The organism is Fibrobacter sp. (assembly GCA_024399065.1).
GTDB lineage: Bacteria > Fibrobacterota > Fibrobacteria > Fibrobacterales > Fibrobacteraceae > Fibrobacter.
Genome location: JAKSIB010000011.1, coordinates 1 through 57,671 on the forward strand (window position 1 = coordinate 1; position 57,671 = coordinate 57,671).

Here is a 57,671-nt window from a genome sequence, read left to right on the forward strand (position 1 = left end):
AAGTGGTTTTACCGTGGTCAACGTGACCGATGGTGCCGATGTTGCAGTGCGGCTTACTTCTGTCAAAATGTTCTTTTGCCATTTTATTCCTCTTCTTCAGCAGAAGGTTTATCGCTTCGAATCGTAGGAACGGCGCGGGTTAGAGCCTGATTCCTGTTATTTCGCAGAGCATAGGAAGCGGTACTCTACGAATTTTGCTGCTCAAATTTAGCAATTTCAAGAAATATTTCAAGGATTTTTCTTTGATTTTTGGCGAAAAATGGGGATTTTCGGCTTTTCAACACCAGTAGCAGAGCCACCCCACCGGTTGCGCAATATCACGTCTTCAAGAAGTGAAAAACGCCCTTTTTTGCAAAATTTCAACGGTTCAACATTTTTATTCTTCTTTAAATTCCAACTTATCAACACATCTTCAACAAGAAAGAACTTTATCGCAACCCGTTAAAAATCAACATTTTATGAATATGTAAAACATTTTTTACAAATAAAGAATTTACATTAATTTACATTCGTCATCTCGACACATTCGACCAAATTATGACGGAGAACACTTCAAGAACGAAATCCACCCCTATTCCCGAGTTTTTACAAAAGATTACATAATAAGTAATTATCTTTTAGGCCGGTGTTTTTAGGGCAAACAAAGGATTGTAGATGAAGTTTCCATTTTTCAAGGCTCTTGTCGCTGCAAGCGCATTCGCACTGATCTGCAGCTGCGGCGACGAATCCCCGACAAAAACAGAAGATAGCGGCTCCAAGTACATCGTTGCCGATCGTTCCTACATTTTTGTTGACTCCAACAAAAACACATACCTCATTTCCGACAAGGGTGTCGTATCCGACACCAATGGCACTGTCATCGGCCTTGCAGACAGCGCATCCGGTCTTATCGTCTATGCAGACGGCACCCCAATCGCCACGGAAGTCGATTTTTCCAAGCTTGAAGTCGTAGAACCCACCATCATCCTCGCCGATGGCTGGCTCCTCAACACCGACCAGACCTTGATCATCTACCAGGATCTCATTGTCTACGACGCAGCCGGTAATCCCATCGGAACCTTCGTCCTTAACGAAGGCACCTTCATCGGCAACATCTACACCATCGACGGAAACCTCATGGTGAAGGATGTAGACCTGAGCGCCCTGCCTATCGTCTCTGCAAACGTATCCCTTCCGGGTTCCAGCAGCGCAGGCTCCGACGATCTCGGCACTCCGAGTTCCGACAGCAACCCCGGATCTTCCGGAAGCGTCCCGAAATCCTCCAGCAGCGTCGCAAAGTCCTCTTCCAGCTCCGCTCCTCCCCCGAGCAGCTCCAGCGCCGACCCCAACGGAAACTGCCCCGTCATCAAGTACGTGAACGGTGGTGCCAGCGGTTCCGGCTTCGCCAGCCGTTACTGGGACTGCTGCAAGCCCAGCTGTTCCTGGAACGAAAACGCAGGCGGCCATTTGGCCAAGCAGTGCGACGCCAAGGGTAACCAGATCAACGACCCGGGTTCCGGAAGTATCTGTAGCGGCGGCAACGCAGCAACTTGCGTTAGCCAGTCTCCGTTCACCATCGAAGGTTGCGAAAATATCGGTTTCGCCTTCGCTGCAGTTCCTGGAAGCCAGGGCGGTAAGTGCGGTCACTGCTACGAGCTCACCTTCACCGGCGAAGCATATTACTACGATGGCGACCAGAAGAAGTCCAGCACCGGCACCGGTTCCAAGAGATTGAAGAACGCAGGCAAGAAGCTCATCATCATGGCCTCCAACATCGGCTACGACGTCAGAAACGACCAGTTCGATATCATGATTCCGGGCGGCGGCTACGGCGCATTTGACGGATGCTCCTCCAGAATGGGTTGGGGCGACCAGGGCGAACGCTACGGCGGCCTCCTCAGTCAGTGCGAAATCGCCAATAACTATGCCTATGTCAAGGCCAAGAACTGCCTCATCGAAAAGTGCAACAGCAACTTCGGCAGCGACAAGGTGGCAAAGGAAGGCTGCCTCTTCCTGGCCAACTTCCTGGAAGCCACCAGCAACCCGGCACACACTTTCAAGGAAGTGGAATGCCCGGAAGTCCTCAAAAACAAGTACTAATAGCTGGTTAACCCGATATTCAACAAAAGCCTCCGCTAAGGCGGGGGCTTTTTCATTTTTTAGGTGCGTCAAACTTATTTTTTTTATAACAAGTTAAAGTGTGTTACAGGACACGCAACTCAATATGTAACAAAAATTTACATGCACCTGACTGCTTAAAAATTTATTTTTGGGCGCGGATGGAATTGGAAGGGCTTTCTTACAGAAAGTCTAAGTTTTGGTTTTTTTGAGGATTCTTTATGAAACACCCATTTTTTAAGTCCGTCCTGGTTCTTGCAGCAGCTGCAGCACTGATTAACTGCTCCGAAGAGAATACCACTGCCCCCGAAAACGACCAGGTCGTAAGCGGACAATTAGTCGCCAGCGACTACTGCTGGGTTCTCAACACCGACCAGACCTTGCTTATCCTGGCAACTGGCGTTGTAACAGATGTGAACGGCAATGCTGTAGGCTACACCGACCCGACTTTCACGAACATCGTCACTCTTGACGGCACTCAGTTCATCGTCACGAACATCGACCTGAACAATCTTACCATGCTGAACCCGGGTGACCCCATTCCGAGCAACAACTCCCTGATTCCGGGATCTAGCGCAACCGTCGCTGTTCCGAGTTCCTCTGCAACTATTGCAACCCCGGCTTCCTCCGCTGCAAACGGCAATGGCAACGCAGGAACAGTTGTAAACCCGACTTCTTCTGCAACTAACGTAACAGCAAAGTCTAGTTCTTCCGCAAAGCCTGCTTCCTCCACAGGAACCCAGAATAACAACAATCAGCAGACTCAGGGCGGCTCTGACGGCACTTGCTTCGACAAGCCTTCTAACAAGTATGTAAAGCCCTACGACAATCTCAACGTGAACGGTGCATCTTACGCCTACAAGGAAGACTGCACCATCAACTGCTATTACGATCCGCAGGGCAAGAATTGCGCAAGCCTCGGCTCTAGCACCAACACCAATAATAACCAGCAGCAGACTCAAAACAATAATCAGCAGCAGTCTTCTTCTAGCAAGCCAAAGTCTTCCAGCTCCGCTCCGAAGTCTTCTTCTAGCCAGCAGCAACAGCAGCAGAGCGGCAACACTAGCGGCACCGTTTCCAGCAACTACACCATCAAGTACGTTGCCGGCGGTAAGTCTGGTTCCGGCTATGCCTCCCGTTACTGGGACTGCTGCGAACCTCACTGTGCATGGCCCGAACACGGCGGCAAGGCATCCACTTGCGACGCAAGGGGTAACAAGGTCCAGGGCGGTTCCCAGAGTATGTGCGATGGCGGTAACGCAGGCATTTGCCGCGGTCAGTTCCCCATCGTTGTCAACGACACCCTGGCATTCGCCTTTGCAGCAACTCCGGGTGGTGAAAGCAACTGTGGTAAGTGCTTCGACCTGGTATTTACTGGTCAGGGCAAGTATGCAACCGACAACCATACCAAACTGAAGGGCAAGCATCTTATCGTTATGTCCAACAACGTGGGTTATGACGTGGCCGGCGGCCAGTTCGATATTATGATCCCTGGTGGTGGCTTCGGTATCTTTGACGGTTGCTCCGCAAAGATGGGCTGGGGCTCCCAGGGCGCACGCTACGGTGGACTCCTGACCGAATGTGAAGAATCCTCCGGATATAAGGCATCCACCTACAAGAGCTGCCTCACCAACAAGTGCAACACCTCCTTCGCAAACGACCCGCAAGCCAAGGAAGGCTGCCTGTTCCTCGCCAACTGGATGAATGCTGCAGGTAATCCACTCCACAACTACAAGGAAGTGGAATGCCCGCAGGAACTCATCGCAAGATTCTAGTCTGAAGTTCTCCTGAATTTGAAAAAGCTCCCGGCGAAGCCGGGGGCTTTTTTGCTGTACTCTGGTGAGGCGGGTGACGGAACAATTCGCGGGCACAGCGGAACACTGGCGCGAACTGCGAGGCGGGTGACGAAATGTTCCAAAGGGGCAGATCCGCCCTGATGAACGGCAGGCATAGAACTTGTATGCAATCGGGGGAGCGGAAGACGGGACGGCCAGCAATAATTGTACCGCGGGAATGGAGGCACGGCTGAAGCGAGGGGGCGAGTGCCGGAGTTAATTTGTATGAAGTAGCCCCCACCCAAAAAAGTGCTGCCCCTCCCCTGCACAAAAAAGGCCTGCGGAAAATTCCACAGGTCAAGTTCTTGCAAGCTTTTTGCCCGGCAATTATTCAGCGGCCATGGTCGAAGCGGGAAGTGTTTCGTCCAGGAAGTTGAAGATGATGTTGTAGGCGTTGTCGCGGACAGGTTTCTTGGAAAGGACGATATCGTGGAGGGCGCCGGGGATTTCGGCCATGGTGATCTGGGAGCCCAGTCGTGCGCCGTAGCGCTTGATGTCTTCCACGTTGAGGACGCCGTCGCAGCGGGTATATTCGTCGGCCCATTCGTCCTGATCGATGCTGCAGTCGCTATGCATCACGAGGATCGGGGTGTCCAGCTCCAGACCCTTCTGCACGAAGGCGTGTGCCTTGTGGATGGCGCGAACCCAGGCGAAGTTCACGGGGATGCTGTTGATAGTCTTGATGGTGGTATCGAATTCCCATTCGCCGCGGTACTGCTTGAGCAGGCTTTCAGCGTAGTTGGTATTTTCACCGCGGGGAACGCCGAAGCTCGGAAAGAACTGGCCCAGCACGGAAATGCCCGGGATGATCAGTTCGCGGGTGAGGAACTCGTAGTTCATTTCCAGGAAGGGGCTGTTCAGAACCACGGCGGAGAAGTCCTTGCCTTTTTCGCGGGCGTCCGCATACATGGTGGCGACGAGGCCGCCGGTACTGTGGCCGATAATTGCCACGGGAGCATCAGGGTGCTGGCGCTTCATTTGGGCGACGCAGGAATCCAGCTCGGGATAGTATTCCGCGATGTTGTGGACTTCACCGATGCGGTCGCCTTCTCGGAGGGAGCGGCCATAGTTGTGCAGATCGACGGCATAGAATGCGTAGCCTGCAGAGTCGGCCTTTTCAGCCATTTCCCGCTGGAAGTAGTAGTCGTTGAATCCGTGAATGTAGAGGACGGATGCCTTGGGCTGAGCAGTCGCAGAATCAGCCGCAACGAAACTGCCGAAGGGGTATTCAACGATGGTGGCGTGGAAACTCGGGAACTGGGCGACGGGTTCGGTATCGAAACTGCGCGCAATGAAAGGTTCCCCCAGATAGGGATCCTTCACGGCGTCTTCTGCAACGGCATTTGCAGCCAGCAGAGACAAGCCCAAAAAATAAACCCAATTGCTCACCTTTACCACGGAAAAGCAATATAACAAATTGAAAACTCTGAAAACTTACTTTTTTATCACATTTGCAAGTGGGGCTTAAGGGGACCGAAAAGAAGCTTTTTAAGTGGTTTGATTTGAAAGGAAATATGCGAATAACTATATTTATGCATAGAGGTATTAATATGGAATACAAAGTTAAAGATATCAACCTTGCCGCCTGGGGCCGCAAGGAACTGGACCTGGCCGAAACTGAAATGCCGGGCCTCATGGCTCTCCGCAAGGAATACGAAGGCAAGAAGCCTCTCGCTGGCGCACGCATCATGGGTTCTCTCCACATGACCGTGCAGACCGCTATCCTCATCGAAACTCTCGTTGACCTGGGCGCAGACGTTCGCTGGGTCTCCTGCAACATCTTCAGTACCCAGGACCATGCTGCCGCTGCAGTTGTCGTGGGCAAGAAGGGCACTGTGGAAAACCCGCAGGGTGTTCCTGTTTTCGCTTGGAAGGGCGAATCCTTGGAAGAATACTGGGAAAACACTGCCAAGGCTCTCGTATGGCCCGACGGCAAGACTGCAGACCTGATTGTGGACGACGGTGGCGACGCTACCATGCTGGTGACCTGCGGTGCCGAGTTCGAAGAAGCAGGCAAGGTTCCTGAATTCAACCCGGAAACCGACTCCGAAGAATGGGGCGTGTTCCTCGCAACTTGCAAGAAGATTTTCGAAAAGGATCCGAAGCAGTGGACCCGCGCTCGCGAAACCCTCAAGGGTGTTTCCGAAGAAACCACTACCGGCGTGCATCGCCTGTACCAGATGGCCAAGGAAGGCCGCCTGAAGTTCCCGGCCATCAACGTGAACGATTCCGTGACCAAGTCCAAGTTCGACAACCTCTACGGTTGCCGCCACTCCCTCATCGACGGCATCAACCGCGCTTCCGACGTGATGATGGCCGGCAAGATCGCTGTGGTCTGCGGCTACGGTGACGTGGGTAAGGGTTGTGCCCAGTCCCTCCGCGGTCAGGGCGCTCGCGTGATCGTTACTGAAGTGGACCCCATCTGCGCTCTCCAGGCTGTGATGGAAGGCTACGAAGTGAAGACTCTCGACGAAGTCGTTTCCGAGGCAGATATCTTTGTCACCACCACCGGTAACATCGGCATTATCTCCGCCGCTCAGATGAGCAAGATGAAGCATCGCGCCATCGTGGGCAACATCGGCCACTTCGACAACGAAATCGACATGGCTGGCCTCAAGAAGATTCCGGGCATCGTTCGCAACGAAATCAAGCCCCAGTACGATGAATGGATCTTCCCCGATGGCCACAGCATCCTCGTGCTCGCTGAAGGCCGCTTGCTGAACCTCGGCTGCGCTACCGGTCACCCCAGCTTCGTGATGTCCGCTAGCTTCACCAACCAGACCATCGCCCAGATCGACCTGTGGCTCAACGCTACCGGCAAGCAGACTGTGGCTGGCATCAAGTACGAAACCGGCGTCGTTTACACCTTGCCGAAGATCCTGGATGAAAAGGTTGCTCGCCTGCACCTCGAAAAGCTGGGCGTTCACCTGACTACCCTCACCCAGGCTCAGGCCGACTACATCGGCGTGAAGGTTGAAGGTCCGTACAAGGTGGACTTCTACCGTTACTAATAGGCGCGAGGTCCGAGGCTCCAGGCACGAGGCACAATGATCGTGAACTAACGTCTCGACATATCGCAAAATAAAAACGGCTGCGTGATGAACGCAGTCGTTTTTTAATTGTTTTGTCGTAGAGCGAGCTCTGCCGCGACACTCGGTTTGCTAGTAATGGCGCTCGACTTGTTAATAGTGGCGGCGCTTCACGCCGCTTACTCACTTCGCCCCACCTAAAGGTGGCCATGTCCACGTAAGTGCTAAAGCACTAAGTGGCCAAAGGTCGGCCATAGGAAAATGCAAGCATTTTCCTGCGGCACTCACCTTGCTAATAGTTGATAGCCAGGTAGAAGTTGAAGGCGCCGTAGACGTGAGCGGCAGGTTCCATCTTCAGAACGTTCACGAGAACATCGTAGCTTGCGCCAAGTTCCAACTGAGTGGTGGTGGTGCGGAACACGACCATACCGACTTCAACGTTGGCGGCAAAGCCAAAGCCAAACTTGTCGCCGAAGGTGCTCTTGGAATATTCGTTCAAGTAACCATCGTACTGAAGACCAAGACCGAAGCCACCGCCAACATACGGGGAGTAAATGTCGTTGAGGAAGAAGTATCTACCGCCGAGAACGCCGATAGCCTGAGTTTCAAAGTAGTCACCGAAGGCAAAGTTTGCGTTCATCACAAAGGTGATGGAACCATGGGAAGTCATTTCCCAAATACGGCCGTGGTGAACGAGGAGAGCCAGGGCCCAGTCACGTTCCGGGTTCATTTCTTCGTGGCGCCAGTTGTGCCAAGTGGAGAAACCGATACCCCAGCTTCTGAAGGTGTACTTGCAGCGCTTCAGTTCCGGGATGGAGTCGTCGTCGAAGGGAGACTTTGCAGGCATCACATCATCTTCCACCGGTTCGGTAGAACCAGAGGTGTTTGTGCCAAACAAGGTATCGTAGTCGGTAGAAGCATAAGATTCCTCGGAGGAGGAAGATGCTACAGCGGGAGCTTCAGCTGCGGCAGTTTCAGCCACATATTCTTCAGAAGAACTGGAAACATATTCTTCCACGGAGCTGGAGCTTTCTGCCTCAGAGATTCCGGAGACATCTGCGATATAATCGTCAGCGAGGTAGTCTTCCTGTGCAAAAACTGCACCGGCAAGAGCGATGGTAAGGACTGCAAAAATTTTCTTCATGATACCAAATATACAAACAAGTGGGGATTCGCGCAAAAACCATTTTGTAACATCTTTCTAATTTTACATGCGTTAACATAACTAAGACCGGTTTTCAGCATTAATCCGTCAAATTACTATGAATAAAGCCGCCATTATTGTCGCTGTCAGTATGCTCCTCAGCCGTGTGCTGGGAATTTTCCGTGAAATGCTCCTGGCCCATGCCGCTGGCGTGTCCCTGGAAAAGAACGCCCTGGACCTTGCCTTCATGATTCCGGACATCCTGAATCACGTGGTCAGCACTGGTTTCCTCTCCATCATCTTCATCCCGATTTTCACCGGCTACAAGGTGGCGGGTGACGAAGAGAAGAGCTGGAAGTTCTTCAGCAACGTGCTGAACACCTTCGGCATGGCATTGCTCATTCTGGTGGTGCCCGCATTTATCTTCATGCCGGAACTTCTGCAGCTATTGACTGTGGAAGGCGCCACCCCGGAACTGATTGAACGCGCCACCTACTACGGCCGCATCATCCTGCCGGGTCAGATTTTCATCTTCGTGGGAAGCATCCTCGTCGCAGTGCAGCACACCCGTAAGCAGTTCCTCATCCCCTCCCTCACCGGCTTGATCTACAACGTGGCCATCGTGGGCGGCGGCCTCGCAGGTATTCTGCTTGGCAAGCAGAATGGCGTGAACTACGGTCTGGAAGGTTTCGCCTGGGGCGTTCCCGTGGGCGCGTTCATCGGCTTCTTTGCACTGCAGATTTTTGGCGCAAAGAGGGGTGGCGTAAAATACGAATTCATCTTACAGCCTACTCATCCGGATATCGTTCGCTACTTCAAGATGATGATCCCCATGTCCCTGGGCGTCGGCTCCATGTTCGGTCTTGAATTCATCATCAGAAGCTTCGGCGCCAACTTCGGCACCAGCGGTATCTCCAGCCTCAACTACGCCTACCGCGTGATGTACACTCTCGTTGCCGTCTTCGGATTCTCCGTTTCCGTCACCAGCTATCCTGACATGGCTCGCCTCGTGAAGGAAGGCCAGATCAAGCAGCTGAACGAAAAAATCTGGAAGAGCCTTTCCCGCATGTTCTGCATCTTGATTCCTGCAGTTGTTGCCGTGTGGGCCCTCTCCTTCCCCGCTGTCCGTATCCTGTTTGAACGCGGCGCCTTCCATCGCGAAACCACGGAAGCCATCACTGAAATCCTCCGCTGGTACTTACCCGTTTCTCTCGGCCTTTGCCTCCAGGCAGTTCTCGTGCGCAGCTTCTACGCTGCAGAACGCATGTGGCTCCCCACCCTCCTGAACACAGGCATCTTCGCATTGACCATCCCCGCCTACTTGCTCCTTGGCGCACCGCTTGGCATCAAGAGCGTTCCTATCGTAGGCGCAACCGGCGCCCTGCTGCAAGTCATTTCCATGATCTTCATGTGGGCCCGCAAGAACGGTACCGACGGTATGAAGGAAGCCTTGATGAACATGGGTCGCGCACTGGTCGCCTTCGGCATCATGATTTGTGCCGCCCTGGGCCTGGACCACGTTACCGGCGAATTCGTCCGTAGCACAAGCCTCGTGGTTCTCGTAATCTACAGCTGTATTGCCGGCGTAATCCTTCTGGCAGTCACCCTCTTCATCCAGAAGCTTTTGGGCAGCAAGGACGCAGGCGACATCCTGAACGAACTCCTGGGCAAGGTTCTAAGAAAACTCCACTTGAAGAAATAAACAGCAAAAAAAGCGCTGGTAATTTTCATATACCAAAAAGAGCGGCCCCGTCGAGCCGCCTCTTTTTGCCCTAAATTCGCCAAAGAAGGCCTTTTTTTAGAGCAAAAGTGTAATCTATATCACACCTGGGCGATACAGTAGGGACAGTTTGGGACATTTTGAGGGTTTGTATATTTAAAATTTACCTAGATTCAGCTAAATTTACATTGCAAACTGAGAAATACATTGTTATAAATGGATTGCTCAAGTTTAAAGAATTTTGTCCTAAGGGACATCAAGGATCCTCCTAACCCCCAAAAAGCTCTCGATGGCCTCGGCTGTCGGGAGTTTTTTTATATAATTTTCTCATAGTTGGAGTTAGATGCTATTTGCATTGGGGGTCGAATGAAGATCTTAACAAAAATCATCGCACTGTTTCTAGTGGTTTCGTTGGCAGGTTGCGCATACAACCACCCGAACCCAATTGCCCGAGACGTTTCCTACGGGGCGACTGCGGGTGCCCTACCCGGGCTGGCCATGATGTCACTCCTTGCAGAATCCGACGATGCAGCAGACGCAGAAACCGAACTCGGGTTCTTTGGATTATCCCTGGTGGTCCTCGGAGGAGGAGCCCTTGTGGGTACCGCAGTGGGCGCAGTCGTTGGCGTAATACAGTGGTTTATTGAAACCGCAAATTACGATCCCACCAAGGATCCGGACCATCCCGACTACATCCCGCCACAGCAGTACCAGGCGCCGGAACAGTACGATTCCTATGACGAACCGCAGGCTGTCCGACAAGGTGAAGATTATTCCGAAGAGGCTGAGCAAGCCGCGCCACAGGCGGTCCGTCAAAGCGAGGAATACGCTCCCGAGGCAGTCGAGCCTGCGGAGGCCGCCGAGCCAGCCGTCCAAGAAATTCAAGATTACCAACCTGCACCTGCAGCACCGTAAAAAAGAAAAAGGAATCCCTGGCGGGATTCTTTTTCTTGCAATTATCAATACGATAGAATTATTTTATATGTACTTTCGCGGTCACGGAATGACCATGGCTGCGGGCAACCACCATGTAATTTCCGGAAGGAAGGTTGCCAGTATTTTGCATCACCTGCCCCATGGGATTTACAATGCTGACGCTGGCATCGGAATCCATTCCCGAGATACGGATGGACTTGTCTACCACACTTATCTGCGGAACCGCGAAACGAATATTGCGAACCTGCGCAGCCCCAATTCCAGCAGCATCGCTAGCCGCATACAAAGGCGCCACAGCTTCCGCCCACAGGCGGTGCATGCTTTGCGCACCTGATGGCATGGGATGCACGCCATCGCCATTGGTGGCGATCAATTCTTCCGGATGATTCAAGAAGTGGTTGTAAAAATCCGGCCCCTGGGGAAGGTTGTTCTTCTCCACAAGATCGTCAATGGCTTTTACATAATCCGGATGCACCTGCCATTTCGCAACCGCAGGATTAGTCGCCATGATCCTCGCAATAATCGGGGTGATTCCGTGAGCCTTTGCAGAATCAATGATGGTCTGCATATTGCGAGTAAATATTTGCAGGTTATCCTTGCTACCGCCCCAGGCATCATTGGTCCCCATTTCAATAGCCCAGTACTTTACGTTGGTCGCATTGTCCATGTAAATAGAAAAGGCATCCATGATGTTGGACGTGTTCACGCAACCAACTCCGCCACGAATCATCGCCGGGGTAAACGCAGGGAACCGTGCATGGATGAAATCAGAAAAAGTGGAGTCCACGGCGATCTGCTTCAACCCCATTTGGCTGATGCTTGTACCCAAGAAAAACCATGTGTCGGTACCACCGTTGCTGATATCGTAGGCGCCAACTTCCTCGAACATCTGCACCTTTTCTGCACTCATGATGCGGAACCAGGATTTACCCTTGAAGTCAATTTCCACGCCACGGGACATCACAGGATTGTTCGTCACCTGCAAGGCGATTTCCCAATCACCGTCTACGCCATTGGTTGAATTTGCAGAAGTCAGGATAGCGAAATTCTTTAAAGGGATTCCCAAGTGCTGACAAATAGTTTGTACATACTCGTTCCCTACCCAGCCCTCATCTCCGCGGGTGTCCCAGGTAATGAAAAGCTTTGTAGGCCCCTCACCCACATTCAAGGCGATGTCGGTCATGTCGAACTGATGATCATCCAAATGGCCATCGGTATAAACGCCAGGATTACCTGAGGCTACGGCCCCCGAAATATAAAGATTCCTGCCCGCACTCAAATTAGCATTGGGCGTAATCCCAAAAGCCGCACCAACGGCAAGCGCAGCAAAGCACATGGATTTTAGTCCTGGAAGTTTCACGCATACTCCATCGTACTCCTAACGCCCAGAACTATCACTTTTAAAAAAAATAATACTTTATTACAACCTCAACAAAAAAAGGCAGCCCAGTCGGACGCCCTTTTTTGAAATTTTCGCAGCTTATTACGGAGCGCAACCCTTCGGATATTCGTCCGTCAGGCAGTCCTGAGTTTCCAGAGGATCGCCCTTCTCATAGCTGGACCAATCGTCACGCCAACGGAAGCGGTTTTCCTTGGTGGTATTGATTGTAGTCATGTAATGGTCCACCAGGTACTGGGGGCATTCCACTTCTTCCCAGTTGAAGGTCGGATTATCTGCAGTCATGTACCATTCAGCATACCACTTACAGCCACGGAGCAAGTTGGGCCAGCCCTGGAATACGCTTTCGCACTTTTCAATAACGCACTTCTGATATGCCTCAACCGTGTTATCCCAGCCGAGGGCACTCTGGCATTCGGTCATGAAGCCACCGCCGTTGGCACCAAGGCCAGAAGCGGGAACGCCGATCTGGGTAGAAAGGGCATTGAATGCACCCACGCCACCACCCGGCACCATCATGTCGAACTGGCCGTCTTCCACATCGTAACCGATATTGGAGACCATGACCACCAAGTGCTTGCCCTTGAGGGCCTTATGGGTCGCCTTAATGTCGTTGGCATGGTTGCCACCGTTAAACTGCAAGTGATAGCACTTGCCGCAGCCATACTTATACAAGTTTCCGGAGCCAGCCACATAGCCATAGGCAAGAGTATCGTTCACGGCAATAGGAGCCATGTCGGTACAGGTGTAAGTACCACCGGCATTGGAATTTACGCAAGCGCTGTTAGTACCTTCGTAGCCCATCCAGTACTGCTGAACTGCATGGCCAAGGGTAAATGCCGGAACTTCCACATCGTGGATGTTGCAGTTACGGGCAACCGTCATACCAGCCTGGTAGGTTTCTTCGCTAGTGGTATCCACGCTGCTCAACCAAGAGCAATGCGGCTTACAAGCATCCCAGTAACGGGAACTCCAGCCAGTCTTACCGTTGCTCAAGATATCGGTAGTATAGGAGGCGGGAGGAGCACCATAGGATTCAATGGTCGGGAAACCGTTTTCGTCAAGTTCCGGATTCTTGCTTTCGGAGCTTGCAGGAACCGATGCCACAGAGGAGCTGGAGCCCACAACAGGAGCGGAGCCACTGGATGCGGGAGCACCTTCAACAGAACTGCTGGAACCCACAACAGGAGCAGAACCGCTGGAAGCAGGAACAGCAGCAACAGAGCTGCTGGACAACACCGGTTCGCCACCGATGGGATTTTCAGGATTACCCGGATTTGCAGGAGTGTCATCGCCACATGCAATCATGCCGCCAGCTACAGCCAGCATACCTGCCGCAATCAAGCTCTTATAGAAAGGATGTTTCATATAACCTCTTCTGCGCCATCTACACCAAACACGGCGCCTTATTTACTGGGGTAAAAAATATATTCTTACACCCCAAATTCAAACAGTTGACGGTTCCTTGGAAGCTTAAAATGTTCCCGAAGTGCGCCCAGTCACTACTGGGGTACGTCGCAACCGGCGCTGGGATTCTGCCATCCACCAGGTTCTACAGGAGCTTCGCCAGCCTTCCAGCAATGCAAGGTATCCAGCACATCGCCTTCCTTGAAGGTGGACCAGTCGGTGACCTTCTTGATGTTGGTTTCGACGGTGGTGTTAATTCGGGTCATGTAATGATCCACCAGGTACTGGGGGCATTCCACTTCCTCGATGTAGTAAGTAGGATTGTCTGCAGCCATATACCAGTCGGCAAACCAATGGCAACCGCGAAGCAGGTTGGGAAGGCCTGCATTACCGAATGCGGCATCACACATGTCCTTGATGCAATTCTGGTAAGTCGCCATGGAGGCATCATAGCCATACTGATTCTGGCATTCCGTGAGAAAACCGCCAAAGCCTGCACCCCAGTTCACGTTGGCTCCGTTCACCTGGGTGGAAAGAGCATCAAAGGCGCCAACGCCACCACCCGGCACCATCAAGTCGAACTGACCTGCCGGAAGGTTGGGATTGCCGCCAGCCACATCCATACCAATGTTGGATGCCATCACCACAAGATGCTTTCCCTTGAGGGACTTATGGGTCTCCCTAGGCGGATTGTTTTCCATTTCGTCCTTGAAGTGGCCATCGTACTGCAGATGATAGCACTTGCCGCACTTGCTATCGGCGGTGCCAGCGACGTATGCGTAGGAGAGCGTATCATTCACCGCAATAGGAGCCATGTCGGTGCAGGTAAATACACCCTTCTCCTTTTCAGCGCCGCAGGCACTTCTGGTACCATTGTAACCCAGCCAGGACTTGCTTACGTCACCCAGCGTAAAGGTGGGAACTTCCACATCATGGATGTTGCAGTTGCGGGCGGTCATCAAGCCAGCCGCATAGGCTTCGTTCGAGGATGTATCAGCACGGGTCGTATCGTTTGAACTTTCCCTAAGCCAGGAGCAATGAGGCTTACAGGCATCCCAGTAACGGGTGTTCCAGCCACGTTTTGCAGTAGCGGAAATGTCCTTGGTGTATTCCGGAGAAGGTGCACCATAAGATTCAATGGTGGGGAAACCGCTGGCATCAAGTTCCACTTTCTGGCTGCTGGAGCTTGCGGGGGTGTCGCTTGCAGGGATATCGCCGCCTACAATGGCTGAACTCGCACCACCTACGGCACTAGAGCCAGGCACCATAGCACTTGACCCAGGAACCGTTGCACTAGAACCCGGCACAACACCTGCAGAGGAACTGCTAACGCCAGGGAGAACCTGGACAACAGAACTGGAGGAGTCATCACCTCCGCTAGGATTGGAAGGATTGTCATCACCGCAGGCTACCAAGCCAACCAAAGCCAAGGCTCCTGCTGCCACTAAACTCTTGTAAAAAGGATGCTTCATAGAACCTCTTTTTTTGCGCCACGTACACCAAACACGCGCTATCGAAATCCAGATCAAAAAAATAAATTCCCCTAGGCCATTTTCAAACAGTTGACGCCTTTTTGAAAGGTTAAAATGTTCCCGATTCGTACCCAGCGCCTATATAAAACAGCTTGTATCATTTACATCAACAATTATACAATATCATCTTAAATATTAAGAAAAATTTGTGATTTTCAGCAATTTTTGTTTCATTTATAAATCTATTATAAAACCATAAAACAACACAATCCAGAAATACAAACCCTGGAGGAGCAACAATGAAGAAGCTTTTTGAATTAATGATGGTTGGATCCATGGCCCTGATGGCCTGTTCCGGCGAAACTAATCCGCAGAATTCCGTTATGGAAGATTCCTCTGAAACTCCGAATATCACAACCCAAGAGCCAATCGCCCTGGATACCACAACCCAAGAACCCGTCATCCTGGATACCACGACCCGGGAGCCTATCGCCTTGGACACCACAATCCAGGAGATTGCCGTACCGGACACTACCGCAGCAGTCATGTACAAGTATGAATCCAGCTTCGATACCGACGGCTGCAAGAGAAGCTCTTTCGACGCCCTGGCAAAAGCCGCCCCTGCAAAAAACTACTACGCCTTGGCCGACGAATCCCCCATTGCCATGGAACAGGAACTGCCCATCATCAACCTGATTCAAAACGGTGATTCCTACCAGGTTGTCATTCCCGACGCAAAAGAAGATTGTGGCTTTAGCTCCAGCATAGCCGTCACCACCATCGAACGACAGGGAAACCTCCTGACCATATCTGTTCAGGATACCAGTTCGCTTAAGGCTGATTGCGGCTTCTGCTACTACGATCTGAAAATCAACATCAAGCCCGAAGATGCCAATGCGCAATTCATATATTTCAGAGGAACCACCTACAAAGTAGTGAGAAAACATTCGGAGGAGTAATGAGCAAGATTTTCCCACTTTTTACTGTGACAGCCTTCGCCGTAATGGCAGCTGTGACCGCCTGCGACAGTACCTCAGGAAACGGCCCCTCGAACGGAAGGACTGTCAGTGATTTTGAAACGAAGAACTGCGATGGAGATTTCAACTCAAGGTTCCCGGTTTCAGAGGCCCTCCTGTTCCAGGAAGACGGATCCTACAAGATAGAGATCAAGAGCCAAAAACTTCACTGCTATTCCAAAGGCGCCCACAGCGAATGGGAGTGGAGCGGAGACTCCTTGAACCTCTACACCATCAACGACGGCATTCCTGCCAGTTGCTCCGTTGTTTGCGACCTGATTTTTGACGTAGGTGAAAAGGAGGCGGCCGCCAAGGCGTTCACGTTCAACAACGATCCCTTCAAACTGGTGACAGAATATTCCCAGGAAGAAAAAGAACGTACCTCATGGTTTACCATCAGCATCTGCAAGGACAATTCTCTTGACGACGACCTTACCAACAGCCTGTACGATCCTGGATTAGCACAAAGGACCGAACTAGAAGGGAGCATGTACCAGATTACCATTCCCAACGTACCAGGGAATTGCGGCATGGATCCAGACCAGGTCAGCGTTACTTACGACTACAAGCTAGACCTTGTTGCCAAGACCATGACCTTGATTATTGACCTCCAGGATAGCAGTCCCCAGGCCAACTGCGTATGCAATTTTGACATGAGCTTCAAGGTTCCTAACGAATACGCAAGGAACGCAAGCTTCGTTTCCCTGCTAGGCACCACCTACCGTTTCGAAGGTGTTGCAGTGGACACCACCGTAGCAGACACCACTTCCCGCGATACCGTCAAAGCGCCTGCATTCATTCCCACCGAAAAAACGGCAGGCCTAACCCTCATGGAAACAAATCAGTACGGCATAGGCAAGGGTGAATGCAAAGAAAATAAATCCGAATACGAAAAGATACACGAAGAAATGGATCGTGATTACGAACTTCCCACCGCCTATCTGATTAGCGATGGCAAGCGCTATCAGATTCTATTCAAGGATGTTGAAGACTACTGCGACGTTGACGGAGAAATTTCCATGGAGTTCGATTACAATTGGGTTGGCATCAGCTATAGCAACGACGCCATCGTATCCAAGTGCACCTGCACCTACGACCACTACTTCGATATCGACCCGAACATCGCTCCCAAGATTTATGACGCATCATTCAAGGGAAAGCGTTACGACGTGGTCCGCTAACAAAATTTTGGACCAAGCTTTAACCGCCATATTTTGAACAACATAACAAAAGCCCGCCTTGTCGGCGGGCTTTTTGCTTTGACTCATATGGAAGGGTTCGGCCTTCCCTCGAATCATCTTAGTCGCGGAACTTGACCTGCTTGGAGCCTTCCACAACTTCACCGATCTGAGTCCACTTTTCACCCTTGGCTTCGAGGTGGGCTACGACTTCAGCCTTGTCAGCCGGGTCGATGAAGATCAACATACCCATGCCCATGTTGAAGGTAGAGTACATTTCGTCCTTTTCAACAGAGCCTTCCTTCTGGATGAGCTTGAAGATCGGAGACGGATCCCAAGTGGTACGGTCGATGATAACATCCACATTGTCCGGGAGGATACGGGGAATGTTGCCCTGGTAGCCGGAACCGGTGATGTGTGCGAGACCCTGGATGATCTTCTTGTTGCAGAGATCAATGAGGCTCGGGTAATAGCTGCGGTGCGGCATGGTGAGAGCTTCACCGATGGTCATGTCGGTGCCTTCCAGCGGAGTGTCGACCTTGTAGCCGGCAACGTCGAAGAGAACCTTACGGGCGAGAGAGTAACCGTTGGTGTGGAGACCGGTGGACGGGAGACCGAGGATGATGGTACCCGGCTTGATCTTCTTGCCGTCGATGATGTTTTCGCGTTCAACGACACCCACGATGGTACCGGAGATATCGTAGTCGCCCGGACCGTAGAAGCCCGGCATTTCAGCGGTTTCACCGCCGATCAAAACGAGACCGTTTTCGCGGCAAGCCTTAGCCATACCTGCCACCAGCTGGTCCATAACACCCGGTTCGAGACGGCCGGTTGCAACGTAGTCGAGGAAGAACAGCGGACGAGCGCCCTGGACGAGGATATCGTCGCAGCAGTGGTTCACAATGTCCTGGCCAGGCAGGGTGTGAGTACCCATTTCGATATCGACCTTGAGCTTGGTACCGACGCCGTCAACGGAGCTGACGAGGACGGGATCCTTCATGCCAAGGTGGTTCAAGGTAAAGAGGCCACCGAAGTTGCCAACGTCACCGAGAACGCCTTCGTTAAAGGTGGTACGGACGGACTTCTTGACTCCGACCATTGCTTCGTCTGCACGGGCCAGAGATACACCAGCGTCTGCGTAGTTCATTTTGTTTCCTTTGCCCTATACGGGGCACTTGTGGTTGTGCCAGCTAGTGCTGCGCACTTTGTTTTTCATCAATATTTCTGAGCGCATCCAAGATGAGGCTTGTGGTATCGGACATCTGGTTGATGTTCACGATGCCAGGCATCAAGTGGGTATCCAGCTTGAACAAGGTTTCGTCACCCCAGGAGAGCAACTTTTCGAGAGCGTCCGGACCTGCCAGTTTGCCGCACTTGGCACAGCAGATTCGACCATCCTGGAAAGCGATAAAGCCGTTTTCGCCATTGCTTTCGAAAAGGACCGTACCAGTGATACGGCTCTTCTCCATAGTCTGCGCAAAATCGATAAAGGGCAAAACCTTGCCGGAAGCCAGAAGGGAGAGACGTTCGAATTCATCGAAGGCCTGGTTCTTGGCGCGGAGGCGGTCTGCCACCACCTTGTACAAATACACCATGATGTTCGGGTTCTTGTCCAGGAACTTCACGAATTCATCGCGAGGAACGTGGAGCACCGTGCAGCCATCTTCGGCAGCGATCACAGTGTTGCTGGTGGGTTCGTTACAAATGATGGACATTTCACCAAAGCAGGCGCCAACATTCAAGCTGGCCAATGTATTGTAGTGTCCATCAGCTAAAATCTGTCCGCAGATAACGGCACTACCACTCTGCAATACGCAGAAGGAGTCGCCAACAGTACCGCCATTGATGATAATTTCACCGGCGTCGTACTCGCGGATCTGGGCATTCAAAAGCAAATAATCGGCGCAGTCGCGAGGAACCTGCTGGAGGAACGGAGTCCCCAGTTCATAATTCGCTGCGATCCAGTCGCCAATACCTGTGTGAGGTTTCATCATATTGCCAATATTAGAAAATATTATGGTACCATTCAAAGGAAGTATCTACGGAAATAGGCCTAATTGGCTTCCCTAGGGTTGTTTTGGGTAAAACTTCCGGAGCAGTGCCAAACTGTTTCTTCAAATTCCAAAGCAATTCGGCAGGCCGGGCCACAGCACTTTCAAAGAAATCGTTTCCTCCGCCGGGTCCCTTGCGGCCATCATTCTGGAATACCTTCTTGTTCTTGAAAGCCTTGATATGGGCGGCACGAGGTTCAGCCGCAAGAATTTCTTCGGGCGTTCCGAACATGCCAGGATTGATCCAGATGTCTACGGAATCAGCCAGGGCAATCACGTCTTCAATGGTCAGCTTCAATTCGCGGGTGGTATCGCCTGCCCACAGGTAGCAACCGCCAGCATCCTTGATGAGATTGCCCGTGTAGCTGTTTCCACCAGGAGCATACCACACACCTCCGTAGCTCATGCCCGCAAGGACCCTTGGACCCTCGCAGTCCACCATCCGGGAGGCAGAGGCCTCCCCCACCTTCTGATTCTTCGAAAGGGATTGCCGGATTTCCTTGAACAAGGCGTAAGATTCCTCGGACTTGCCAAACAGGATTCCATATAAATTAATCCATTCAAACTTGGCCATGGGGCTGTCTTCCTGCCATTCGGAGGTCAGCATCACAGGAATTCCAAGCTTCTCCATACGCTCGTAATCATCCTGGGAACCACCCGTTGCAAATGTCATGACCAAATCCGGCTTTAGGGCGATAAGCTTTTCCATATCAAGCCCCGTACCACTGCCAACTTCTACAACCGGAATCTCGCCATCAGCAAGAGTTCCCTGGCGGGTTCGTTCCACACGGCCATACAGGGCGGTATCTGCAATATACTTGCCATCACCAACCCCAACAATCCTGTCCTGCAGCCCCAAACGAAGCATATACCCGATCTGCGCCGAAGACAATACAACCACACGACGCAGGGGCGCCCTAAGAACGATAGCGTCTTCCCATTTCCCGGAAGAACTCATCTTGCTTAACGTTTCCAAGTCCGACGCCTTGCTGTAATCCACAAGAACGAAGGTCTTTTTCAATGTGTCCCGCCCCACGATGGACTGAATCTTCACAAAGTCAAGCTCGCAAAAATCTCCAACCCGCAGCATCTGGGCAAATTTTCTTGGCTTCAAGGTCGCAAAAAGACACTTATCCGACTGACCTGGCAGATTCCATCTCTGCGCCGCGGTGGACTTTTCTGCAACCGCACCGGCACCTTCAGCTCCATTTTTTTCGCCGCAGGCAACTAAGAAAAAGGAGACCGCCAATGCCAATGCCCCAATTTTTCCACATAAATTCAACACTTCTAGGCCTCCAAACGTTCGTAAATCATTGATTTTTAACGATTTATGATTTTTTTCACTGCAAAATTTCCAAACATAATGTATTTTATATACTCGGAAATTTAAACGGAATCTTTTTATGAAGACAAAGATAGCCTCTTTTTTGACCGCTGCCCTCGTCAGCATCATGGCACTTGCCACCAGTTCCTTCGCCGAAGACAACGGCTTCTACGAAAAGGAACACATCCGCGGTTTTATCTCCATCGGTGGTGACTACCGTGGCATGTTTGACGAATTCCAGAACTACGTCAACCGTACCGCTTTCATTACCGGCGCTTATTCCGTTTCTGGCGCAGAAGACGTCTATGCCATTGACGGTGACGGTCCTGAATACAAGCTTTTCAACGACTACTACCTGGGCCTCCACGTCAATGTCGGTGCTCAGTACAAGCAGTTCCTCACCTGGTTCGACTTCAACTTCATGCCCACCCAGATTTCCGAACGTCCCGGCAAGAAGGTGTCCACCACCTCTGAGAGCGGCGACTCCCGCGACTTCGCCTTGTTCGATGTCCGCTGGTTCACCTACGGTGCCGACTGGATGTTCGGCTGGAAGATCCTTGGCGAAAACAGCTTCATCAACGTGATTCCGGCAGTTGGTGTCGGTATGAACCTCATCAACTTCCACTTCTCTTCCGAATACACCATTTCCTCTGTGGATGGCAGCGAATCCGCCACAATGCGCGACCGCTACTACAGCACCCTCGCTACCACCATCAACGCAGAACTTGAAGTTCGCCTGGAATTCGACCCCATTGCAATCGGCCTCTACGGCGGTTACCGCTATGTCCGTTACAACGAACTTAAGGTCGAAGGCTTCGAACTCAAGAACCCGAGATACGAATATGACACCGACAACGTTGGTGACACCTTCTTCTTTGGTCTCCGCGTGACCTGGACCTTCCTCAGCGACTGGCAGAAGAAGCAGGCCGACAAACTCTAGTCTAAACCAACTTTTCGGCAATCCTCGCCAGACATGGTTTTGAAAAGCTCCGTCAAAAGACGGGGCTTTTCTTTTTGCAGGTGCGGCCCTGTGGACTAGGCGCTCTTATTTAGCCACAATGCGGGACGACCACGGCTGAAGGGGCGATCCTTCTGGAAAAAGAAACCGCGGGGCGGAACATCAGAATCCAGGCCCGCATCCATCACCTTCTCCATGGGAATGTAGTGGGAACATGTACGCCTCAGGCAGGTATCGGTCTTCCAGCGGATGGTGCGGTTCTTCTTAGGATAGATGAAGTCCCAGCCCAGAAGCATGGTGGGGATTCCCATCATGCGGAGGCGATCAGGAAGAGGCGCAAACTGCCCCTGGGTGCTGAGCAGTACAACCGCCTGCATCTTGCTATAGCTGGCAAAAAGAAGTGCATCCTCCATCAGCCCGAGGTTCGGACCCAGCAGCCCGTTTTCTTCCTCATGGTCGCTGTAGTGAACTTGAAAACCCGCAGACCTCAGTTCATGTTCCAGCTTCAGCACGCCTTCGACGGAACGGCCATAAATATGGGGATTCCTGTAAGGATGGTAATAATGGCACTCCATCTCAATGAGCGCCTCGGACGATCCGAAATGCTTGCAGGCCTGCATTTGAACCCAACTCTTGAGCCCCCGGAAATCCACATTGGAATGGAACCTGTGGTGGACCCTGTAATATTCATTGACTTTCTTCAACGTGTAGCCGTCGAGAAAGAACCCAATACGAAGCGTCTTGTCAGACACATCTCCTCCATGTTAAAGTTGTTTGTCTATAACACGCAGGAAATTTTGAATCGGGTACATTTTTTTAATTTTTTTTTAACAAGAAAGCCCCCGCCTGGGCGAGGACTACTATTAAAGAAGATCTTTTTTCTTTAGACCATCGATAAGGGAACCCGGCATCCATTTTTCAAGAGCCTTGTATGCAGGGTCGTCCAGCCTGGACTTCCATTCCGCGGACTTTTCCTTCTGGCCAGCATCATGATAAATTCGAATCAAGTTCAATGCTGCACACCAGTAGCGGATGGACTTGCCCGTGCGCTTTTCATAGCTTGCAGCGCTGGCTTCGTAAATCTTGGCAGCCTCGTCATAACGCTTGAGGCAGTAAAGCATGTCAGCCTTGATCTGCAGGAACACCGGATGGTTGGGAGCCTTGGAGAGACCGCGTTCAGCAAGTTTCAAACCCTTGGCATAATCTTCCTTGTCGTAGTACATCCATATTAACGGAGTCAGGAAGAGGGGCCAGAAACGCTTGGACTGCAGGGATGCGGAATCCAGAACAGACAAGTACTTGGCGCGATTGTCGGACTTGAAGGGAACCCAGCTGAAACTCTGGTCCACGTAGTAGGCGTAGATCGCATAGAACGCCTGGGCTTCCAGGTTCTTGGAATCTTCGAACATGCCTGCGGCAGAACGTGTGGTCATGGCGCCTTTCACAGAATGTCCCGTCTCGCCCTGCACGTAGCCGATTTCAAATTTACGGAGTGCATCCCAGAGGCCGTCGGTCTTGCACTTTTCAAGACGGTTGCCGGCCTTCACCAAGGCTGTGGTGTCGCCCTTGTCGTCGTAGAGGCTGATACGAACAACATTTTCAAGAAGGCAGCCTACCCCTTCGTTTTCCCCGCGAAGCTTACCGGCCATTTCCATGGCATCACCATAACGCAGCTGCATGGTAAGGGACGTTGCCTTGTTCCACATTTCCATCTGAACCTCGGGCAGGAAAAGGCCCAAGGTGTCGGCGCCACCGGCAAAGGACATGGTCAAAGCAAAAAAAACAATGGAAAAAATACGGGTAGCCATTGACCATAAAATAGAAAAATAACGAGCAGTACAAGAGGCCGAGCTGTCGGTCGGTTTTTGTTGATAAATTGTGGGTTTAAATCGCCGAAAAATCGTTTTCAACACTTTATCCACAATCCCCTTTGGGTAAAAACAGCCCCTACAGATGCTACAGACAAGATAATTTCATAGGTTTTCTATTCCAAAATGGAATAGACCGCTTCAAGAAGAATGGTTGGAAAACCATTTAGAGTGCCGTAAATAATCCCTTATATATCAATAAGTTACGAGCAGATTTTTATCATCGTTTTTTCGTTTGTTCGTACCGTCGTCTTTTCAGGGGCGCCGCCATGGCACAAAAGTGACGCCCGTCATAGTCTTTGGAATGCAAAACAATCTATTTATTAGTCATGGATTCAACAACATTTCAACAATTCTTATACACATTCAGGAGTGTTCGTGGATAAGTCTTGATAAATGTTGTACAAGAACGGAGGTTCACCATGCAGTTATTCCTATCTGGATTCCAGCACTACAAGACCCGGGTCAGGGAAGTACTGGACGCCACCGGTGGCGTAAACTTGGAAGACTTTCTGGACGACGACAATCTGCACGCTTACTACAGGAATGGGGATTCCGCAGAATTCGTCGCCGCAGCACTCTGGAACCCCGGCCTAGACGAGAACTAGGCTCCAAAAAATCTCTTCTCTCCTCCTAGAAACAAAGAACCCCGCGATTTCGGTCGCGGGGCTTCTTTATTGCGTGAGATTTTTTTGCACCCGGTTCCAGGCGCGAGAATCAGGCACCGATTTATTTCTTGGAGGAAACCTTCAAGTTGGTCAGGCTGCGGGCAAGCTTCTTACCAAAGGCGCTGGGATCAAAGCCTCCGAAGTCGAAATCACCGAAGTCAAAACCACCTTCACCGCCAAACATGCTACCCATAATGGCCATCATCAGAGCATTGGTGAAGTCCTCGGTGCACTTGGGGTTGGACTGGGTGTAAGGATAATCCTCGAAATCAAATCCTTCAGCGTCCTTGGCATTCTTGAAATCGTCGTATGCAGCCTTGCAGTCGCTTTCATTATAGGCAAAGCGGGGCTTGGAAGAGTTGGTGCAGGATTCCTTTCCGTAGGTGTACTTGGCCTTGATTTCATCCTTGGACCAGCTTACGACTTCCACGGTATAGTCCTTCATGACGGTAATCTTGTCACAAGTGATTTCGACGTCTGTCAACATATCAAGGCCTTCGCTAATTTCACCGCCAGCAGCTTCCATGAAGATATCCTTGAGGAAACAGTTGCCGGAATAGATGATACCGGCTTCGACGGTCTTGTCGCCATAAACTTCCACAGACGCCACAGCACCGTCTTTCTCGTCTTCATAGGCATCACGCCAGACGCCCTTGGGGAAGTTGGATCCGGAGTAGTTGTATGTTTCTTCATCGCCATCGTAGTCAACGGTAATACGACCCGTCTTGGAATCATACTCGTAGGAATAAGTTCCCTTTTCGCCTTCACGCTTCCAGACCAGCTTGCCATCTTCTTCTTCGCAAACCGGCTCGGAGTATGTAATCGTATTAGCGGACGTATTGATTTCGTAGCTAGCCTTGAAGCGAGCCATAAAGCCCTTGGTATCGGCAGAAGAGCCTTCACTGTCAGCAGAGCTGGAGGAAGAGCAGGCGGTAAAGGCCAATGCAGAAGCCAACGAAGCAAATAAAATCTTTTTCATAAACACTCCTTGATTAGCATTAAAATAAATAAACACCCTTGCATGAGCAAGAGTGTCTAAAATTTTAGATTCAATAAGTGAGCTAAAGCACCTAGGTATTACCGTTTACTTTGCGGGGCAGCCGTCGAGGGTTTCGAACTTGCCCTTGATCACGGTAACGATCTTGGTATTGGTGTTGGCGCCGCGCTTGAACTTGATTTCGCCATACACACCCTTGAAGGTGCCGATGTTGTTGATGGCGTTGGTCAAGGAGCTGGAGCCCTTAGCCATGGCGGTAAAGACGATATTTGCAGCATCGTAGCTGAGGCCGGAAACCTTGTCTTCGCCCGGTTCTTCACCCCAACGTTCCTTGAAGGCGCTAGAAAAGTCCTTGAGGCTCTGGTTGTCGCGGCCCATGTCGAGAGCAGGCACGCTGAAGTAGGAGCTATCCACCAGACGCTTGCCCTGGATCAAGAGTTCGCGGCCATACCAGCCGGAAGTTCCCAGGAAGGTGCCGGAGATTTTGTTGAAGGCAGCCTGGCCAACCATGGAGCCAGCATCAGCCGGATTGGTAGCCGGAATGAAGATACCCGGAATATTGAAAGTGGAGTCGCGCATGGAGAGCATACGTTCCTTGGCATTCACTGCATCCAGGTCGGAAGCGCCACGGGCAATGTTTCTACGACGGTTCAGCTGCTTGAAGCGAACATCGCGGAGCAGGTTGAATTCGGTCTTGTAGTCGGGACGGCCTTCTTCGTAGTTGCGGAAGGCAATCATGCTACCGCCGCGGCGTTCCACAGCCTGGGTAAAGCTCTGGGACATGGCGGAACCGTAATCACCCAAGGGGCTCAGCACTGCGAATTCGCGAATGTTCAGGCACTTCACGGCAAAGTCCGCAATGCTCTGGGCCAAGTTGTCCATGGTGATGTTCACCTGGAAAATGTTCGGGCCCATCTTGGCGATACCGTCGTCGGTAGCAGTCGGGGTGAGCATCGGAATATTCTGGAAGTTGCTGCCCAGCCAAGCGCCAACGGTTGCTGCCGGGGCACTCATGATGGGGCCGATAACAGCAACGATGCTGTCCTGGTTCACAGCCTGCTGGGTGCGGAGCAAAGCCTGGGAAGCGTCGGCACGGGTGTCGGCAACGCGGATGTTGACCTTACCCTGAAGACCAGCCTGTTCGTGGGCCAGCATGACGCCCTGGATTGCGGCAGCACCGAATTCGGCAAAGTCACCAGAAAGGGGAGCAAGCACAAGGATGGTGGGCTGGCCTGCACCAGTACCATCGAGAGATTCCATACCCTTCTTGGCGGTGTTGGAAAGGTTTTCAGCAACGTCTGCAGCGAGAACCTTCTTGTACCAGTAGCGGGCGGCGCGGAAACGCTTTGCGTTCTGGCATTCACGACCGATCTGCAGCTGCATCCAGCCGATAACGTCCTTGTCCACCGGGAACTTTTCCAGGAGAGCCTGGAGCTGGTCGGCGTTCAGGAGGGAAGCGGCCAAAGTCTGGATAACCACGTCCTTGGTGCGGCTACGTGCAGCCGGATTCTTGGAGTAGGCCAAGATGCGGAGCATGGATTCAACGCCTTCATAAACGGCGCCCTTTTCCACGGAAACGATGGCGCTAGCCAATTCCATACGTTCGCGGTAGTCCGACTTAACGTAGTATTCCAGGAATCGGGAGGAAACCTTTTCAGCTTCATCGCGGTTGTGTTCGCGGAGGTAGCATTCAGTAAGCATCACTGCGGCCTTTTCGCCGGAGGACTTACGGAAGCTGGACTTATAGACCTTTTGAAGGGCCGAAATTGCTTCAGAGTAGTTGCCGTTCTGAATCAGGGACTTTGCATTGCCCAAGTCATCTTGAGCGAAGATGGAGGTCGCAAGACCTGCGGCAAGAACCAGAGGAAGGATACGTTTCATAGTTTAATCTTCCACGGTGGACTGAACCACTTCGTGTTCTTTCTTGATTTGCTTTTGGAGGGATTCCGGCAGTTTTGCCCAGTCCATGATATCTACACGGAACGGGAGACCACTATCTACGAAAGCCTTTTCCACAGACGTCATAACCTCAAAAGAGAGAGGTTTTTCGGAAATCGCTACCAATTCGAGTTCGGTTTCAGGGGTAAGATCTACGCCCGAGACGCGTGCGCCATGGGCCCAGACTTCCATGCCTTCGAAATGGAGGGCAATGATCCTCTGAACGGTTTCCAATTGATCGGTTTCAATGCATAATGCCATATTGCCGCCAAATATAGTTTATTAGAGTGCCGGACCACGCCCAAAACAGGGGTTCCGACCCTCCTACTCCTTTTTTACCCTAAAAATTACTGAACAAATGTATAATAATTTTGTATCTGCGGCAAGCCGGATTGCACCGTAGAACCCAAAGATCGGCCAAAACGTCACCAACAAACTAAAAAGATTATATTCAAAACATGAAAAAGTTTGCGTGTTTAGGATTAATGCCCTTCTTTATGTGGGCATGTGGAGACAATGGGAATAACGTCAATGGTAACGAAATCGGCGACGATATTTCAAGTTCATCTATCGAGAATTTGCCTATTGAAAGCCTGCCGGAAAGTTCCTCCAGTATCGACCTGCCGAGCAGTTCCACCGAATCCAGTAGCTCAAATGCCATCTCCAGCAGTTCTTTCGCAAGCTCAAGCTCTAGTGAAACGCCCTTTGTCGGCGATACAACAAAAGTAGTTTATCAACTAAAACCTTTCGAAGGTCCTTTGGCCAATCCCCACAAGGGCTTTACGGTTCCTACAGGCGGCACCTGGGTCTTTGACCCTTCCCTTCTATATGGCCCATACGGTGCCAACGGAAACAAAGCATGGGACTTGGTCACTTATGGCTCCGGTTACCAGCAATGGAACAAGTTGAATCCTGCGAAAGATGTTTACGACTGGACGGAGTTGGACAAGTTACTAGACGCTCTTGAACAACACGGCATGGGTTATGCACTCCGCGTATTGCCCTACACGCCCTCACACATTACAGGAAACGATACTCCCACAGAGAAATACGACTGGACTCCTAATTTCGTTTACGAGATGGGCGCCAAAAAGACTACCGCCACACTTCAGGGAAAAGGCTACAAGGCACAAGTTCCTGTTTGGGATGACCCAATCTATTTACAGGCCGCAAAAGATTTCGGAACGGCACTTGCTGCAAAGTACGATGGAGACCCTCGCATTGAATATATCGACGTCCGCAGTTTTGGGGAATGGGGTGAATGGCACGCCTCTCACCTAGACGGCAGCGAAATGCCCTCCGCCGAAATTGAAATGGACATGCTGAAACATTACGCTTCTGTTTTCAAGAAGACCCAGTTGGTGTTGCCCTCAAACGGCTCCGGTGATGTTTACACCTATGCATTAAGCCTCGGCATTACAAAACGTGACGACGGATTTATCGGTATCCCGGGAAGGCCCGATTCTTTGGTACGCGCCTACAAGGCAAATCTGCCCACCATCGCAGAAAATATTGCCGGCTACACCACCATGTTACAGTACACCGATGTGGTGCCCGGGAATTATTACAAGTGGACTCCCGACCGTTGGGTAAGCGCCATTAAAACCGCACACTTGACTTATTATGTTCTGGACCAGGACAGCGACGGTGGAGAAAAATTCTACCAAGACAACAAAGCTCTGGCAGATTCCATGACTCATGTTATTGGCTACAATTTCAAAATTGAAGAGGCTGAACTTTTGACCATTACTGGTGACAAGGAAACAAAAAACGCATTGAACATTACGGTGAAAAATTCCGGCGTTGCACCGTGTTTCTTTGACGTGTATGTGGTGGCGGAATTCGTAAACAGCGATGGAGAAGTTCTTTCTCAGTTAGGCGAAACCATCAAGATTGAAAAGGGCACCTTCCATGACGAAGACGTTCGCAAATTCTCGTTTGCAAATGTCGTACCTGCAAAAGAGACCAATGTGGCAGCACTGCCTGGTGTAAGCGTGGCGTTATCCATCTACGAAAGCGAAGAAGCATTCAAGGCAGGAAAAAAGCCCACCGTTAGATTCGATAACGACGGGCTTCAGGAAAATAACAAGTTGCTTTTAAGGCAGTAGAATTTTGAATTAGCGGTCCAAAATTTGCAGTCAAAAAACAGCACGCAAAATTAACGCACGGAACTATCGTTCAAAATTCAAGACCCACATTTCAGTGTCGCTGCCTACACGTACCGGCGGGCCCCAGGAATCAACACCAGAAGTTACGAGCCACTTGGTATTATCAAGAATACCGAAGCCCACGCTCAAGCGCCAGAACAAATCAATGAAAACGGTTCCCGGGAAGAACTGTCCGTCGTGAGTGTGTCCACTGAGGGCAAGATCCGGAAGGCGACCGTCGTAATCCTTTTCAATTCCCTTGGGCTGATGGTCCAACAAAATCCAAGGAATATTTTGGAGCTTCGCAGATTCCTCGGAAGCTAACTGAGCGCCAGGAACAAGATCTGCCAAAGGCTTGCGAGTTTCTTCGCGAGTGCGGGAAACCTGGAAATCTGTACGGCCGGTAAAGCAAGCGACAGGCTCAATCGCCTGATTAGAACTGCCCGCCGGGAAACAAGCAGTAGAATCGTCGAGAACCACAAAGCCGTTACGACGGAGCCAGCCCATGGGATCAGAACCGTTACGTTCCATGTAGCCTTCATGATTCCCATTGATAGCCACAGCGGCAATCTTCGCCGTGGAAGCCAACTGTTTCACCAGCTTGTCGTAGCCCTGGGCAGTCATCACAGAATCGTGAATGTCCGCAAGGTCGCCACCGAACAAAATGAAATCCGGCTTGATGCTCTTGGCTTCGGAAACCATACGTTCCAACTTGGCGGGTTTGGAAAGCATATCCAAGTGAAGGTCGCTAAAGAACATGGCAGTAAAGTTCTTTTGTTCTGCAACAGGGGCCGCAGCAGAATCTGTTACCTGACTTTGTGCCACGCGATTTTCCAGCTTGATGGTTTCAAAACGCAGCTCGTAGTTTTCGTTGTGCTGCATACCGTAAGTCAGGAACACCACGGTCAACGCAAAGGAAATTCCAAAGAGAAAACCGGCTTGGCGCTCGGCATCGGGCTGAAGCAAACGCTTCTTGGTCTTGAGGCGTCGAACAATGCGGAACACATCCCACAAAAGAAAAATCCACAAGGCCTGACAAAGCCAGATGATCATTAGCGTCTGAAGATAACTGAAGATGACGCTATTACGGTACAGCATAAAGCTGCCGATGGTGACGATGATGTAGGCGCCTGCAATCAGGGAACCTTTTACACCGGATTTTACTTGGCGAATGTTCCAGAAGAAAAGTCCGAGGAGCGCGAGAATAAGAATGAATCCAATAGCCATAATCAAAAAATACAAAAATTACCTAAATTTGTTTGTGATGCTTATTGCTCTTGCCATTGGATTCGTACTGCTGATGACCTACGGAAAAATCCGCGGGTTCGGATTCGCTGAACTTTTTAAAGTGGCGGGAGCAGGAGTTGCATCGGTCAAGAACATTGCCATCGTCATGTTGCTTGTGGGCGCATTGACTGCTCTTTGGCGAGCTACGGGTACCATCGCATTTATCGTGAGTCTTGCTTCAGGCGCGTTAACGCCGGGGTTGTTTTTACCGGCATCCTTTCTGCTGTGTGCCGCAATTTCCATTTTAACGGGAACATCTGTAGGGACTGCAGCCACCATGGGCGTCATTTGCATGACGGTGGGAAACGCCATCGGGATTGATGCCGCCATTTGCGGCGGCGCGATTTTGTCGGGCGCGTATTTCGGAGACCGCTGTTCCCCGGTTTCAACGTCTGCGCTTCTTGTTGCCGAAGTAACAGGAACGAATCTTTACGACAACATCCGCGGAATGATTCGCACCGGATGGATTCCCACTGTAATCGCCTTGGCCGTTTACGCCATCCTCGGATTTTTTGCTGACGCACAGAGCGCCGCCGCAAACGTATCCGAAATCTTCGCGAAGTATTTTAATCTGCATTGGTACATGGCACTGCCCGCCATCTCCATCTTGGTGCTGGCACTGTTCCGCATCAACGTCAAGATCAATATGCTTATAAGCATCGCCATCAGTATCGCAATTTATTTTATAGGTGGCGGAACGATTGACACAGGCGACATCAATTCACAAGTCGCGGGCATTGCAGATTTTGCGAACATCCTGAAAATTATGTTCTTCGGTTTCGACGCCCCCGAAGAAATCGCCGCTATGCTTAGCGGCGGTGGCATGCTCAGCATGATGAAACTGATTCTCGTTGTCATCATATCGCTGACTTACGCAGGCCTCTTCAAGCTCCTAGGCATCCTCGAAAAGATGAACCTCGTGATAACTCGTCTCGCACAAAAAGTTTCATCCTTCGGCTGCGTGACACTTACCGCCATCGCTACTTGCGCTCTAGCCTGCAATCAGACCTTATCCATCGTGCTTACCAACGACATTTGCCAAGGCATCATGCCCAACGAAAAAGAACGCGCCATCGCTTTGGAAAACACATCTGTCATCATCGCCCCACTGGTGCCCTGGACCGTAGCAAGCCTTGTTCCCCTGGGAGCCATCAACGCTCCCACCACAAGCATCCTGTTCGCATTCTTCCTGATTTTAACACCCGCTATCCAGTGGATCGCAAGCAAGAAAAACATTAAATAAAAAAACGCGGCCATTCGGTCGCGCTATTTTTATTTCAGCATCGCATTTGCAATAATGTGATTCAGCAGGCCATCACAGCCTTCATTTACATCGCGCCAAGTGGCATCAAAATTTCCGGTGTACCAAGGGTCCGCTACATCACCAGGGCGGCGTGTCCAATCCATCATCATGGTGATTTTCCGCGCATCATCCTTTAACTGGGCCGGAGATAAATTCCAGCGCAAGTTCCGCAGATTATTTCTATCCATCAAGATGATGTAATCATAATGATCGTAATCCCGCTGAGTCATCTGACGTGCAGCATGTCCATCGCAATTGATCCCATGGGAGTTCAGCATACGGCGTGCTGGCGGATAAACCGGGTTTCCAATTTCCTCGGTGGAAGTGGCCGCACTGCGAATTTCAAAATCCTCAGCAGAAAGGCCGACCTTGCGCAAGTCCTCTTCACGGGCCTGCACCATATCCTTCATCACATATTCCGCCATAGGACTGCGGCAAATATTTCCATGACAAATAAAAAGAATCTTGATCATTAGTTGCAATTATAGAATTAAAAAATGCACGAATTGATCCGTGCACTTTTTGACTTCTTGAATTTTACAATTCTATTTCACAACAGTAACGCTTTTGACTTCGCGGTAGGTTCCTGTAGAAACCTTCACGATGTAGGTTCCCTGCGGAAGACCTGCACTATTCAAGTCAAGATATTCCTGATATTCACCAGCCGGTTTGACTCCAGAAATACTCTGGTACAAAAGCGCACCATACGGAGAATACAAACTGATTTTCACATTATCCTGCTGTTTGATAGCATACCTAATTTCAAGAACTCCGCGACGATTCTTTAACGACATATTTTTAGCGGGTCCCCGATTCTTGAAAGCAATGGCTGTGGGGATTTCAGAGGTTCCCTCAGAAGAAGCATCATTGGCAATTTTTACAGTGATATTGTAAACGACCATCTTGCTTCCGCTCATAAAGCCTTGGGCAAACTTGTAACTTTCCCCAGCAGCAACTCTATTGGGATAATGTCCTAAAGAAATTTTGCTTTCTTCCAAGTTCCACTCAGCAAATACATAGGCGTTTTCACCCCATTCAACAACTTCCCCATTTTTACCGAACCAATGTCCCGGAGCATGGGCTGTAGAATTGGTATTGATAGAACCATCTGCATTCAAAGCAAAGAAAGTTGCGTTCGTAATGCTACTAGCAGAAATTCCAAGAGCCTCCGCAAGCTTTTCGGATTCAAATTCAACACTTGACGTTCCATAATCTTCACTGATTTGAACCGTTGCAGAAACTTCAATCTTTACCGTATCCGTTACGGCAATAGAAGAGCTGCTGGATTCGACACTAGAGGAACTATTCGGCTTCACGCTGCTAGAACTACTACCGGGAACAACAGAAGAACTAGAAGAAACGCTGGAGCTAGAGGAACCCGGCTTAATGGATTCACCAATTTCCGGCCAGTCATACTTCAGCACAAAATTATTGTAGTACTTTGTATTGGCATCGCCCGCGCCACTCAAACCTTCTTCAAGCTTAATTTTGTAATTGTAATGGTTCTTGCGAATATCTTCGTTGCCCGTGTACTGATAATCGGTATTTACAACCACAGCGAAGACCATCTGGGAACCATTCGTTGCAGAAGGAGCCTTGTCCAAACGGAGAGTTACCGCACCTTCGCCAGTAATGGGTTCACTATAAACCGGGGTGCCATCAGTAGCGCGGTAGCAAAGCAGATAATTCATATTGGTGTTATTGGAATTATTGCCCACGTTGTAGAATGAAACCTTCACCTGCTTTGCACCAGAGGAAACCTTCAGCGGAATAACGTTGGATCCAGACCAACCCGGGGTTGTTGCTTCGTCGGGAATTAAATATTCCCCGTTTGCAGCCATGGTCTGATAAGGAGTCATTTTCCAGGTATTTCGATACTGGTTGTTATCCCAATAGTACTGTTCTTCGTAGCTAGTACCCCCGAAGTTGTTATTCAGCAAATTCTTGATTTCTTCCGACCATTTCTTCATATCCAGCAAGGCCATCCTTGCACGGAATTCAGTAATGAGTCTACGGGTCGCCTCAGGACCCAAGCCTTTTTCCAAGGCATAAGTTTCAAGAAGATAGGTGGTCTTGCCGTAGGCATTTCCATAAATCCAACGTACGGAACCTGTACCGAGCCAAGTCCCCATAAAGGTGGGGAAAATGTTGCTGTACTGAGAACCACCCAAAAGATAGCGCTGATTCTTGCCAGTTACACCTTGTGCGCCCGGGCCACCAAAAGTTCCATCCACAAGCCAGCCAGAGTAACATTCAATAGGCATGAAGGGAGCAATAACTGTCGCCGCATTCAAGAAACCCATACCACTATAAACACCTTCGCGGTGGGAGAACATATCCTGCTGAATCCAGGTATTGCCCGCTTCCTGGAACCAGTGAGCTTGTTTTGCGCCAGGATAGCCGTTAGTCATGGAGTGAATTCCTTCGTGAATCATGGCATCCATCTGAGCCACACGATCACGGTAAGGACAACTGGTATTGAAACTGTAAAGCGGATAGAAAGAAGCCGCCACAGCGGTATAGCCAGCGACATAAGTTTGCCAACCACCAGTAGTATCCGACTTGGCACCACCCGCACAAGTGCCGGAGCCGTAATAATAGACAGCACTGTACTTACCTTCCTGTGCCTGGGCATCAGGGGCCCAACCCAAGGTATCATAAAGATACGTAAAATCGGTATCGTATTTCTTTAGAATACTGTCGATGGTTACATCGGTAATTCGGGCATCGCGATCCTTGCCCCAATAGAAAGCCCACCACTTGCCAGCCTTCTTACCGGTAACTCCAGAGCAGTTATTATTGAATTCCGTAGGCGGCTTAATTTCACCTAAGTTGGATTTCGTATCATAATCCAGATCAGAGCGATAAGTCGGCCATGTATAGGCATCACCATTGGCGGCGAAAGAAAATGCACTTGCAACAAGCAAGGCACCGAGTACCTTTTTTTCCATAATCCACATCCCATTTTAGGACGCCACAATAGCGTGACATCCTTACACATTCAAAATGTATTTCAATGGAGTTTGGAATACAAGATTTTGGAATATTCCAGCGTGTTAAAGTGTGTTTAAAATGTGTTACAGATTTTCACGACCGCTTTGCCACGCAGATTTAATCCATTCAGCATCGCGGGCAACGCTTTCAATTTGCACTTCGTCAATAGCACCATCCCAGGTTTCGGTGCTGATTTCATCACCGCCAATACGGAACGGAACAGATGCGTCCAACTGATTCGCCGTAAATTCGCTAGTCTCCCCCACCTGTTCACCATTCACGAACATGGAAACCTGATGATCCCTGGAAACCAATGTCAAGAAGCACCATTCTCCAACAGGAACAATAGAGGAATCGCCAAAAGTTATTTCCACAGGTTCCTTGGGAGCGCTCTTCATTACAGCAAAGACGCTGTTCGTACGTTCAAAATGCCACTGGAACTTTGAAGTACTGTCGCTCCAATAACTACGTTGGGCAACAAGAATTTGATGATTTTCATTTACGCCATTCCATTTCGTCCACAGAGAAATCGTAAAGTCGCCAGATGTCAGATCAAGTGTCCCCAAGTCAATAAACTGGCCTGGCTTAAGAAGGATGGCCTTACCGGAAATTCCATCCACATATTCCACATTCTCTGCAAGGGTGGAGTCGTTATCGTAAACCATTTCACCGCCATCCATGGAAAGATGCTTTTCAATGAATGTAGGGAGAATGATTGCATCGGAAGAATCAGCAGTAGAAATGGAGTAAGAAGCTATCGCAGCATCATCTTGTACGTACTGAAGAACAAGTCCTTCACTTGACGGAACACCGGCAAAGTCAAAAGATCCGTCTTTGGAAATCTTTGCAGTCAAGGACGTTCCCTTAATGCGAACATAGCCAGATTCTGCTCCGTCAATGTTTCCTTTCAAGGATTTTTTCTTGCTTATTTGCAAGTCATTATTTTCCTGAAGTTTTGGATTTGCCAACGCACAGAGCGATTCTGCTTCAGCATAAAGCATGACTAAATCACCGACAGAATCCGATACTACTAATTCATATTTGCCTTGCTTATCGGAAACCGTTTCAATGGAATCCACAACAGAAATAGAATTGTCAATATAGGCAACAACACGAGCTGCAGCCACGGCATTTCCTGCATCATCAACAACTCTTCCCGCTAAAGTGATGGAGTGGTCAATATCAGTAATGCCGCCAGCAACATCGCCCTTTCCTTCAGAACAGGAACACAACAGCAGGCACAAAGCAATTCCCAGGATTTGAACTAAACAGAATTTTCTCACTTTTCATCCTTTGGAATCTTCGTACTCATGGGGAACGTCATGAACATCATTTCATAAACACGTTCCACATCCCTATCGTTGGAAATTTTAGCCATGATCTTTTTTCTTGCTTCGCGCATCACTTCGACAACATAGTTAAATGAACTTTCACTCATGGCAAGGGTTGTGAAAGCAGCGTACTGTTCATCCTTCGGGATACATTCTACGGCTCTCAAGGCATGCTGAATGTAGTCGCGACGGATTTGCTTTAAAGCGATAGGAGACACATCACTTGCATCCACCATCAGGGACGTTTCTTCATAACGGTCACCAATCTTTTTGACAAGACCTAGTTCCATCAATGTCTTTACAGCACCGCGGGCTTCTGCAGCAGTAATGTTCGGGACAACCATGCGGGCCAACGCCCTGTAGTCTTCAGCCCAATTGGACGTTACCACAAGTTCACGGACAATGGGGTGATACCACTTTGAAAAATAGGTCTGTTCGCGGTTGGTGAGATGGGTAAATTCAGCTTGCCTTTTTATCTGTAAAATCCGTTCCCAGGCTACATCACGCTTGTCAATCCGCTCCGACTGATTGAATTCTACAAGCGACAGGAAATAAGATTCCTGAAGATTACCCAAGCCCATAGCCTTTGAAATTTTTTCCGCAGATTTTTCTGTCAGTTTGAAACGACCACGAATCACATTTAGACAATAGGAGGATGTCTTGAAACCGGCCTTCGCAGCAAAAAATCGGTGTGAAAATGCAGCACTTTGATTTTTCTGCTCTTCAAAATAATCCTGCAGAAACTTACGATAATCATCGTATTCAAAGAGACGTTCAATCACTTTACTTGCGGCCATAGGTCCATCCAGCAGAAAATTTACTTCACCGTAACTTTCGTCGTGTAGGAAACTCCTGCGTCGCGAATGACAACAAAGTAATTTCCATTGGGCAAATTGCGATTTGTAACTGCATGGCCCATGGCGTCCATCACCGTAATGCCTGCGGAACTATTCACATTGGAAACGGTGATCGCCTTGTCCGCCACGCGAACCCGGGGCACAGCAAAATGGGCGTTCTTGAATTTGCGAGCATTGATCACTTCGGAACCCTCGCCAGCACCTTCACCAGAATCTCCGGCTTCGTACAAGGTAGCCACAGCTTCCGCCCACAAACGATGCATGCTTGCTGCACCCTTTTCTGCAGGGTGAACGCCATCAGTAGAAGAAAGTTCTTCCGGATGCTTGGAGAAGTAATCAAAGAAATCCGGACCCTTGGGCAAATTATTCTTTGTAGTCAATTCATCAATGGCATCCAAGTAACCTTGGTAAACTTGCCACTTGGCAACTTCAGGATTCGTTGCAATCATGCGGGCAATAATTGGCGTTACACCTTTTGACTTTGCGGCGTCAACAATCTTCTGCATGTTTTCCTTGAAGTGCTCCACGTTCCAACCCGTTTCATCACCCCAGGCATCGTTGGTTCCCATTTCAATGGCCCAGTACTTCACGTTGCTCACATATTCAGTATAAGAGGAAAGACCGTCGATAATGCCGTCGGTATTCACGCAGCCAATACCGCCGCGAAGCATTGCCGGGTAGTAATCCGGATAGCGAGCGTGAATCAACTGTGCAAAATTGGAGTCAACTTCAATTTGCTTCAAGCCCATCTGGCTGATGCTCGTGCCCATAAAGAACCAAGTGTCGTTTCCGCCATTGCTAATGTCGTAGGCGCCCACTTCCTCAAGATTCTTCACGGGAGATTCTGCAACAATCCTGAACCAGGATTTCCCGGCAAAGTCAATGGCCATACCGCGGGACATGGCGCCACTCTCGCCAACTTCCGCAGCAACTTCCCAGTCGCCGTCCACACCGTTGGTAGAATTTGCAGAAGTCATGATCTTGAAATTTTGCAGAGAAGCGTCTTCAGTGGGATTGTGCTGGCAGGATGCCGCATGCACATACTTGTCGCCAATCCAGGCTTCATCACCGCGGGTTTCCCAAGTCACGAAAAGTTTGGTGGGACCCTCACCCACATTCAATGCAAAATCAGATGCAGAAGCCACCTGATTGAAATCCAGATGACCGTCGGTATAAACTTCCGGCTTCCAGTTGGAATTTACAGCACCGCCCACATAAAGGTTCTTACCCATACTTACGTTAGGATTTGCCGTAATTGCAAAAGCTGAGGTCGCGGCACCAAAGGCAACTGCTGCAAAAATTGCACCGAAATTCGATGAACCAACGCCCTGAAAAATTTTATTCATAACACCATCTCCATAAACACAAGGTTAAATTACCCTATTTTGGAAGGCAATGCACCTTTTTTTTTCGATGGTGAGAACAAAACGTAGAGAAAGTCTCAACCAGCCGCCTGGTTTTACCTTTTTGCAGCTTCTGAAACTTCGCGGAAGGTAACGCCAGCCTTTTCGGCAACTTCCTTCACGCTTTCGAATTCGGGTTTACACTTTTCGATGTCGCCCAGTTTGCACTTCTTAACTTTCACTGTTCCATAGGGAGTTTCTACGTCGGCAAAAGTCCGTCCCATACAGGTGCGGGTGACGGGATAACGACGGATGCCCACCGTATTCGTGTGACGCAAAATGGCGGTTTCCACCTGGGGAAGCTTTTCGCTATCCGCAAGAGCGTGAAGAACGACGGCCGGGCGGTTCTTCTTCATGTAGCACGGAACAAAGTAAACGTCCTTGGCTCCAGCTTCGAAAATCTTGTCCATGGCAAGACCCAGTTCTTCGGGACTCTGGTCATCGATATTGCATTCCACCATGAAGACTTCATCACCCCCGCGATTTTCATCTTCAACACTTTCGATGATTTGGGCACGCAGGAAATTGGCTCGACCGAAATCGCGTTTGCCGAGTCCGATGCCGGATTTCAAAATCTTGTAACTCACAGGAAGTTTTTCGCAGGTACGGATAGCGGCTACCACGCCGATTCCTGTGGGAGTTACCATCTCGCCTTTGGTATCTGTAATGTGGAGCGCAATGCCTGCGGATTCTGCAATGCTTGCCACCGCAGGAACAGGAATCGGGAGCATTCCATGCTGGGTCTGCACAAATCCGGAACCCTCGTTAAGGCCCGTCACCACCACTTGAGAAACGCCTTGAGTTTCCTGCAGGTCTTCTACCAAAATAGCCACCGCCATAATATCCACGATGGAGTCAATGGCACCTACTTCGTGAAAATGGACATCTTCTACTGCAACGCCGTGAGCCTTCGCTTCGGCCTGGGCAATCATCAGAAAAATTTTCTTGGCAAGGGCAAGGGCGTTCTGGGAAAGGGTACCATGGCTAGCCACATGTTCCAAGATACCGTAGCATTCCTTTAGATGTCGATGCTCGTGGGAGTGATGGTGTTCGTGACTGTGTTCATGGTTGTGGTGCTCATGCTCATGGTGGTGATCGGCACATTCCTCATGGGAATGTTCATGGTGATGTTCTACGTAGCATCCTTCATGGGCGTGAACATGATCTGCGCTTTCTTCGCCATGATGGGTATGCACGTGAACATCAAAGGTCGCCCCGGCAATACTGTAAGAATTACCACGACCGAAATGGCAGTGCATTCCCTCAAGATGCATGCTGTTGATGGCGGCATCCAGCTTTTCACGGGATGCGCCCAAATCCAGCAAGGCGGCAACAGTCATATCGCCACTGATTCCACAAGATCCGTCCAGATAAAGATATTTCATAATTACTTAATCCTCAGCATACGGCAAGCACTTACGGCGGCTCCAAAACCGTTGTCGATGTTCACCACGGTAACGCCCTCGGCGCAGGTATTCAGCATTGTTAGAAGTGGTGCGACACCTTGAAACGAGGCGCCGTAGCCAACGGATGTCGGCACTGCAATCACGGGTGCTTTTACGAGCCCAGCAATGACACCAGCCAGCGCCCCTTCCATTCCTGCCACGGCAATAACAACATCCGCCTTGCGAATTTCATCAATTTTGGAAAGCAAACGATGGAGGCCGGCAATGCCAACATCATAATGTCGCGAAACCTTGGCTCCAAAAAATTCAGCGGTCATGGCAGCTTCTTCAGCGATGGGCAAATCGGCTGTTCCCGCGCAGCAGACTGCGATGGTTCCGCCAAGTTTTCCTGATTTCTTTGAAGCGTTGGAATGATCACCCTTGACTGTTTTTATGGAGATGATTTTTGCAGTTTCGTTATAGCAAACTTGCGGCATTTCGCTTTTTACAAACTCGTACTGTTCGGCGCTACACTTGGTACCTAGAACAGCGCAGCCATTCTCCTTGAAGGTTTGGAGAATTTTCAGAAGTTGTTCCTTTGTTTTTCCGGCGCAGTAGATTGCCTCGGCTGTACCAGTACGTTTTTCACGGCTGATATCCAGCTTGGCGAAGCCAATGTCTTCATAGCGTTCATTTGCAAGAGTATTCTTCATAATCCAAATCTTGAACGAGTTTTAGAAATTAGTTGGGTTTCCACTTGTCTGCATTTCGCTCTGTTCCCACCTGGTAGGGGGATGAGATCTTTGTAAAGTCTACATCATCCTGGGAATCTTGATTTGCAGATTTCTGTGTCGCGGAATCTGAAATTGACGTTTCCGAACTTTCGGTTTTTGATTCCACGCGAACGGGGGAATTTTCTTCATTACATTCCTTGAACTGTTCGCCTTTATATTTTCGTGCAGCAAACAAACCCGCTTCAAAAAGTAGATAGGTAGGAGCGCCTAGAATCAGCTGGCTAATAATATCCGGCGGAGTCAGCAAAGCCGCCAACACAAGGATGGCCACCACTACGTAAGGGCGGGCATGGCAAACGGTTTCATAGTAAACAACGCCAGAGCGAATCAAGGCGTAAGTCACCAGCGGGAACTGGAACATGCATCCAAATGCAAGGGAAAGCCACAGCGCCAAGGTGACGATGTTTTCCACACCGAAAATTGGCTGTAGAGTTTCGCTTTCAAAACTCATGCCGAATCGCACCACCAGCGGAAAGCAAATCCCCAGGCAGAACACCACGCCCGAAATAAAAAGCCCGCTGGTCATCCACACGATAGAACGAACAAACTTCCGTTCGTTTTCGTAAAGGCCCGGCAGCACGAACTTCCACAAGTTCCAGGCAATGTATGGAGAACAGATGACGCAATCCATAAGTGCCGCGATTTTTAGTTGCAACAGGAACACTTCCATTGGGGAAAAGTAATGGAGGGTGGCACCGCTCTGGGCAACAAGCTCTGCGCTGAACCAGTCAAGTACATGGGACGACAACAAAAACATCGGGATAATCCCGATGCCTAGCGCCACAAAACAGTGAATCAGCGCCGTACGCAAGGCCTCCAAATGAGAGACCAACGTCTGTTCCTGATCAGCTTTCGAAGACAAGTCCGAACCTATCTTTCGTCTTTCGTCTCTCGTCTTTCGTCTATTTTGGCTTCTGCTTCGCCGACTTTTTCCACAGTCTTCTGCAGATCTTCAGCTTCTTCCTTCAGGGCGTCCTTTGCCTTCTTGTATTCGTGCTGGGCACGGCCAAGAGAGCGGGCCAGTTCAGGAATGCGCTTGCCACCGAACAGCAGCAAAACCACAACAACAATCAAGATGATTTCTGGAATTCCAAGAGACATGGGAACCTCGGCGCTTGTTAATAAAAATCAGCTTAATGGGAATTTATAAAAAAATAGCGGAGCAGGAAACATTCATTCCCTGTTCCGCTTTAATTCGAATTAGACTTCCACCAGTTTGTACTTACGGGAACCCATCTTATGGTGTTCCATGGCGTCAAGCTGATGCAAACCTTCGCGGGATTCGATACGTTCCTTCAGGTCGGCAAGTTCCTTAGGCGGAAGCTTGTAAACCATGTCGATGCTAGCCTGGTCCACAGCCAAAATGTCGGTAGAAGCAAGGATACCGATATCGCGGCAGGTAGGTTCTGCAGCACTGGTGCCTGCACAGTCGCAGTCCACGGACATACGGCGCAGCACGTTGATGAAGCACATTTTGCCCTTGAAATGATCGCAGGTTGCCTTGGCGGAGTCGCCCATCAGTTCCATGAACTTGGCGCCCATAATCCAGTCGGCAGAAGAATTCACGTCGGAAGTATTCAAGTGGACTTCGCGCTTACCAATCTGGCCGCCGGCGCAACCGATGGCGATGTTCTTCATGGAGCCGCCGAAGCCGCCCATGGCATGACCCTTGAAGTGGGTGAACACCACCATGGAATCGTAGTTCAGCATATGCTTGCCCACGTGAAGTTCCTTAAGCCAGTAACCGTCCTTCACAGGAATGGGAGTTTCGCCATCTTCGTCCATAATGTCCACCACGGTGAACTTGGTGAAGCCATTGACTTCCAGGGCCTTGCGGTGATCGGCGGTAGTATAGCGGCCGCCTTGATACAGGGTGTTGGTCTCTACGATGGTACTGTTGGGAATAGCCTTCTGCAAGGCTTCATCCCATTCGCGGGGAATAATGTTGGGACCGTTGGGTTCGCCGGTATGGAGCTTGATGGCCACCTTGCCAGAGATGTTCTGCTTCACCTTTTCGTAAAGTTTCAGAACGCCAGCGGCACTGAGATCCTTGGTAAAATAGACGGTAGACACCTTGTCCTCCTCAGAAGTTTTTTCGGGTGCAGAGCCGGAAGCACTGGCGCAATTAGCAAGACCAGCCACAGCAACGGCACCCGCAGAAGCCTTCAGAAAATCACGACGATCCATAACGACCTCTTACATTACACTTCGATAATACGATACTTGCGATTGCCCATCTTCAAAGCTTCCATTGCAGGGAGCTGATGAAGTCCTTCGCGACTTTCAATGCGTTCCTTGATATCCTTCAGTTCGCCAATGGGCAGCTTGTAAACCATGTCTACGCTGGCCTGGTCCACAGCGAGAATATCGGTGGAAGCGAGAATACCGATGTCGCGGCAAGTGGGTTCGGCAGCGCCAACGCCCGCACAGTCGCAGTCCACGGACATACGGCGCAGCACATTAATAAAGCACATCTTGCCCTTAAAGTGATTGACGGTTGCCTTGCCGGATTCAGCCATGGCTTCCATGAAGCGCTTGCCGCTGTTGCTCCACTTGGGGTAAAGTTCCGGCTTTGCATTGTAATCCGGATCTTCCATCTTTTCGTGAATCATCTTCTTGCCCACATTGGCGTCGGCACAGCCGATGGCGATGTTCTTGAGGGAACCGCCGAAACCACCCATGGTATGGCCCTTGAAGTGGGTCAGCACCACCATGGAATCGTAATTCACGATATGGCCGCCCATGCTCATTTCCTTGAAGTGCTTGCCGCCAGGAACAGGGAGCATCACCGTACCTTCTTCGTCCATGATGTCCACGGGGCAGAAAGTCCAGCCGTTTACCTTCAAAGTCTCGCGATGCTTTTCGGTAGTATCGCGGTCGCTGGGATGGTAGTAAGTGTTGGTTTCCACAATGTTGGAATTGGGAATCAGGGCCTGCACAGCCTTCACCCATTCGCGGGGCAAAATGTTGGGGCCGTTCTTTTCACCGGTGTGAACCTTGATGGCCACCTTGCCGGAAATATTCTGGTTCACCTTGTTGTACAACTTGATGAGACCTTCGGCAGAAAGATCCTTGGTGAAGTAGACGTTGGAAACATCCTTGCCGGCTTCCTTCACTTCCTGGTTCTTGGGCTTGCCAAAAACGGGAGTAGCCATGGCGCTGATCAAAGCAGCAGAGCCTACAGTCTTTATAAAATCACGACGATCCATTTAAGCCACCTTATGGAAACGACCCTTGGGGTCTTTAATGAGGAGCATGGCAAGCCAAATCACAAGGCCAAATGCCACAGCGGAGAAACCCAGGAAGGCGTCATTCAGCATGTCGCCTGCAGCCGGGGTGAAAAATTCAGCACGAAGTTCTGCATATTCAAAAATGGCATCCACGAACCACATGAGGGATGCGCCCCAGTACATGTAGCACAAGGGAGAAAGATGCATCTTGTTTTCGACATCGCGGTACCAAAGAGCGGTGCAGATAATCGCCGCAAAAACAGTGATGAGAAGGGTCATTACTTACCTGCCTTTACTTCTGCAGGAACAGCCTTGTGGAACTTGCTGCGGACAGTCATGAGAGCGGCCCAAGCCACCGTAACGAGGCCAGCCATGGATGTGCCCACGGTAGCAACCTCGTGCCACATCTGACTCATGGCTTCGGGGCTGGAAGCCGCAGTCAAAAACGGATAAAAGGCCTGCAGTTCGCCGTGCCAGACATGTTCAAAAGCCAACAGAACAGAACCGCCCCAAAGCATCTTGGAAAGAACCTTCAGATTCTTGCAGACAGCCTGCTTCTTGGTAGCAACCTGAAGATCAGCACCCTGCTTGGCAGACTTGTCGGTCTGTTCCAAAACTATGGTGGTGACGGTGGTAACGATGGCTTCTGCCATGGGGGCGATAAAACAGCACATAAGTACTCCTCTTTTTCGACGTGCGAAGATATTGTTTGTTCTAAATATACCACCTAGAGTTAACTCTAAGACAAGCCCTTTTTAATTTTTTTGAAAAAAAGAGCCAAAAAATTTCTATTTCACCAAGGCTTCGTTCAAGCTTCCGGTACGGTAGCCTCGTTCATCCAAGGAAATTTCCTTAAAACCAAGATTTGTAAAACAGGAACGAATCTCAGCCTGATTTTTGTAGAAAAGCGGGAACTGGTCCGGAAGGATTTCTATGCTAGCCATATAGGTTTCTGCAGCAGGCGATTTTTGCGGAACAAGACGGCAACGAACTCGATATTGAACAAAACCCAAATCCTGCAGATACTGCTCGGCCCGCTCCACCAGCCGCAATTTTTCTTCTGTAATCTGTTCTCCGTAAGGAATGCGGCTGGCAAGGCAGGCAAACGAGGGCTTGCTCGCCGTCGGGAGCCCAAGTTCCCGGGACAACGTGCGGATGCCTGCCTTGGTGAGGCCCGCCTCACGGAGCGGGCTCTTCACGTTCAGTTCCGCAATCGCCTTCAATCCCGGGCGGTAATCTCCAAGGTCATCCACATTGGAGCCTTCACAAACTGCAGGAATCCCATGCTCCGCGGCCGCCCCGATGATGGCCTTAAAAATCGAACGCTTGCACACATAGCAACGGTCAGGAGGATTCTCCCGAAAGCCGTCCACATCCATCTCGTTAAAATCCAGGACCAAATGGAGAATGCCTTCTGCCTTGCAAAAATCCAGAGCCTCCTGAATTTCGCGGCCAGGAACCACCCTGGACTTTATCGTAACGGCAACCGCATTCTCTCCCAGCACATCATGAGCCACCTTCAACAGAAACGTAGAATCCACGCCGGCAGAATAAGCCACGGCAACCTTGCCGAGACTTCTCAACTGGCATTTCAACAACTCGAATTTCTGATGCAGTTCATCCATTTTCAAAAACCTGGAATTTTCAAAACCTTTAAAAAACGCCTCTTAAATATAAGATCTAGAGTTGACTCAAAGTCAAGACTTGCCGTAGAAAATTTATTTTTTATTTTTCAAAAAAAACAAGGCAGGACCATCATGGGATTTTCTATCGGAGAAGTTGTAAAGAAAACAGGACTTAGCGCCCACACCCTGCGCTACTACGAAAAGGAAGGGCTCCTCCCCTTCGTCACCAAGAGCAGCTCTGGTCTCCGCGTTTACACTGAATCCGATTTGGGCTGGCTCACCATGATTGAATGCCTCAAGTCCTCGGGCTTGCAAATCAAGGAAATCGCACAGTACATCAAGTGGTTCCAAATGGGCGATTCCACCTTGGCCGAACGCGTAGAAATGTTCCGCAAGCGCAAGGCCGCCATCGAAGAAGAAATGGCCAACTTGCAGATAGTGCTGGATAAAATCACCTACAAGACCGCCCTTTACGAAGAAGCCCTCAAGTGCGGCAGCCTGGATACTGCCACCAACCTTCCCAAAATGCAAAAGCTGAAGAAGAAGCTTTTCGAAAAACCCACCGACTTCGACAAGATCATGGACCAGGTCGGCTAAGTCCGGTTTAGTCCCGATTACTTCACATTCACTTTCTGGATTTCGTGACCGATGCGAACCAGGTATGCGCCAGGCGTACGGAACTGAGTGCGCACAGCATCGACTACATTTCCACCACGAAGCTGTTCTGCCTGCAAAGTCCCCAGGTAACGTCCCTGCAAGTCAAACACTACAGCCTTGCCAACGAGTGCGGCAGACCCGTCGAAATTCGCAACGATAGAAGTTGTGTTGCCAATGGAACTGCTGGAAGGCAGTCCGAATTCATAAGCCCCAAGATCCGGTGCGGCGCCGGCAAATACCGCCCCCACATCTTCACCCTTGTCGATGGCGTGGCTACCATCCTTCAACTTCAAAAAGTCCACATTAGGAACGCTTCCATCAGGATTTCGCGGTCCCAAAATTCCAGGAATCTTGGAAAGGTCTTCGCCCGTCACCGTCATGCTGGGGTCGTCAATACTCATAAAGTCGTCTTCCGTCAAATCCAGTTTCAGGTTCCAAGTGTTGTTTTCGCCAGCGGCACAATTTTCATCATGCCCAGCATCGCTGTCATCGATTTTCACCCAGCACACACCAACCTGCGAATTCAGATTAGGGAATGCAATGTTGTTTTTCAGCACATGGGCGTTATCGCCTGTCAATACGGCTACATCGGCCGTGCGCCTTCCTTCAGCATCGAATGTGGTGGATGCCATGTTAAAGGCCCGTTGACCATTCTGGAATGACGTATTGCTGATCCATTGAGTTCCCGCACCTGTATAGTTGGCATAAAAACCGAAAGTCTCATTCTTCCAGGCGACGCTGTTTCGAATGATATGATGTCCACCGCCAAATGTACTTTCGCCCAACTTGAATCCAGAACCATTTCCATTTTTCGGCATCTTTGTACCGTAGTCGCTATAGCCGCTTCCCATGGCGTAGCTGTTTTCTATGACAACAGGAAATTCCTGATTGATCAAGTCGTAGGCATCATCGCTGTTCCACCAGGAACGACAACCGAAAAATTTCGTGGTGTCGCCGTCATACTGGTAATGCACGCCAAAACCGTCGGCATTTTCACCATCGCCCTGACGGCCAGTGGGGTCATAATTATCGTGGGCGTCGCAGTTCAAGAACAGATGACCACCGCCGTTAAGGCCCCTTCCGCCTTCATTCACAAAGAAGCCCGGACCCGCATTGTGATGACTTTCCATCTGCTCCAAAATCACATGCTTGCATCGGGTAACATATACACCCGAATTGGAATTATGCTTCATGGGAACATTGCGGACCTCGATCCCCTTCAAGTGCAAATAGCTTGCATAAATCAAGATGCCCGCCGTGTATTCCAGATCCGTAGACGAAGTGGTTTTATCCAGGGCCTGACCGATGGGAAGATTTGTGCCGTCAAAAATCGGACGTTCCCCAGGGTAGGCAAAATAATGGATTCGCTTGTCGTCACTTTCGCCGCTGGTAGTCAACAAAACACCTGCAGACATTCTGGCGCGTTCACAGTAGGAGGTATCGCGCATATCATAGACACCGCCGCGGATCCACACCGTATCACCGGCAGCCACCACCGTATTGGCCTTCTTTAAAGATGCAAAAGGCTTTTCCTTTGAACCTGCGGCAGCGTCATTCCCGTCAACAGCAACATAATATGTTGAACCGAATGCCTGCGCTGCGCACAAAGCCAGCGCCGGAATAAAAAACTTCTTGTCCATAAACACCTCTAAAACCTGATTGTAATATATATGATTTTCGAGGTAAACGGACATAAGCATTGTTTATGGAGCTGCCATTTGCGCAGAATATTGAACCAGGTTCAGTTGCCAACATGCTGTATTCGCAATTGAAATGACTGCGCGAACACTTCTATTTCAGCAGGCGTTCGGATTGCGGCAGGCCTTCGTTAATCAGCACGGAGTTTAGCGACTCCATATTGGAAAGACAAATCAGCTGGTTGATGGAAGCGTGGTCACGAACATTTCCGTCTAACATCGGATTCGCCTCACGCCACTGTGCAGCAGTAAACCCGAAAAGGGCCTTGTTCAAGACATCCGCTTCTGATGCATAGACAACGGCTGCATCCTGGGGCGTAATCGCCGCGGAAATCAAATTCTGCTTAAGTACTTGGATAGTGAAAACTGGCTGAAGGCCTCTATCGAATTCGAGAACGAATCCATCCAGCATTTAGGAAGCGTCGTCACCAACATGGGCTATTCCGACTGGGCAACCACCGCGATTCCTGCCGATGTAATGAGAATTTGCCACATGGCCCGCGCCACCGACGAAATCCAGTTCGGCATTTACGCCTGCAGCCCAGAGGATTCCTCCTTTGACGCCACATTCACAGAAATGGAAATCACGGAATGCAAATGGCTCGCCCACGTAGGGCAAAAGCCGGATTGATTTGATTATATTTTTAGTCAACTGGAGTAATTATGAAAGTTCTTTTAATTAACGGTAGCCCCCGTAAAAACGGCAACACTTTTACCGCATTGAATCAGGCTGCAGAACAGCTGAACAAGAACGGTATCGAAAGCGAAATCGTGTGGATTGGAAACAAATGCATCCGCGGATGCATTGCCTGCAATGTTTGCAAGAACAAGGGCAACAACCGCTGCGCCTTTGACGAAGACATCTGCAACGAAATCATCGCCAAGATGGAAACTAGCGACGCCCTGATTGTAGGCTCTCCGGTTTACTGGGGACAGCCCAACGGTTCCGTACTTTCGCTGATCCAGCGCATGGCTTATTCCGCCGGAAGCCTGATGCAGGGCAAGCCCGCCGCCGCCGTTTGCTGCTGCCGCCGCGGTGGTGCAACCGCCGCCTTCCAGACTTTGCAAATGCCCTTCCAGATGCTGAACATGCCTATCGTCACTTCCCAGTACTGGAACATCGCCTACGGCCGCAACGAAGCCGAATCCGCACAGGACGTGGAAGGCATGCAGACCATGCGCACCCTCGCAAACAACATGGCATTCATGCTGAAGAAATTCGCCACAGGCACCGCCGAAGTGGAAGCCAAGGAACCCTGGCAGCCCATGAACTTCGTGAGATAAGAAAATTTATCTGGTTTTGACGACGCCGTTGCAGGGCATCACCGGGTCGTCCCAGATGATTTCGCCGACGGAGTCCACCACGATGGTTCCGGATTTCGGATTCTTGATGGAAATGACATCGCCCTTCACGTCTGCTTCGACATCGGAGTATTCAAAGGCTAGATCCGCGCCTTCCATGGTGCAGTTGATGAGCTTCAGGCCCTTGCAATAGCACAGGGGCTGGGTTCCGGAAATCTTGCAGTTTTCAAGAGTCAAGTTTTCAGAGAACCAGGCGAGATATTCACCCTTCACTACGGAATTTTTAACCGTAATATTTTTGCTGTGCCAGAAGGCATCCTTCGTATCCAATACAGAATCTTCGATAGTCAGATTTTCGATGTACTGGAAAGAATACTTGCCTTTCATCTGCACATTTTTCAGGGAGATGTTCGTGCAATCCAGGAAAAGATATTCCGCTTCGATTTCAGAATTTTCAAGGGAAATATCCTGACTCTTCCAGCCGAATTCCTGGGAAACAATTTTGCAGTTTTCCAGAGAAATGCGGTTGCATTCACGAACGGCCTTGATGCCGCCAAGAACACTGTCCTTGATGACACCGTCGTCGGCATACCAAAGGGCAGCGCGGGTGAGTTCATCCATGGAGGATTTTTCCAAGGTGAATTTCTTGACGTGCCACATGGGATAGCGCAGAGAAAACTTGCAGTCAATGACATTGATGTCGCGGGCTTCCTTCAGTACAGACTCACCATCGGCGGGGCCTGCGAAAACGCAGGACACCACGTCGGAATTCTTCAAGTTATATAGGGAGCGTTCTTCGTCGAACTGCTTATTTTCTACCACATTTCGATTCATGTTAATAAAATATAAAAATAAATAGCCGCACCCAATACCATCTCGTATTTTTCAGTTTCTCATTGTAAACATTTCCACAAAAAAAGCTGACCCATTTTTTGGGACAGCCTTTCTTTGAATTTATATGTAAGCGTCACTTTGCGCCGAGGAAATCGAAGCCGGCTTCTTCAATGGCCTTCTTCAATTCCGCCTCGTCCACCGTACCTTCGATGGTGAGAAGGTTCTTGCCCACATCAGCTTCGGCGTGAATAACTCCGGGGAGAGCGGTGGCAGCCTTTTCCACACACATTTTGCAGTGGTTGCAGCTCATACCCTTCACGGTGTATTCCTTTACCCTGGAAGTTTCAGAATCCTTTTGGATCTTGCTCTTCTTCGGGAGTTTGGTGTAGATCATGAGCAAAGCGAGAACGCCTGCCATCACATAATCAAATACGCCCAAGGCTTCTGCGCCGGCACAATGTTCAGACATACCGCTAGGAATCATTGCGGAGAGGAAGGTGTCCATCATAAAGGTATCCACCACCCAACCGAAGAACAATGCGCCGCCAGCAATGGTGATCAGGTATGCGACCAAGGTGCGCTTGCCAAAAGCCTTACCCACAACCATCATAGATGCGATACTAGTTGCAGGACCAGCCATCAGCAAAACAAGTGCTGCGCCCGGAGTAATTCCCTTTGCCACCAATGCCAATGCCAGAGGAATGGAGCCCGTAGCACAAGTGTACATAGGCATAGCCAACAGCAACACGGCAATCATGCAGAGGAACGGGTATTCACGGAGAGCCAAGAAGAAATCGTTGGGAATGAATGCAGCAATCAATGCGCCCAGCACAAGACCAATCATGAGCCACTTACTTACATTGGCAACCATGTCCACTAAGCCATAACGGAAGGTTTCCAGAATCTTGCCGCCGATGGTCTTGGGGATTTCGCGATCTTCGCAATCGTCATCGCCACAGCCGCACTTGATCTTTCCGCAACCGCAGTGATCATCCTTACAACCGCAATGATCGCCGTCGTCATCGTCGTGATCGTGGTCGCCACATTCGCAGTGATCGTCGTGATCATGGTCGCCACATTCGCAATGGTCGTGATCGTGGTCGTGGCCACCGCAGCTGCAGTGTTCATCAACGCAAACGGCCTTGGCGTCTGCAGCAATTTCGTTTTCACCCTTCGTTGCAAAGTTCGTCACCACGCCGCCAAACAGTGCCGTAACAAAGGCCGCAATGGGGCGCAAAATTGCGAAAGGCAAACCCAGCAAAGAGTAGGTTGCCAAAATGGAATCCACCCCCGTCGCCGGAGTAGAAATCAAGAAGGAAACGCTGGCGCCCTTGCTGGCACCTTCCCTGCGGAGAGCCACAGCGGTAGGAATCACGCCACAGCTGCAAATGGGAAGCGGCACGCCAAAAAGGGCCGCCCACAAGCTAGACTTAAAAGTGGGTTTGGAAATTTTCGGAATGTACAGGGATTGCGGAAGCCATACGTGAATAATGCCTGCCAGCAAAAAACCGAGCAGCAAGAACGGGGCCATTTCCGCAAACAATGTTATAAATTCAGAAACAAAAGTCGATACGATTTCCATCATAATTTTCTCCTTTACTTTCCTTCCTTTTTATGGAGAATATGGGACAGACCAATTTTGAAGATGGATCCGATATGTTCATCATCCAGAGAGTAGAACATCTTGCGGCCATCACGGCGGGGCTTGATCAAGTTCGCCGTACGGAGAATTCTCAACTGGTGACTTACCACGGACTGTTCCAGGTTCAGCTTGCCGGCAATGTCATTCACGGAAATTTCACCGCCAAGAAGAATCTGGAGAATACGGATTCGAGTGGTATCGCCAAAGAACTTGAAGAATTCCGAAAGTTCAAAAAGCGTATCTAGGGGCACGTTCATTGCCGCCAGTTCCATATCATGGCAATGACTGCAATGGCATTCATGATGTTCATGATCGTCGTGACATTTGCATGTAGCCTTTGTAGATTCTTTCTTTGCCATAATTATCCTCTTTTCGTTTTGTAGATATATGAATATCTATTCATGTATTCATATTTAAAAAGAAATTTTCTGTTTGTCAAGCGGGGCGAGACGTTTTTTTGAAAAATGCCGATGAAAACTGTCGGAAAAGGGGAAATAGTTCCCTGGCGTAAACATTTTCAGGCGAAAAACCTTGCGTTAAAGCGAACTCTAGGTAAACCGTCCTTTAAAAAATTATTACATCTACACAATAGCCACTTTAATCACGCCGTCCAGTTTGTTTTCGAAGATGCGGTAGGCTTCTTCAATGTCCTGCAAGGGGAACTTGTGGGTAATTAGCGGGGTGGTGTCGATTTTTCCCTGCTCAATGAGGGAGAGAATTTCGGCGCAGTCGCAGCCGTCTACACCGCCGGTTTTGAAAGTGAGATTCTTGCCGTACATTTCGGGCAAGGGAAGCGTCATAGGTTTGTCGTAAAGGGCCACCACTGTCACGATGGCGTTGGGCCTTGCGTTTTCCCAAGCCATGCGGAAAGTCTCTTCGGTGCCTGCCACTTCCAGAACCACGTCAGCACCGCCATGGGCACTTTCACTTTGCACCACCGTGCCACATTCCTCCGGCGTAGTCACAATCACCTGAGGATAATGCTTGCGCACAAATTCACGGCGGGCTTCGTCCTTTTCGCAAACGATAATCTTTTGTGGATTCTTCAGCATCACGCAAAGCAGCGTGCAAATGCCCGTGGGGCCAGCGCCAATAATCAGCACCGTATCCTCGGTCTTGATTTCAGAAATGCGGGCGGCCCAGAAACCTGTAGCCAGCACATCTCCTACAAAAAGCGCCTGCTCGTCGCTGACGGAATCAGGAATCCTGTTCAGGCCCTGATCTGCAAAAGGCACCCGCACAAATTCCGTCTGGCCGCCATCAATGCGGCAGCCCAAAGCCCAGCCGCCGTTCTTGTCGGTACAATTGTTCACGAAACCATTCTTGCAGAAAAAACATTCCCCGCAGAAAGTTTCCACATTCACCGTCACGCGGTCGCCCACCTTCACATTCTTCACGTCAGCACCGACGGATTCCACCACGCCCACCATCTCATGGCCTACGGTAATTCCCGGCACCGCCCGGGGCACAGAACCATGCTTAATGTGCAAGTCACTGGTACAGATGCTCCCCATGGTCACACGGACAATGGCATCCCTCGGGCCCTGCAATTCAGGCTTCGGCTTTTCTACCAGTTCAAATTTCTTATGCTCTTTATAAACGTAGGCTTTCATGATTTGGAATTTAGAATACTTTTCGTTCGGCACCCAGCTCAAAGAAGTACTTGGTAATGCCCAAGTCCACCTTGGTGCTTAATCCCAGTTTCAGTTTTGCTGTAACAGAATCGTCCTTGTTCAGGCGAAACTCCACGCGGCACTGGTTCAATCCTGTGGGGGCTAAAAGCACATAGTCAATTCCCTTCTTGAACCAATCGGGAGCGGTTCCATAATCCGGGGAAATTTTTTCCGGCGTTTTCATAGGATGCTGCACACCGCTAGTTTGTCCGTAACCTAGGGCGATGACGCCAAAAACTTTTTCGCCTGGAGCAACCTTGAAGTTCTCAGTCTTTTGGAAAGTCATGGCTACAATGCAAGTGTTCAATCCTAAGGTCTGGGCGAACAAGACAATTTCTGCAGAGGCGCGGCCCACGTCCTCGGCGCATTCCTTTTGAGCCACCAGAGCAAAAAAGTTTTTTACACCGGAAAATTTTCCATAGTGAGCCATTCGGCTGTCGAAGGCCTTCTCGTCGTTTAAAATCAGCTGAAGATGCAACCCATAACGTTCATTCAATTCCGCAGTCTTTGCCTGGAGGGCATCCACCTGTTCCTTGGAAAGTTCTGTGGGCAGGTACTGGCGCACAGCATGACGTAATTTTACCGCTTCTTCAAGAGTCATAAAACCTCCTTTTTGAACAAATTTAATATACAAATGGAACACTTCACTGATTAGACTTTGCTACTACCCTTTTTTTTCTCCTACTATTTATACATTTGATCTATCTATGTTTCTCATCAGATAAAAACACCATCCCCATGAAGTTTTTTCTCCTTCCTATTATCGTAATATTGTGCGCAAGTACACTATTTGCAGACGACACTTCCTTTGAAAAGAAATGGAGCATCAGGGGGCTCATAGATTACAACTATTTTTCGCAGTCAACAGAAGGCTATAACAAGACCATGCACTCGAGCCGCCCCGTGGAGGTAGGTTTAGGCCTGGGCTACAAGGACTTCGTCTTTGACGTCAGATATGCGCTGCCATTTACCGCAAGTAAGAGCAAAAGCTCCGCCGCAAATTTTGATTTCGCATCATCATTCTTTCCCAAAAGTTTGTGGATTGACGCATGGTTAAATATCTGCAGCGGGTTTAACGCAGGTGGCCAGGATACAACCGACATTACAGACACAATTGTCTCACTGGACCTCACCCTTGTCAACTATGGCGCAAAAGTTCTATACACCACGAACCCCTTGCACACTCCTCGAGCTCCCTACTTTTTAGATCGCCGGCAAAAAACGTCTGGCTACAGCTTTATGGTGGGCGGTTCGATCCAACGTACAAGACTGCGTAGCAGAGACAGCATCCTGAATTTCAAAGACAGGACAGTGGACTATATCGGCCCCGTAGAAGGAGCATCCTACACTCATTTGTTTGCAAATCCCCTCTACTTTGTAAACATCACTGGACTTTTGGGAGAATACCTTAGCTACCAGGAACAAAAAGGCAAATTCGGTTACGCCCAAAACGCAAGTATCAAGGCAGCCTACGGTTACATCGGCGACGATTGGGCTTGGAACATCACTCTCGGCTTCGAGGCAACCATCGGACTCATCAATCAAGAAACTCAAGCTCACGGGTTCTTCAAGATTCTTGGGATTCGCCGTTTTTAATCCATCACCAAAAACAAATTTCTCCGTTTTTGTTTTAGGCAAAATTAAATACGCAACTCCATCATCTAGATATTCATTTTCATAATCAAAAGTTGATAAGCCGCTGTCCCCTATCATCCCTATAGATAGTTTGACATTTTCTTTATAAAAACTTTTTAGTTCTAAATATTCACCAGATTCAATACCATCATTTAACGAAGCTAAATAGTTTTCAATTTGGCAAGCGATTGTGTGACAATCTCCATTAGGAGCAAAAGGAACAATTATGGCATATCGTCCATCAATGGTTACACACAACTTCCCTAATGGCGTGACAAGTCCCATCTTAAACCATCTCAAACATCACGAACTTTTCCTTCATGGAAATCTTCCCCAACTAGCCGCGCAGCCCTTACCCGCGACGTCCTTCACAAATTTCCAGAGCGGTTCGTATTTACTCATAAATCAAATGCGCTATATTGCTTCAAATTTCTTCGTGACTCTTGCCGCGAACTGCACTTCCTCAAAATCATCCAACTGCAAACTGTCCACAAAGCTCTGAATTAAGTTGTTCACAATTTCAGGTGCATCGGTATTGGAATTATGGCCCGCGCCCTTGATCCATTCCAAAGGAATTCCAGTCTTTTTATGCCAAGCCTTGTTATAACGCTTGGCGGAACCTGCGGCATCCTTTTCACCGCAAATCAGCAAAGCCGGGCAACAGATTTCATAAGGCAAGTTCGCCGCAATACCATCGGCCAACATTCTATAGCCATGGCCAGCTAATTTCGCATAACGGTCCTGATTACCATCGTAGATCATCATCATATCGAGCATCAGCTTGCGGCCATATTCCGTTGTGGCAACACCCTCGGAGCCAGCCTTTAAAAGTTTAGCCCAAGGATACCAGCGATAAACCGGTTCCATAAATCTCAAGAGGAAAAGTTCCAATCCGGTAATATACTTGCGCTGCATGGGGCAAGAGTCCACAGACACAAAGCCCTTTAAACGATCCGGGTACATTTGCATAAAAGTCTGTGCAACGTAGCCGCCCATGGACTGTCCGACAAACACGAGATTTTCAAGATGCTCGTGTGCCAAAATTTGATCCAACCAATTAGCCTTATCCATCAAGGTAAAATTCATATGGAAAGGCCAAGAAGATGCATGACCCGGGGCATCCCAGACAAACACATTGTATCTAGATTCAAAAAACTCAATTTGTTTATCGAACAATCGATGGTCCGCCGTTAACCCCGGTAAAAAAATCAAGGAAGGCGCACCCGGGCGCACCTCATCCGAAACCCAATAATGGATATCACCATTAGGAGTTGTAAATACTTTTTCTACCATACCCCGAATATATAAAAAGAATGGCAAACCGCGTTCCAAACCACCCTTTTAATTTGTCATAATTATTTTTACATTTAGGCTATGATCAAGTCTATTCTCGCCGGTTTAATGATTAGTGTAGGATGCGTAAGCTTCCTTTCCGTCGACAACAAGATTGCAGGTACCTTCCTGTTCTCTCTCGGCCTCTACACCATTATTATTTTGAAGTTCGACCTGTTCACCGGCAAGGTGGGCTATCTTTCCACGAACCGCACCTTGAATTACCTGAAGTACCTTGGAAAAGTTTGGCTCGGCAACCTGATCGGTTGCGTTGTTGGTGCCGCCGCCGTGGCCGCCACCCGACTGACCATTACCACTTCCGCCTTGGTTAACGTGAAATACGCCGACAGTCTGCCCAGCCTGTTGATTCTTGGAATCTTTTGCGGCATGCTCATGTTCATCGGCGTCGAAGGTTACAAGCGCACCACCAACCCACTGATCGTTGTACTGCCTGTCATGGGATTTATCCTTTGCGGATTTGAACACTGCATTGCCGACATGTTCTACTTCGCCTTTAACTTCTTTAAGAGCGGCGTTACCTTGGCAGGCCTTGGCGACACCCTTTTGCGATTGGCATTCATTACCGTGGGCAACCTGATCGGCGGATGCCTCGTGTGCTTCGCCAGCATCAACATCCAGAAAGAAGCGTAACTTTGCGCTAGACAGTTTTGCCGCCCCACTCCTTGGAGTGGGCGTTTTCATGTTCAATGGTCTTGTCGAAATCGGCGAGCGGTTCGCAGTTTCGTTCCACTGCTAATTGAGTTGCATGCAAACGATTCAGGCAATCCATTTTTTCGCGGTCACCAATTTTTGCCTTTTCAATGGAGTCCCCAAGAATGCGGATGGACTCGTCGTAGACTCTGCAAGGCACAGGGAAGGGATGGCCATCTTTACCGCCATGGGCAAAGGAATAACGGGCAGGATCTCGGAACCTGGAAGGCGTTCCATTAATGACTTCACTGACGAGGGTCAACGATTGTAATGTGCGGGGGCCAAGTCCCGGAGTCAAAAGCAAGCTTTCAAAATCGCTGGGATCCGATTCGTAGGCCGTTGCTAGCACTGCTCCTAGGCGTTTCAAATCCACATCTTCTGCGTGGACTTCATGTCGTGCGGGCATAATGCAGTCGCGACTAGAATTTACGAGAATAGGATCGCGGGCACCGCTAAAAATCAAGTCCTGCGCAGAACTGCCCACAAGATCGTGCGACGAATCTGCCGGCGCAAACATGTCCATCTGAGGCGACACGATGATAGAAGAGCTTGGCTGCACAATCTGACGAATCTCACGCATCACACGGTCGGGATTTTCGCGGGACAATTCCAGAATCGAACCGCGAGTACTGCGGGCATTCTGATCCGTCAAATTCAAAATCTCTCCGCGGTTCTCCCCCACAATTGCCGTATGAGGATTTTCCACAAAAGATCTCAAGTTGGCAGAACACCAATGGTAACGTCTAGCAGCGCGAGCATCTGTATTCATGCCCTGCTGCACCACAGCCCAGTCGC

Annotated in this window: 54 protein-coding genes (1 of these 54 running past the window's edge); 15 read left to right on the forward strand and 39 right to left on the reverse strand. The window is 49.9% G+C overall.

What is annotated here, in order from left to right; translation table 11 throughout:
• Window positions 1-82, reverse strand: an 82-nt coding sequence (locus MJZ25_07030) for a hypothetical protein (GenBank protein ID MCQ2123923.1), incomplete at its 3' end; no start/stop codon positions are given.
• A gap of 572 nt (window positions 83-654) precedes the next feature.
• Here MJZ25_07030 and MJZ25_07035 point away from each other — a divergent pair.
• Together MJZ25_07035 and MJZ25_07040 are read left to right on the forward strand one after the other, a co-directional pair.
• Window positions 655-2,079, forward strand: a complete 1,425-nt coding sequence (locus MJZ25_07035) for a glycosyl hydrolase family 5 (protein ID MCQ2123924.1) — start codon at window positions 655-657, stop codon at window positions 2,077-2,079.
• A gap of 239 nt (window positions 2,080-2,318) precedes the next feature.
• Window positions 2,319-3,872, forward strand: a complete 1,554-nt coding sequence (locus MJZ25_07040) for a glycosyl hydrolase family 5 (protein MCQ2123925.1) — start codon at window positions 2,319-2,321, stop codon at window positions 3,870-3,872.
• A gap of 387 nt (window positions 3,873-4,259) precedes the next feature.
• On the opposite strand, the gene MJZ25_07045 is transcribed toward MJZ25_07040, so the two are convergent.
• Complete coding sequence (locus MJZ25_07045; protein MCQ2123926.1) at window positions 4,260-5,294, reverse strand: alpha/beta hydrolase; 1,035 nt, start codon at window positions 5,292-5,294, stop codon at window positions 4,260-4,262.
• 188 nt (window positions 5,295-5,482) lie between these two features.
• Between MJZ25_07045 and ahcY the strand changes: the two genes are divergently transcribed.
• The gene (gene ahcY / locus MJZ25_07050) at window positions 5,483-6,943 is read left to right on the forward strand and encodes an adenosylhomocysteinase (protein ID MCQ2123927.1); all 1,461 of its coding nucleotides are present in this window, start codon (window positions 5,483-5,485) and stop codon (window positions 6,941-6,943) included.
• A gap of 310 nt (window positions 6,944-7,253) precedes the next feature.
• Here the strand turns inward: ahcY and MJZ25_07055 are convergent, their stop codons facing one another.
• Window positions 7,254-8,105 carry a hypothetical protein gene (locus MJZ25_07055; protein ID MCQ2123928.1) on the reverse strand — a complete coding sequence of 284 codons (852 nt, stop codon included), beginning with the start codon at window positions 8,103-8,105 and terminating at the stop codon, window positions 7,254-7,256.
• Window positions 8,106-8,223: 118 nt separating this feature from the next.
• Here MJZ25_07055 and MJZ25_07060 point away from each other — a divergent pair, with 118 nt between their 5' ends.
• Together MJZ25_07060 and MJZ25_07065 are read left to right on the forward strand one after the other, a co-directional pair.
• Window positions 8,224-9,807, forward strand: a complete 1,584-nt coding sequence (locus MJZ25_07060; protein ID MCQ2123929.1) for a murein biosynthesis integral membrane protein MurJ — start codon at window positions 8,224-8,226, stop codon at window positions 9,805-9,807.
• A gap of 384 nt (window positions 9,808-10,191) precedes the next feature.
• A complete protein-coding gene (locus tag MJZ25_07065) occupies window positions 10,192-10,740 on the forward strand; it encodes a hypothetical protein (protein MCQ2123930.1) in 549 nt (182 codons plus the stop codon).
• 58 nt (window positions 10,741-10,798) lie between these two features.
• Here the strand turns inward: MJZ25_07065 and MJZ25_07070 are convergent, their stop codons facing one another.
• From MJZ25_07070 to MJZ25_07080, 3 genes are all read right to left on the reverse strand, one after another.
• Window positions 10,799-12,121, reverse strand: coding sequence for an SGNH/GDSL hydrolase family protein (locus tag MJZ25_07070; protein MCQ2123931.1), 1,323 nt, complete (start codon window positions 12,119-12,121; stop codon window positions 10,799-10,801).
• 123 nt (window positions 12,122-12,244) lie between these two features.
• The gene (locus MJZ25_07075) at window positions 12,245-13,528 is read right to left on the reverse strand and encodes a glycosyl hydrolase family 5 (GenBank protein ID MCQ2123932.1); all 1,284 of its coding nucleotides are present in this window, start codon (window positions 13,526-13,528) and stop codon (window positions 12,245-12,247) included.
• Window positions 13,529-13,662: 134 nt separating this feature from the next.
• Window positions 13,663-15,039, reverse strand: coding sequence for a glycosyl hydrolase family 5 (locus MJZ25_07080; GenBank protein ID MCQ2123933.1), 1,377 nt, complete (start codon window positions 15,037-15,039; stop codon window positions 13,663-13,665).
• A 299-nt stretch (window positions 15,040-15,338) separates the two neighbouring features.
• Between MJZ25_07080 and MJZ25_07085 the strand changes: the two genes are divergently transcribed.
• Together MJZ25_07085 and MJZ25_07090 are read left to right on the forward strand one after the other, a co-directional pair.
• Complete coding sequence (locus MJZ25_07085) at window positions 15,339-15,998, forward strand: hypothetical protein (GenBank protein ID MCQ2123934.1); 660 nt, start codon at window positions 15,339-15,341, stop codon at window positions 15,996-15,998.
• Window positions 15,998-17,236 (forward strand): hypothetical protein, encoded by a 1,239-nt coding sequence (locus MJZ25_07090; GenBank protein ID MCQ2123935.1) that lies wholly within the window; start codon window positions 15,998-16,000, stop codon window positions 17,234-17,236. The genes MJZ25_07085 and MJZ25_07090 overlap by 1 nt, the downstream gene beginning before the upstream one ends.
• A gap of 118 nt (window positions 17,237-17,354) precedes the next feature.
• Here the strand turns inward: MJZ25_07090 and purM are convergent, their stop codons facing one another.
• Genes purM through MJZ25_07105 form a run of 3 tightly spaced genes read right to left on the reverse strand, consistent with a single transcriptional unit; the run spans window position 17,355 to window position 20,374 of the window.
• A complete protein-coding gene (gene purM / locus MJZ25_07095) occupies window positions 17,355-18,380 on the reverse strand; it encodes a phosphoribosylformylglycinamidine cyclo-ligase (GenBank protein MCQ2123936.1) in 1,026 nt (341 codons plus the stop codon).
• 43 nt (window positions 18,381-18,423) lie between these two features.
• Entirely contained in the window at window positions 18,424-19,227 is an 804-nt protein-coding gene (locus MJZ25_07100; GenBank protein MCQ2123937.1) for a cyclic nucleotide-binding domain-containing protein, read from the reverse strand.
• A 10-nt stretch (window positions 19,228-19,237) separates the two neighbouring features.
• Window positions 19,238-20,374: an ABC transporter substrate-binding protein gene (locus MJZ25_07105; GenBank protein ID MCQ2123938.1), complete on the reverse strand. Its 1,137-nt coding sequence runs from the start codon at window positions 20,372-20,374 to the stop codon at window positions 19,238-19,240.
• A 313-nt stretch (window positions 20,375-20,687) separates the two neighbouring features.
• Here MJZ25_07105 and MJZ25_07110 point away from each other — a divergent pair, with 313 nt between their 5' ends.
• Window positions 20,688-21,548, forward strand: coding sequence for a hypothetical protein (locus MJZ25_07110; GenBank protein ID MCQ2123939.1), 861 nt, complete (start codon window positions 20,688-20,690; stop codon window positions 21,546-21,548).
• Between the two features lie 95 nt (window positions 21,549-21,643).
• On the opposite strand, the gene MJZ25_07115 is transcribed toward MJZ25_07110, so the two are convergent.
• On the reverse strand, window positions 21,644-22,318 hold the full coding sequence (locus MJZ25_07115) for an NYN domain-containing protein (GenBank protein MCQ2123940.1): 675 nt from the start codon (window positions 22,316-22,318) through the stop codon (window positions 21,644-21,646).
• Between the two features lie 111 nt (window positions 22,319-22,429).
• Complete coding sequence (locus MJZ25_07120; protein MCQ2123941.1) at window positions 22,430-23,374, reverse strand: hypothetical protein; 945 nt, start codon at window positions 23,372-23,374, stop codon at window positions 22,430-22,432.
• A gap of 482 nt (window positions 23,375-23,856) precedes the next feature.
• On the opposite strand from MJZ25_07120, the gene MJZ25_07125 reads away from it, so the two are divergent.
• Complete coding sequence (locus tag MJZ25_07125; GenBank protein MCQ2123942.1) at window positions 23,857-24,042, forward strand: hypothetical protein; 186 nt, start codon at window positions 23,857-23,859, stop codon at window positions 24,040-24,042.
• 121 nt (window positions 24,043-24,163) lie between these two features.
• On the opposite strand, the gene MJZ25_07130 is transcribed toward MJZ25_07125, so the two are convergent.
• The 3 genes from MJZ25_07130 to MJZ25_07140 all read right to left on the reverse strand — a co-directional run bounded on the left by MJZ25_07130 (window position 24,164) and on the right by MJZ25_07140 (window position 27,298).
• Entirely contained in the window at window positions 24,164-25,081 is a 918-nt protein-coding gene (locus MJZ25_07130; protein MCQ2123943.1) for a hypothetical protein, read from the reverse strand.
• Window positions 25,082-25,186: 105 nt separating this feature from the next.
• The gene (locus MJZ25_07135) at window positions 25,187-26,980 is read right to left on the reverse strand and encodes a penicillin-binding protein activator (protein MCQ2123944.1); all 1,794 of its coding nucleotides are present in this window, start codon (window positions 26,978-26,980) and stop codon (window positions 25,187-25,189) included.
• Between the two features lie 3 nt (window positions 26,981-26,983).
• On the reverse strand, window positions 26,984-27,298 hold the full coding sequence (locus MJZ25_07140; protein MCQ2123945.1) for a nucleotidyltransferase domain-containing protein: 315 nt from the start codon (window positions 27,296-27,298) through the stop codon (window positions 26,984-26,986).
• A gap of 197 nt (window positions 27,299-27,495) precedes the next feature.
• Here MJZ25_07140 and MJZ25_07145 point away from each other — a divergent pair, with 197 nt between their 5' ends.
• Complete coding sequence (locus tag MJZ25_07145) at window positions 27,496-29,145, forward strand: beta-galactosidase (protein ID MCQ2123946.1); 1,650 nt, start codon at window positions 27,496-27,498, stop codon at window positions 29,143-29,145.
• Window positions 29,146-29,208: 63 nt separating this feature from the next.
• Here MJZ25_07145 and MJZ25_07150 read toward each other — a convergent pair whose 3' ends face one another.
• Complete coding sequence (locus MJZ25_07150; protein ID MCQ2123947.1) at window positions 29,209-30,411, reverse strand: metallophosphoesterase; 1,203 nt, start codon at window positions 30,409-30,411, stop codon at window positions 29,209-29,211.
• A 37-nt stretch (window positions 30,412-30,448) separates the two neighbouring features.
• Here MJZ25_07150 and MJZ25_07155 point away from each other — a divergent pair, with 37 nt between their 5' ends.
• Window positions 30,449-31,714, forward strand: coding sequence for a hypothetical protein (locus MJZ25_07155; GenBank protein ID MCQ2123948.1), 1,266 nt, complete (start codon window positions 30,449-30,451; stop codon window positions 31,712-31,714).
• Window positions 31,715-31,743: 29 nt separating this feature from the next.
• On the opposite strand, the gene MJZ25_07160 is transcribed toward MJZ25_07155, so the two are convergent.
• The 14 genes from MJZ25_07160 to larE form a co-directional block, all read right to left on the reverse strand.
• Window positions 31,744-32,247 carry a low molecular weight phosphotyrosine protein phosphatase gene (locus MJZ25_07160; protein ID MCQ2123949.1) on the reverse strand — a complete coding sequence of 168 codons (504 nt, stop codon included), beginning with the start codon at window positions 32,245-32,247 and terminating at the stop codon, window positions 31,744-31,746.
• 72 nt (window positions 32,248-32,319) lie between these two features.
• Window positions 32,320-34,725, reverse strand: coding sequence for a DUF4859 domain-containing protein (locus MJZ25_07165; GenBank protein ID MCQ2123950.1), 2,406 nt, complete (start codon window positions 34,723-34,725; stop codon window positions 32,320-32,322).
• Window positions 34,726-34,851: 126 nt separating this feature from the next.
• Entirely contained in the window at window positions 34,852-36,051 is a 1,200-nt protein-coding gene (locus tag MJZ25_07170) for a LamG domain-containing protein (protein ID MCQ2123951.1), read from the reverse strand.
• Window positions 36,048-36,896: a TIGR02147 family protein gene (locus tag MJZ25_07175; GenBank protein MCQ2123952.1), complete on the reverse strand. Its 849-nt coding sequence runs from the start codon at window positions 36,894-36,896 to the stop codon at window positions 36,048-36,050. Before MJZ25_07175 ends, MJZ25_07170 begins: the two co-directional genes overlap by 4 nt.
• A gap of 20 nt (window positions 36,897-36,916) precedes the next feature.
• A complete protein-coding gene (locus MJZ25_07180; protein ID MCQ2123953.1) occupies window positions 36,917-38,302 on the reverse strand; it encodes a hypothetical protein in 1,386 nt (461 codons plus the stop codon).
• Between the two features lie 113 nt (window positions 38,303-38,415).
• Window positions 38,416-39,744 carry a nickel pincer cofactor biosynthesis protein LarC gene (gene larC / locus MJZ25_07185; protein MCQ2123954.1) on the reverse strand — a complete coding sequence of 443 codons (1,329 nt, stop codon included), beginning with the start codon at window positions 39,742-39,744 and terminating at the stop codon, window positions 38,416-38,418.
• Between the two features lie 2 nt (window positions 39,745-39,746).
• On the reverse strand, window positions 39,747-40,457 hold the full coding sequence (larB, locus tag MJZ25_07190; protein ID MCQ2123955.1) for a nickel pincer cofactor biosynthesis protein LarB: 711 nt from the start codon (window positions 40,455-40,457) through the stop codon (window positions 39,747-39,749).
• A 28-nt stretch (window positions 40,458-40,485) separates the two neighbouring features.
• Entirely contained in the window at window positions 40,486-41,322 is an 837-nt protein-coding gene (gene tatC / locus MJZ25_07195; GenBank protein MCQ2123956.1) for a twin-arginine translocase subunit TatC, read from the reverse strand.
• 86 nt (window positions 41,323-41,408) lie between these two features.
• The gene (locus tag MJZ25_07200) at window positions 41,409-41,639 is read right to left on the reverse strand and encodes a twin-arginine translocase TatA/TatE family subunit (GenBank protein MCQ2123957.1); all 231 of its coding nucleotides are present in this window, start codon (window positions 41,637-41,639) and stop codon (window positions 41,409-41,411) included.
• A gap of 99 nt (window positions 41,640-41,738) precedes the next feature.
• Complete coding sequence (locus tag MJZ25_07205) at window positions 41,739-42,725, reverse strand: DUF362 domain-containing protein (protein MCQ2123958.1); 987 nt, start codon at window positions 42,723-42,725, stop codon at window positions 41,739-41,741.
• Between the two features lie 14 nt (window positions 42,726-42,739).
• Entirely contained in the window at window positions 42,740-43,747 is a 1,008-nt protein-coding gene (locus MJZ25_07210; GenBank protein MCQ2123959.1) for a DUF362 domain-containing protein, read from the reverse strand.
• Window positions 43,748-44,047: a hypothetical protein gene (locus tag MJZ25_07215; GenBank protein MCQ2123960.1), complete on the reverse strand. Its 300-nt coding sequence runs from the start codon at window positions 44,045-44,047 to the stop codon at window positions 43,748-43,750.
• On the reverse strand, window positions 44,047-44,442 hold the full coding sequence (locus tag MJZ25_07220) for a hypothetical protein (protein ID MCQ2123961.1): 396 nt from the start codon (window positions 44,440-44,442) through the stop codon (window positions 44,047-44,049). The genes MJZ25_07215 and MJZ25_07220 overlap by 1 nt, the downstream gene beginning before the upstream one ends.
• Before the next feature lie 114 nt (window positions 44,443-44,556).
• On the reverse strand, window positions 44,557-45,393 hold the full coding sequence (gene larE, locus MJZ25_07225; protein MCQ2123962.1) for an ATP-dependent sacrificial sulfur transferase LarE: 837 nt from the start codon (window positions 45,391-45,393) through the stop codon (window positions 44,557-44,559).
• A gap of 132 nt (window positions 45,394-45,525) precedes the next feature.
• Between larE and MJZ25_07230 the strand changes: the two genes are divergently transcribed.
• The gene (locus MJZ25_07230) at window positions 45,526-45,990 is read left to right on the forward strand and encodes a MerR family transcriptional regulator (protein ID MCQ2123963.1); all 465 of its coding nucleotides are present in this window, start codon (window positions 45,526-45,528) and stop codon (window positions 45,988-45,990) included.
• Window positions 45,991-46,007: 17 nt separating this feature from the next.
• On the opposite strand, the gene MJZ25_07235 is transcribed toward MJZ25_07230, so the two are convergent.
• Together MJZ25_07235 and MJZ25_07240 are read right to left on the reverse strand one after the other, a co-directional pair.
• Window positions 46,008-47,690 carry a right-handed parallel beta-helix repeat-containing protein gene (locus MJZ25_07235; protein MCQ2123964.1) on the reverse strand — a complete coding sequence of 561 codons (1,683 nt, stop codon included), beginning with the start codon at window positions 47,688-47,690 and terminating at the stop codon, window positions 46,008-46,010.
• A 151-nt stretch (window positions 47,691-47,841) separates the two neighbouring features.
• Entirely contained in the window at window positions 47,842-48,084 is a 243-nt protein-coding gene (locus MJZ25_07240; protein MCQ2123965.1) for a hypothetical protein, read from the reverse strand.
• A 15-nt stretch (window positions 48,085-48,099) separates the two neighbouring features.
• Here MJZ25_07240 and MJZ25_07245 point away from each other — a divergent pair, with 15 nt between their 5' ends.
• Together MJZ25_07245 and MJZ25_07250 are read left to right on the forward strand one after the other, a co-directional pair.
• Complete coding sequence (locus MJZ25_07245; protein MCQ2123966.1) at window positions 48,100-48,378, forward strand: DUF1349 domain-containing protein; 279 nt, start codon at window positions 48,100-48,102, stop codon at window positions 48,376-48,378.
• A 32-nt stretch (window positions 48,379-48,410) separates the two neighbouring features.
• Window positions 48,411-49,031, forward strand: coding sequence for a flavodoxin family protein (locus tag MJZ25_07250; protein MCQ2123967.1), 621 nt, complete (start codon window positions 48,411-48,413; stop codon window positions 49,029-49,031).
• A gap of 6 nt (window positions 49,032-49,037) precedes the next feature.
• Here the strand turns inward: MJZ25_07250 and MJZ25_07255 are convergent, their stop codons facing one another.
• The 7 genes from MJZ25_07255 to MJZ25_07285 form a co-directional block, all read right to left on the reverse strand.
• Window positions 49,038-49,883: a DUF3737 family protein gene (locus tag MJZ25_07255; GenBank protein ID MCQ2123968.1), complete on the reverse strand. Its 846-nt coding sequence runs from the start codon at window positions 49,881-49,883 to the stop codon at window positions 49,038-49,040.
• Between the two features lie 133 nt (window positions 49,884-50,016).
• Window positions 50,017-51,468, reverse strand: coding sequence for an SO_0444 family Cu/Zn efflux transporter (locus tag MJZ25_07260; protein ID MCQ2123969.1), 1,452 nt, complete (start codon window positions 51,466-51,468; stop codon window positions 50,017-50,019).
• 11 nt (window positions 51,469-51,479) lie between these two features.
• Window positions 51,480-51,884 carry a metalloregulator ArsR/SmtB family transcription factor gene (locus tag MJZ25_07265; GenBank protein ID MCQ2123970.1) on the reverse strand — a complete coding sequence of 135 codons (405 nt, stop codon included), beginning with the start codon at window positions 51,882-51,884 and terminating at the stop codon, window positions 51,480-51,482.
• Between the two features lie 222 nt (window positions 51,885-52,106).
• Window positions 52,107-53,138, reverse strand: a complete 1,032-nt coding sequence (locus tag MJZ25_07270; GenBank protein ID MCQ2123971.1) for an alcohol dehydrogenase — start codon at window positions 53,136-53,138, stop codon at window positions 52,107-52,109.
• A gap of 10 nt (window positions 53,139-53,148) precedes the next feature.
• Entirely contained in the window at window positions 53,149-53,799 is a 651-nt protein-coding gene (locus MJZ25_07275) for a nitroreductase (protein MCQ2123972.1), read from the reverse strand.
• A 602-nt stretch (window positions 53,800-54,401) separates the two neighbouring features.
• Window positions 54,402-55,118: a hypothetical protein gene (locus MJZ25_07280; GenBank protein MCQ2123973.1), complete on the reverse strand. Its 717-nt coding sequence runs from the start codon at window positions 55,116-55,118 to the stop codon at window positions 54,402-54,404.
• A 129-nt stretch (window positions 55,119-55,247) separates the two neighbouring features.
• The gene (locus MJZ25_07285; GenBank protein MCQ2123974.1) at window positions 55,248-56,126 is read right to left on the reverse strand and encodes an alpha/beta hydrolase; all 879 of its coding nucleotides are present in this window, start codon (window positions 56,124-56,126) and stop codon (window positions 55,248-55,250) included.
• Between the two features lie 81 nt (window positions 56,127-56,207).
• On the opposite strand from MJZ25_07285, the gene MJZ25_07290 reads away from it, so the two are divergent.
• Complete coding sequence (locus MJZ25_07290) at window positions 56,208-56,816, forward strand: formate/nitrite transporter family protein (GenBank protein ID MCQ2123975.1); 609 nt, start codon at window positions 56,208-56,210, stop codon at window positions 56,814-56,816.
• 7 nt (window positions 56,817-56,823) lie between these two features.
• Here MJZ25_07290 and MJZ25_07295 read toward each other — a convergent pair whose 3' ends face one another.
• Window positions 56,824-57,671: the 3' portion of a DUF763 domain-containing protein gene (locus tag MJZ25_07295; GenBank protein ID MCQ2123976.1), read on the reverse strand. It continues 463 nt past the right edge of the window; the window shows 848 of its 1,311 coding nt (coding positions 464-1,311); its start codon lies beyond the right edge, outside the window — the gene reads right to left on this strand; it ends in the stop codon at window positions 56,824-56,826.

Coding starts and splice junctions, on each gene's coding strand:
- MJZ25_07075 (MCQ2123932.1), bottom strand. CDS start 13,528: ATGAAACATCCTTTCTATAAGAGCTTGATTGCGGCAGGTATGCTGGCT.
- MJZ25_07080 (MCQ2123933.1), bottom strand. CDS start 15,039: ATGAAGCATCCTTTTTACAAGAGTTTAGTGGCAGCAGGAGCCTTGGCT.
- MJZ25_07210 (MCQ2123959.1), bottom strand. CDS start 43,747: ATGGATCGTCGTGATTTTATAAAGACTGTAGGCTCTGCTGCTTTGATC.
- MJZ25_07130 (MCQ2123943.1), bottom strand. CDS start 25,081: ATGAAAAAGATTTTATTTGCTTCGTTGGCTTCTGCATTGGCCTTTACC.
- purM (MCQ2123936.1), bottom strand. CDS start 18,380: ATGAACTACGCAGACGCTGGTGTATCTCTGGCCCGTGCAGACGAAGCA.
- MJZ25_07235 (MCQ2123964.1), bottom strand. CDS start 47,690: ATGGACAAGAAGTTTTTTATTCCGGCGCTGGCTTTGTGCGCAGCGCAG.
- MJZ25_07180 (MCQ2123953.1), bottom strand. CDS start 38,302: ATGAATAAAATTTTTCAGGGCGTTGGTTCATCGAATTTCGGTGCAATT.
- MJZ25_07065 (MCQ2123930.1), top strand. CDS start 10,192: ATGAAGATCTTAACAAAAATCATCGCACTGTTTCTAGTGGTTTCGTTG.
- ahcY (MCQ2123927.1), top strand. CDS start 5,483: ATGGAATACAAAGTTAAAGATATCAACCTTGCCGCCTGGGGCCGCAAG.
- MJZ25_07120 (MCQ2123941.1), bottom strand. CDS start 23,374: ATGGCTACCCGTATTTTTTCCATTGTTTTTTTTGCTTTGACCATGTCC.
- MJZ25_07090 (MCQ2123935.1), top strand. CDS start 15,998: ATGAGCAAGATTTTCCCACTTTTTACTGTGACAGCCTTCGCCGTAATG.
- larB (MCQ2123955.1), bottom strand. CDS start 40,457: ATGAAGAATACTCTTGCAAATGAACGCTATGAAGACATTGGCTTCGCC.
- MJZ25_07200 (MCQ2123957.1), bottom strand. CDS start 41,639: ATGTCTCTTGGAATTCCAGAAATCATCTTGATTGTTGTTGTGGTTTTG.
- MJZ25_07135 (MCQ2123944.1), bottom strand. CDS start 26,980: ATGAAACGTATCCTTCCTCTGGTTCTTGCCGCAGGTCTTGCGACCTCC.
- MJZ25_07105 (MCQ2123938.1), bottom strand. CDS start 20,374: ATGCTGCGGGTTGGAGATTTTTGCGAGCTTGACTTTGTGAAGATTCAG.
- MJZ25_07155 (MCQ2123948.1), top strand. CDS start 30,449: ATGCTTATTGCTCTTGCCATTGGATTCGTACTGCTGATGACCTACGGA.
- larE (MCQ2123962.1), bottom strand. CDS start 45,393: ATGGATGAACTGCATCAGAAATTCGAGTTGTTGAAATGCCAGTTGAGA.
- MJZ25_07275 (MCQ2123972.1), bottom strand. CDS start 53,799: ATGACTCTTGAAGAAGCGGTAAAATTACGTCATGCTGTGCGCCAGTAC.
- MJZ25_07055 (MCQ2123928.1), bottom strand. CDS start 8,105: ATGAAGAAAATTTTTGCAGTCCTTACCATCGCTCTTGCCGGTGCAGTT.
- MJZ25_07100 (MCQ2123937.1), bottom strand. CDS start 19,227: ATGATGAAACCTCACACAGGTATTGGCGACTGGATCGCAGCGAATTAT.
- MJZ25_07205 (MCQ2123958.1), bottom strand. CDS start 42,725: ATGGATCGTCGTGATTTTCTGAAGGCTTCTGCGGGTGCCGTTGCTGTG.
- MJZ25_07145 (MCQ2123946.1), top strand. CDS start 27,496: ATGAAAAAGTTTGCGTGTTTAGGATTAATGCCCTTCTTTATGTGGGCA.
- MJZ25_07140 (MCQ2123945.1), bottom strand. CDS start 27,298: ATGGCATTATGCATTGAAACCGATCAATTGGAAACCGTTCAGAGGATC.
- MJZ25_07085 (MCQ2123934.1), top strand. CDS start 15,339: ATGAAGAAGCTTTTTGAATTAATGATGGTTGGATCCATGGCCCTGATG.
- MJZ25_07035 (MCQ2123924.1), top strand. CDS start 655: ATGAAGTTTCCATTTTTCAAGGCTCTTGTCGCTGCAAGCGCATTCGCA.
- MJZ25_07175 (MCQ2123952.1), bottom strand. CDS start 36,896: ATGGCCGCAAGTAAAGTGATTGAACGTCTCTTTGAATACGATGATTAT.
- MJZ25_07060 (MCQ2123929.1), top strand. CDS start 8,224: ATGAATAAAGCCGCCATTATTGTCGCTGTCAGTATGCTCCTCAGCCGT.
- MJZ25_07220 (MCQ2123961.1), bottom strand. CDS start 44,442: ATGTGCTGTTTTATCGCCCCCATGGCAGAAGCCATCGTTACCACCGTC.
- MJZ25_07110 (MCQ2123939.1), top strand. CDS start 20,688: ATGAAGACAAAGATAGCCTCTTTTTTGACCGCTGCCCTCGTCAGCATC.
- MJZ25_07165 (MCQ2123950.1), bottom strand. CDS start 34,725: ATGGAAAAAAAGGTACTCGGTGCCTTGCTTGTTGCAAGTGCATTTTCT.
- MJZ25_07285 (MCQ2123974.1), bottom strand. CDS start 56,126: ATGGTAGAAAAAGTATTTACAACTCCTAATGGTGATATCCATTATTGG.
- MJZ25_07290 (MCQ2123975.1), top strand. CDS start 56,208: ATGATCAAGTCTATTCTCGCCGGTTTAATGATTAGTGTAGGATGCGTA.
- MJZ25_07230 (MCQ2123963.1), top strand. CDS start 45,526: ATGGGATTTTCTATCGGAGAAGTTGTAAAGAAAACAGGACTTAGCGCC.
- MJZ25_07265 (MCQ2123970.1), bottom strand. CDS start 51,884: ATGGCAAAGAAAGAATCTACAAAGGCTACATGCAAATGTCACGACGAT.
- MJZ25_07160 (MCQ2123949.1), bottom strand. CDS start 32,247: ATGATCAAGATTCTTTTTATTTGTCATGGAAATATTTGCCGCAGTCCT.
- MJZ25_07250 (MCQ2123967.1), top strand. CDS start 48,411: ATGAAAGTTCTTTTAATTAACGGTAGCCCCCGTAAAAACGGCAACACT.
- MJZ25_07125 (MCQ2123942.1), top strand. CDS start 23,857: ATGCAGTTATTCCTATCTGGATTCCAGCACTACAAGACCCGGGTCAGG.
- MJZ25_07255 (MCQ2123968.1), bottom strand. CDS start 49,883: ATGAATCGAAATGTGGTAGAAAATAAGCAGTTCGACGAAGAACGCTCC.
- MJZ25_07270 (MCQ2123971.1), bottom strand. CDS start 53,138: ATGAAAGCCTACGTTTATAAAGAGCATAAGAAATTTGAACTGGTAGAA.
- MJZ25_07040 (MCQ2123925.1), top strand. CDS start 2,319: ATGAAACACCCATTTTTTAAGTCCGTCCTGGTTCTTGCAGCAGCTGCA.
- MJZ25_07150 (MCQ2123947.1), bottom strand. CDS start 30,411: ATGGCTATTGGATTCATTCTTATTCTCGCGCTCCTCGGACTTTTCTTC.
- MJZ25_07215 (MCQ2123960.1), bottom strand. CDS start 44,047: ATGACCCTTCTCATCACTGTTTTTGCGGCGATTATCTGCACCGCTCTT.
- larC (MCQ2123954.1), bottom strand. CDS start 39,744: ATGAAATATCTTTATCTGGACGGATCTTGTGGAATCAGTGGCGATATG.
- MJZ25_07260 (MCQ2123969.1), bottom strand. CDS start 51,468: ATGATGGAAATCGTATCGACTTTTGTTTCTGAATTTATAACATTGTTT.
- MJZ25_07280 (MCQ2123973.1), bottom strand. CDS start 55,118: ATGGGACTTGTCACGCCATTAGGGAAGTTGTGTGTAACCATTGATGGA.